General features: G+C 59.4%; 52 protein-coding genes (2 of these 52 running past the window's edge). 24 read left to right on the forward strand and 28 right to left on the reverse strand.

Annotated elements, in window-relative coordinates; all coding sequences use genetic code 11:
• The 12 genes from arnD to AC1RJ3_RS15385 all read right to left on the reverse strand — a co-directional run.
• Window positions 1-707, reverse strand: partial view of a 4-deoxy-4-formamido-L-arabinose-phosphoundecaprenol deformylase gene (gene arnD, locus AC1RJ3_RS15330; RefSeq protein WP_493079418.1) — the 5' portion only. 178 nt of this gene lie to the left of the window's left edge; 707 of the gene's 885 nt are visible here — the first part of the coding sequence; the start codon lies at window positions 705-707; its stop codon lies off the left edge, out of view.
• On the reverse strand, window positions 707-2,698 hold the full coding sequence (gene arnA, locus AC1RJ3_RS15335; protein ID WP_054597465.1) for a bifunctional UDP-4-amino-4-deoxy-L-arabinose formyltransferase/UDP-glucuronic acid oxidase ArnA: 1,992 nt from the start codon (window positions 2,696-2,698) through the stop codon (window positions 707-709). Before arnA ends, arnD begins: the two co-directional genes overlap by 1 nt.
• A complete protein-coding gene (gene arnC / locus AC1RJ3_RS15340; protein WP_054597464.1) occupies window positions 2,695-3,714 on the reverse strand; it encodes an undecaprenyl-phosphate 4-deoxy-4-formamido-L-arabinose transferase in 1,020 nt (339 codons plus the stop codon). The genes arnA and arnC overlap by 4 nt, the downstream gene beginning before the upstream one ends.
• A gap of 5 nt (window positions 3,715-3,719) precedes the next feature.
• Complete coding sequence (arnB, locus tag AC1RJ3_RS15345) at window positions 3,720-4,859, reverse strand: UDP-4-amino-4-deoxy-L-arabinose aminotransferase (RefSeq protein ID WP_019690500.1); 1,140 nt, start codon at window positions 4,857-4,859, stop codon at window positions 3,720-3,722.
• Window positions 4,860-5,319: 460 nt separating this feature from the next.
• The gene (locus AC1RJ3_RS15350; RefSeq protein WP_493079419.1) at window positions 5,320-6,426 is read right to left on the reverse strand and encodes an ABC transporter ATP-binding protein; all 1,107 of its coding nucleotides are present in this window, start codon (window positions 6,424-6,426) and stop codon (window positions 5,320-5,322) included.
• Complete coding sequence (locus tag AC1RJ3_RS15355) at window positions 6,423-8,036, reverse strand: ABC transporter permease (protein ID WP_054597462.1); 1,614 nt, start codon at window positions 8,034-8,036, stop codon at window positions 6,423-6,425. Before AC1RJ3_RS15355 ends, AC1RJ3_RS15350 begins: the two co-directional genes overlap by 4 nt.
• Window positions 8,037-8,040: 4 nt before the next feature.
• On the reverse strand, window positions 8,041-9,057 hold the full coding sequence (locus AC1RJ3_RS15360) for an iron ABC transporter substrate-binding protein (protein WP_054597461.1): 1,017 nt from the start codon (window positions 9,055-9,057) through the stop codon (window positions 8,041-8,043).
• A gap of 318 nt (window positions 9,058-9,375) precedes the next feature.
• Complete coding sequence (locus AC1RJ3_RS15365; RefSeq protein WP_493079420.1) at window positions 9,376-10,911, reverse strand: ArnT family glycosyltransferase; 1,536 nt, start codon at window positions 10,909-10,911, stop codon at window positions 9,376-9,378.
• Between the two features lie 155 nt (window positions 10,912-11,066).
• The gene (gene arnT, locus AC1RJ3_RS15370) at window positions 11,067-12,716 is read right to left on the reverse strand and encodes a lipid IV(A) 4-amino-4-deoxy-L-arabinosyltransferase (protein WP_493079421.1); all 1,650 of its coding nucleotides are present in this window, start codon (window positions 12,714-12,716) and stop codon (window positions 11,067-11,069) included.
• A gap of 527 nt (window positions 12,717-13,243) precedes the next feature.
• A complete protein-coding gene (pmrG, locus tag AC1RJ3_RS15375) occupies window positions 13,244-13,840 on the reverse strand; it encodes a lipopolysaccharide core heptose(II)-phosphate phosphatase PmrG (protein ID WP_493079503.1) in 597 nt (198 codons plus the stop codon).
• Window positions 13,841-14,220: 380 nt separating this feature from the next.
• Window positions 14,221-15,594, reverse strand: coding sequence for a sensor histidine kinase (locus tag AC1RJ3_RS15380; RefSeq protein WP_347926823.1), 1,374 nt, complete (start codon window positions 15,592-15,594; stop codon window positions 14,221-14,223).
• Window positions 15,572-16,264, reverse strand: coding sequence for a response regulator transcription factor (locus AC1RJ3_RS15385; protein WP_054597456.1), 693 nt, complete (start codon window positions 16,262-16,264; stop codon window positions 15,572-15,574). The genes AC1RJ3_RS15380 and AC1RJ3_RS15385 overlap by 23 nt, the downstream gene beginning before the upstream one ends.
• Window positions 16,265-16,384: 120 nt before the next feature.
• On the opposite strand from AC1RJ3_RS15385, the gene AC1RJ3_RS15390 reads away from it, so the two are divergent.
• The 6 genes from AC1RJ3_RS15390 (at window position 16,385) to AC1RJ3_RS15415 (ending at window position 24,626) form a co-directional block, all read left to right on the forward strand.
• A complete protein-coding gene (locus AC1RJ3_RS15390) occupies window positions 16,385-17,074 on the forward strand; it encodes a response regulator transcription factor (protein ID WP_493079422.1) in 690 nt (229 codons plus the stop codon).
• Window positions 17,075-17,178: 104 nt separating this feature from the next.
• Window positions 17,179-18,579, forward strand: a complete 1,401-nt coding sequence (locus AC1RJ3_RS15395) for an efflux transporter outer membrane subunit (RefSeq protein ID WP_493079423.1) — start codon at window positions 17,179-17,181, stop codon at window positions 18,577-18,579.
• On the forward strand, window positions 18,576-19,769 hold the full coding sequence (locus AC1RJ3_RS15400; RefSeq protein WP_493079424.1) for an efflux RND transporter periplasmic adaptor subunit: 1,194 nt from the start codon (window positions 18,576-18,578) through the stop codon (window positions 19,767-19,769). Before AC1RJ3_RS15395 ends, AC1RJ3_RS15400 begins: the two co-directional genes overlap by 4 nt.
• On the forward strand, window positions 19,766-22,843 hold the full coding sequence (locus tag AC1RJ3_RS15405; protein WP_493079425.1) for an efflux RND transporter permease subunit: 3,078 nt from the start codon (window positions 19,766-19,768) through the stop codon (window positions 22,841-22,843). Before AC1RJ3_RS15400 ends, AC1RJ3_RS15405 begins: the two co-directional genes overlap by 4 nt.
• A gap of 26 nt (window positions 22,844-22,869) precedes the next feature.
• Window positions 22,870-24,162: a sensor histidine kinase gene (locus AC1RJ3_RS15410; RefSeq protein WP_493079426.1), complete on the forward strand. Its 1,293-nt coding sequence runs from the start codon at window positions 22,870-22,872 to the stop codon at window positions 24,160-24,162.
• 110 nt (window positions 24,163-24,272) lie between these two features.
• The gene (locus tag AC1RJ3_RS15415) at window positions 24,273-24,626 is read left to right on the forward strand and encodes a DUF1428 domain-containing protein (protein WP_054597451.1); all 354 of its coding nucleotides are present in this window, start codon (window positions 24,273-24,275) and stop codon (window positions 24,624-24,626) included.
• 70 nt (window positions 24,627-24,696) lie between these two features.
• On the opposite strand, the gene AC1RJ3_RS15420 is transcribed toward AC1RJ3_RS15415, so the two are convergent.
• The 8 genes from AC1RJ3_RS15420 to AC1RJ3_RS15455 all read right to left on the reverse strand — a co-directional run bounded on the left by AC1RJ3_RS15420 (window position 24,697) and on the right by AC1RJ3_RS15455 (window position 31,727).
• On the reverse strand, window positions 24,697-24,888 hold the full coding sequence (locus AC1RJ3_RS15420) for a hypothetical protein (protein WP_054597450.1): 192 nt from the start codon (window positions 24,886-24,888) through the stop codon (window positions 24,697-24,699).
• A 109-nt stretch (window positions 24,889-24,997) separates the two neighbouring features.
• Window positions 24,998-25,468, reverse strand: a complete 471-nt coding sequence (cynS, locus tag AC1RJ3_RS15425; protein ID WP_054597449.1) for a cyanase — start codon at window positions 25,466-25,468, stop codon at window positions 24,998-25,000.
• A 34-nt stretch (window positions 25,469-25,502) separates the two neighbouring features.
• A complete protein-coding gene (locus tag AC1RJ3_RS15430; protein WP_054597448.1) occupies window positions 25,503-26,165 on the reverse strand; it encodes a carbonic anhydrase in 663 nt (220 codons plus the stop codon).
• A 114-nt stretch (window positions 26,166-26,279) separates the two neighbouring features.
• Window positions 26,280-27,731 (reverse strand): amidase, encoded by a 1,452-nt coding sequence (locus AC1RJ3_RS15435; protein WP_493079427.1) that lies wholly within the window; start codon window positions 27,729-27,731, stop codon window positions 26,280-26,282.
• 61 nt (window positions 27,732-27,792) lie between these two features.
• Window positions 27,793-28,839, reverse strand: a complete 1,047-nt coding sequence (locus tag AC1RJ3_RS15440) for an ABC transporter substrate-binding protein (protein WP_054597446.1) — start codon at window positions 28,837-28,839, stop codon at window positions 27,793-27,795.
• 27 nt (window positions 28,840-28,866) lie between these two features.
• Window positions 28,867-29,676 (reverse strand): ABC transporter permease, encoded by an 810-nt coding sequence (locus AC1RJ3_RS15445; protein ID WP_162491293.1) that lies wholly within the window; start codon window positions 29,674-29,676, stop codon window positions 28,867-28,869.
• The gene (locus AC1RJ3_RS15450) at window positions 29,673-30,593 is read right to left on the reverse strand and encodes an ABC transporter permease (protein ID WP_493079428.1); all 921 of its coding nucleotides are present in this window, start codon (window positions 30,591-30,593) and stop codon (window positions 29,673-29,675) included. Before AC1RJ3_RS15450 ends, AC1RJ3_RS15445 begins: the two co-directional genes overlap by 4 nt.
• A gap of 15 nt (window positions 30,594-30,608) precedes the next feature.
• Entirely contained in the window at window positions 30,609-31,727 is a 1,119-nt protein-coding gene (locus tag AC1RJ3_RS15455; protein WP_347926808.1) for an ABC transporter ATP-binding protein, read from the reverse strand.
• 249 nt (window positions 31,728-31,976) lie between these two features.
• Here AC1RJ3_RS15455 and AC1RJ3_RS15460 point away from each other — a divergent pair, with 249 nt between their 5' ends.
• Window positions 31,977-32,864 (forward strand): LysR substrate-binding domain-containing protein, encoded by an 888-nt coding sequence (locus AC1RJ3_RS15460; protein ID WP_054597442.1) that lies wholly within the window; start codon window positions 31,977-31,979, stop codon window positions 32,862-32,864.
• Window positions 32,865-32,921: 57 nt separating this feature from the next.
• Here the strand turns inward: AC1RJ3_RS15460 and AC1RJ3_RS15465 are convergent, their stop codons facing one another.
• Window positions 32,922-33,812: a LysR family transcriptional regulator gene (locus AC1RJ3_RS15465; RefSeq protein WP_493079429.1), complete on the reverse strand. Its 891-nt coding sequence runs from the start codon at window positions 33,810-33,812 to the stop codon at window positions 32,922-32,924.
• A gap of 304 nt (window positions 33,813-34,116) precedes the next feature.
• Here AC1RJ3_RS15465 and moaB point away from each other — a divergent pair, with 304 nt between their 5' ends.
• A complete protein-coding gene (moaB, locus tag AC1RJ3_RS15470; protein ID WP_054597440.1) occupies window positions 34,117-34,656 on the forward strand; it encodes a molybdenum cofactor biosynthesis protein B in 540 nt (179 codons plus the stop codon).
• Window positions 34,653-35,858: a molybdopterin molybdotransferase MoeA gene (locus AC1RJ3_RS15475; RefSeq protein WP_493079430.1), complete on the forward strand. Its 1,206-nt coding sequence runs from the start codon at window positions 34,653-34,655 to the stop codon at window positions 35,856-35,858. Before moaB ends, AC1RJ3_RS15475 begins: the two co-directional genes overlap by 4 nt.
• Window positions 35,859-35,901: 43 nt before the next feature.
• Here the strand turns inward: AC1RJ3_RS15475 and moaE are convergent, their stop codons facing one another.
• Genes moaE through moaA form a run of 5 tightly spaced genes read right to left on the reverse strand, consistent with a single transcriptional unit; the run spans window position 35,902 to window position 39,113 of the window.
• Complete coding sequence (gene moaE / locus AC1RJ3_RS15480; RefSeq protein ID WP_103318522.1) at window positions 35,902-36,366, reverse strand: molybdopterin synthase catalytic subunit MoaE; 465 nt, start codon at window positions 36,364-36,366, stop codon at window positions 35,902-35,904.
• A 3-nt stretch (window positions 36,367-36,369) separates the two neighbouring features.
• Complete coding sequence (locus AC1RJ3_RS15485) at window positions 36,370-36,621, reverse strand: MoaD/ThiS family protein (RefSeq protein ID WP_054597437.1); 252 nt, start codon at window positions 36,619-36,621, stop codon at window positions 36,370-36,372.
• On the reverse strand, window positions 36,618-37,124 hold the full coding sequence (moaC, locus tag AC1RJ3_RS15490) for a cyclic pyranopterin monophosphate synthase MoaC (protein ID WP_493079431.1): 507 nt from the start codon (window positions 37,122-37,124) through the stop codon (window positions 36,618-36,620). The genes AC1RJ3_RS15485 and moaC overlap by 4 nt, the downstream gene beginning before the upstream one ends.
• Window positions 37,125-37,170: 46 nt before the next feature.
• Complete coding sequence (locus AC1RJ3_RS15495; RefSeq protein WP_054597435.1) at window positions 37,171-38,070, reverse strand: bestrophin family protein; 900 nt, start codon at window positions 38,068-38,070, stop codon at window positions 37,171-37,173.
• A 44-nt stretch (window positions 38,071-38,114) separates the two neighbouring features.
• Window positions 38,115-39,113 (reverse strand): GTP 3',8-cyclase MoaA, encoded by a 999-nt coding sequence (moaA, locus tag AC1RJ3_RS15500; RefSeq protein WP_054598335.1) that lies wholly within the window; start codon window positions 39,111-39,113, stop codon window positions 38,115-38,117.
• Window positions 39,114-39,550: 437 nt separating this feature from the next.
• On the opposite strand from moaA, the gene AC1RJ3_RS15505 reads away from it, so the two are divergent.
• From AC1RJ3_RS15505 to AC1RJ3_RS15520, 4 genes are all read left to right on the forward strand, one after another.
• Window positions 39,551-41,875 carry an FdhF/YdeP family oxidoreductase gene (locus AC1RJ3_RS15505; RefSeq protein ID WP_347926799.1) on the forward strand — a complete coding sequence of 775 codons (2,325 nt, stop codon included), beginning with the start codon at window positions 39,551-39,553 and terminating at the stop codon, window positions 41,873-41,875.
• A 131-nt stretch (window positions 41,876-42,006) separates the two neighbouring features.
• Window positions 42,007-43,428, forward strand: coding sequence for a cytochrome ubiquinol oxidase subunit I (locus tag AC1RJ3_RS15510; protein ID WP_054597433.1), 1,422 nt, complete (start codon window positions 42,007-42,009; stop codon window positions 43,426-43,428).
• 15 nt (window positions 43,429-43,443) lie between these two features.
• Complete coding sequence (cydB, locus tag AC1RJ3_RS15515; RefSeq protein ID WP_493079432.1) at window positions 43,444-44,460, forward strand: cytochrome d ubiquinol oxidase subunit II; 1,017 nt, start codon at window positions 43,444-43,446, stop codon at window positions 44,458-44,460.
• Window positions 44,447-44,632 carry a DUF2474 domain-containing protein gene (locus AC1RJ3_RS15520; protein ID WP_054597431.1) on the forward strand — a complete coding sequence of 62 codons (186 nt, stop codon included), beginning with the start codon at window positions 44,447-44,449 and terminating at the stop codon, window positions 44,630-44,632. Before cydB ends, AC1RJ3_RS15520 begins: the two co-directional genes overlap by 14 nt.
• A gap of 65 nt (window positions 44,633-44,697) precedes the next feature.
• On the opposite strand, the gene AC1RJ3_RS15525 is transcribed toward AC1RJ3_RS15520, so the two are convergent.
• Window positions 44,698-45,645, reverse strand: coding sequence for a Dyp-type peroxidase (locus AC1RJ3_RS15525; protein ID WP_371917638.1), 948 nt, complete (start codon window positions 45,643-45,645; stop codon window positions 44,698-44,700).
• A 240-nt stretch (window positions 45,646-45,885) separates the two neighbouring features.
• On the opposite strand from AC1RJ3_RS15525, the gene mdcA reads away from it, so the two are divergent.
• The 9 genes from mdcA (at window position 45,886) to madM (ending at window position 53,152) form a co-directional block, all read left to right on the forward strand.
• Window positions 45,886-47,556 (forward strand): malonate decarboxylase subunit alpha, encoded by a 1,671-nt coding sequence (mdcA, locus tag AC1RJ3_RS15530; protein ID WP_054597429.1) that lies wholly within the window; start codon window positions 45,886-45,888, stop codon window positions 47,554-47,556.
• Window positions 47,556-48,431: a triphosphoribosyl-dephospho-CoA synthase gene (locus AC1RJ3_RS15535; RefSeq protein WP_493079433.1), complete on the forward strand. Its 876-nt coding sequence runs from the start codon at window positions 47,556-47,558 to the stop codon at window positions 48,429-48,431. The genes mdcA and AC1RJ3_RS15535 overlap by 1 nt, the downstream gene beginning before the upstream one ends.
• A complete protein-coding gene (locus AC1RJ3_RS15540) occupies window positions 48,431-48,730 on the forward strand; it encodes a malonate decarboxylase subunit delta (protein WP_103318509.1) in 300 nt (99 codons plus the stop codon). The genes AC1RJ3_RS15535 and AC1RJ3_RS15540 overlap by 1 nt, the downstream gene beginning before the upstream one ends.
• Window positions 48,723-49,574, forward strand: coding sequence for a biotin-independent malonate decarboxylase subunit beta (locus tag AC1RJ3_RS15545; RefSeq protein ID WP_493079434.1), 852 nt, complete (start codon window positions 48,723-48,725; stop codon window positions 49,572-49,574). The genes AC1RJ3_RS15540 and AC1RJ3_RS15545 overlap by 8 nt, the downstream gene beginning before the upstream one ends.
• Window positions 49,571-50,374: a biotin-independent malonate decarboxylase subunit gamma gene (gene mdcE, locus AC1RJ3_RS15550; RefSeq protein ID WP_493079435.1), complete on the forward strand. Its 804-nt coding sequence runs from the start codon at window positions 49,571-49,573 to the stop codon at window positions 50,372-50,374. The genes AC1RJ3_RS15545 and mdcE overlap by 4 nt, the downstream gene beginning before the upstream one ends.
• The gene (locus tag AC1RJ3_RS15555) at window positions 50,368-50,988 is read left to right on the forward strand and encodes a malonate decarboxylase holo-ACP synthase (RefSeq protein ID WP_493079436.1); all 621 of its coding nucleotides are present in this window, start codon (window positions 50,368-50,370) and stop codon (window positions 50,986-50,988) included. The genes mdcE and AC1RJ3_RS15555 overlap by 7 nt, the downstream gene beginning before the upstream one ends.
• Window positions 50,985-51,905 carry a malonate decarboxylase subunit epsilon gene (mdcH, locus tag AC1RJ3_RS15560; RefSeq protein WP_493079437.1) on the forward strand — a complete coding sequence of 307 codons (921 nt, stop codon included), beginning with the start codon at window positions 50,985-50,987 and terminating at the stop codon, window positions 51,903-51,905. The genes AC1RJ3_RS15555 and mdcH overlap by 4 nt, the downstream gene beginning before the upstream one ends.
• A gap of 64 nt (window positions 51,906-51,969) precedes the next feature.
• Window positions 51,970-52,386 carry a malonate transporter subunit MadL gene (gene madL / locus AC1RJ3_RS15565; RefSeq protein WP_054597422.1) on the forward strand — a complete coding sequence of 139 codons (417 nt, stop codon included), beginning with the start codon at window positions 51,970-51,972 and terminating at the stop codon, window positions 52,384-52,386.
• Between the two features lies 1 nt (window position 52,387).
• A complete protein-coding gene (gene madM / locus AC1RJ3_RS15570; protein ID WP_019690474.1) occupies window positions 52,388-53,152 on the forward strand; it encodes a malonate transporter subunit MadM in 765 nt (254 codons plus the stop codon).
• Window positions 53,153-53,289: 137 nt separating this feature from the next.
• On the opposite strand, the gene AC1RJ3_RS15575 is transcribed toward madM, so the two are convergent.
• A complete protein-coding gene (locus tag AC1RJ3_RS15575) occupies window positions 53,290-54,204 on the reverse strand; it encodes a LysR family transcriptional regulator (protein WP_347926786.1) in 915 nt (304 codons plus the stop codon).
• A gap of 789 nt (window positions 54,205-54,993) precedes the next feature.
• On the opposite strand from AC1RJ3_RS15575, the gene AC1RJ3_RS15580 reads away from it, so the two are divergent.
• Both AC1RJ3_RS15580 and AC1RJ3_RS15585 read left to right on the forward strand, forming a co-directional pair.
• Window positions 54,994-56,403 carry a circularly permuted type 2 ATP-grasp protein gene (locus AC1RJ3_RS15580; protein WP_054597420.1) on the forward strand — a complete coding sequence of 470 codons (1,410 nt, stop codon included), beginning with the start codon at window positions 54,994-54,996 and terminating at the stop codon, window positions 56,401-56,403.
• Between the two features lie 3 nt (window positions 56,404-56,406).
• Window positions 56,407-56,805, forward strand: partial view of an alpha-E domain-containing protein gene (locus AC1RJ3_RS15585; protein ID WP_493079438.1) — the start only. The gene runs 552 nt beyond the window's last position; the window shows 399 of its 951 coding nt (coding positions 1-399); the start codon lies at window positions 56,407-56,409; its stop codon lies beyond the right edge, outside the window.

Consider the following 56,805-nt stretch of genomic DNA (forward strand, 5'->3'; position numbering starts at 1 on the left):
TCTACCTCCGCATGTATCGTATATACGTTCAGCTTCGAGGGGCTGAATCGGTCAAGAATGTATGAGTTGAACTCATTGGCTGCTACGACGGGACCCACCACTTCATCGAAGGTTGGCAAGTCGACCGGAATTTGTGGCGTGCCGAGGCTGCCGTCTGCCAGCCGAGGCTGGAACAGGCTTTGTCCGCGACAGTCGCTGTTGTAACGGAAGCCAAAATGCTGCTTGGCCTCGATGACCCGCTCATCGGCACGCCAACCGGCGGCCGCCGAACAGTCCACGCGCTGCCCGATAATATCGCTGAGGGTGTCGACGCCCCGGCGAATCTGTTCGATCAGCTCGGCGTCGCTCCAGCGCCCTGCGTTGGCTTGCCAGCCGTGGTGATCCCAGGCGTGCAAACCCACTTCATGGCCAGCCGCGAGGGTCTGGCGCATCAGGTGCCCCAGGTCACGGCCGATGGGCTTGCCTGGCCAGGCGGTGCCGGCCAGCAAGATGTCCCAGCCGTACAGACCTGCGGCATTGGAGCGGAGCATTTTCCAGAGAAACTGCGGACGGATGAGGCGCCATAAATGGCGCCCCATGTTGTCCGGACCAACGCTGAAAAAAAACGTCGCCTTGACTTGTGCTTCATCGAGCATCTCCAACAACCGGGGTACCCCCTCACGGGTACCTCGGTAGGTGTCGACATCGATCCGAAGACCTGCCTGCATCAGCGCTTGTCCGCGATTTCGAGCATGGCTTCGCGCAGGAAGAAGTCCAGCGTGTTACCGATGGTTTCGCTCATCTCAACGGTTGGCTCCCAGTTCAGCAGGCGCTTGGCGTTTTCGATGCTTGGCTTGCGGTGTTCCACGTCCTGGTAGCCAGCGCCGTAGAAGGCCTTGCTCTCTACGTCGCGGAAACCGGCGAACGGAGGGAAGTTGGCGCGCAGTGGGTGAGCTTCGAACTGACGCAGCAGCTCTTCGCCCAGTTGACGGATGCTGGCTTCGTTGTCCGGGTTACCGATGTTGATGACCTGGCCGTTGCACGAATCGTTTTCGTTATCAACGATACGGGCCAGGGCTTCGATGCCGTCGGCGATGTCAGTGAAGCAGCGCTTCTGCTCGCCGCCGTCGAACAGACGGATCGGGGTGCCTTCCACCAGGTTCAGGATCAGTTGGGTGATGGCGCGGGAGCTACCGATACGTGCCGAGTCCAGACGGTCCAGGCGTGGACCCATCCAGTTGAACGGACGGAACAGGGTGAAGTTCAGGCCTTTGGCGCCGTAGGCCCAGATCACGCGGTCCAGCAGTTGCTTGGAGACCGAGTAGATCCAGCGTTGCTTGTTGATCGGACCAACGATCAGGTTCGAGGTGTCTTCGTCGAAGTTCTTGTCCTGGCACATGCCGTAGACTTCGGAAGTCGACGGGAAGATCACGCGCTTGTTGTACTTCACGCAGTAGCGAACCAGTTTCAGGTTCTCTTCGAAGTCCAGTTCGAATACGCGCAGTGGGTTGCGGGTGTATTCGATTGGAGTGGCGATGGCCACCAGCGGCAGAACCACGTCGCACTTCTTGATGTGATATTCGATCCACTCGGAGTGAATGCTGATATCGCCTTCGACGAAGTGGAAGTTCGGGTGGCTGCGCAGACGCTCGATAGCGTCGGAACCGATGTCCAGACCATAGACGTCGTACTTGTCGTCACGCAGCAGGCGCTCGGACAGGTGGTTACCGATGAAGCCGTTGACGCCGAGGATCAGTACGCGGGTACGACGCGGGGCACGGCCCGATTCAGCGCCACGCAGTACGGAACCGTCGACCAGACCGAGCTCATTGGCCAGTTGCGGGCCGCTCAGGTACAGACCGTTTTCGTTACGCTGGCCGGAAGTGACAACCAGCGAGTCTTCGCCGCAAGCGATACGCAGCGGATCAACGCTGATCACACGGCCTGGTGCCAGACCTTCGTTGCCCTTGACGACTTCAGCGCTCCAGACAATCAGTTTGTGCTCGCCCACGGCGCAGAAAGCACCCGGGTAAGGTTGGGTCACGGCGCGAACCAGGTTGAACAGCTCTTCAGCCGGCTTCTTCCAAACCAGCTTGCCGTCTGCCGCGGTACGACGACCGTAAACAGAGGCTTTGGATTCGTCCTGGGCGGTTTCGGTGATTTTGCCCTGAGCCAGCAATGGCAGGGTGTCACGCAGCAGGTTCGAAGCAGCTTCGCGCAGCTTGCCGTGCAGGGTTAGTGCGGTGTCGGCACGCTCGATCGCGACGCGTTGCTGGGCAATGATTGCGCCAGCGTCGGCACGCTTGACCATGCGGTGCAGGGTTACGCCGGTTTCGGTTTCACCGTTGACCAGTACCCAGTTTGCTGGAGCGCGGCCGCGGTAGGTTGGCAGCAACGAACCGTGCAGGTTGAACGCGCCTTTGCGGGCGGTAGCCAGCAGTTGTTCGCCCAACAGGTTGCGGTAGTAGAACGAGAACAGGTAGTCCGGGTTCAGCTTGGCAATGCGCTCGATCCACAGTGGGTGGTTGACGTCTTCCGGTGCGTGCACAGGAATGCCTTTGCGGGCGCACAGTTGAGCGACCGAGCCGTAGAAGGTGTTTTCCTTCGGATCGTCGGCGTGGGTGAACACGGCAGCAATCTCGAAACCTGCGTTGAGCAGTGCTTCGATACCTGCACAGCCAATGTCGTGATAGGCGAAAACAACAGCTTTTGAACTCATGGCGAAACCTGATCAGTAGTGGTGGAAGGCAGACCGTCGACAGTGGCAACGGGAGCAGGACTAGCGGGTTTGTTACGTAGGATTTTTTCGATAAAGAACCGCGGACGGGCGCGGACATCGCTGTACATGCGGCCCAGGTATTCACCCAGAAGGCCCATGCCGATGAATTGGCCGCCAGTGAACACAAAGAGCACGGCGAACAGTACGAAGGTGCCACCTCCTGCCCAGCTGGCGCCGAAGATCAGGCGCAGGAAGATCAGCAGGAAGGCAAACAACATGCCCAGCGCCGCCAGACTGAAACCGATGATGCTCAGCAGTCGCAGCGGGGTAGTGGTCATGCAGGTCAGCAGATCGAACATCAGGCTGATCAGGCGCATCGGGCTGTACTTCGACTCGCCATGCTCGCGCTCGGCGTGCTGCACCAGAATCTCGGTGGTGTGGCGGGCGAAGCTGTTGGCCAGGATCGGGATGAAGGTGCTGCGTTCACGGCAGGCCAGCATGGCGTCGACGATGGTGCGGCGGTAGGCGCGCAGCATGCAGCCGTAATCGCTCATGGCGACACCGGTGGAGCGTTGCACGGCCAGGTTGATCAGTTTCGACGGCCAGCGGCGCAGGGCCGAGTCCTGGCGATTGTTGCGCACGGTGGCAACCACGTCGTAGCCCAGCTCGGCCTGTTCCACCAGACGGGGGATTTCTTCCGGCGGGTTCTGCAGGTCGGCGTCGAGGGTAATGACCACATCGCCTTTGCAATGCTCGAAACCGGCCATGATTGCCGCGTGCTGGCCGTAGTTGCGATTGAGAATGACCGCAACGACCTGGCTGCCTTCGCGTTCGGCGGCTTCTTCGAGAATTTGCGCCGAATTGTCACGGCTGCCGTCATCGACCAGGACGATTTCGTACTCGTGTTTGAGTAGCTGACAGGCCGCTTCGGTCCGGCGCAGCAATTCAGGCAGGCTTTCTTCTTCGTTGTAGACCGGGATAACGATCGACACGCAGTTAATTGGATATGGCTTCAAAGGCTTCAGTCCAGAATGTTTTCAATGGCGCCAACGACGCGTTCGACATCGTCGGTAGTCATGTCGGGGAACAGCGGGATCGAGCACAGTCGTGCCGAGTTCCATTCGGTATTGGGCAGATGAATGCCCGGGAATCGCTGACGGTAGTAAGTGTGCAGGTGGGTGGCCACAAAGTGAATACCCGTACCGATATTCTGTTCTTGCAGGGCCTTCATGAACGCCTCGCGATCCATCCCGCAACGCTCGGCGTCGATGCGCAGTATAAACAGGTGCCAGGCGTGTTGTTGCGGGTAGGTCGGCACACTCAGCGGTTGTACCGGCAGGCCTTCGAGGCGTTGCAGGTAGGTCTGCGCCAATGCGGTGCGTTTGGCGTTGATCTCGTCGAGGCGCTGTAGCTGCACCAGTGCAATGGCTGCGTTGATGTCGGCCAGGTTGTACTTGAAGCCAGGCTCGATGACCATGGCCTGAGGTTTACGGCCGTGGGTCAGGCGATCGTAGGCGTCTACGCCGAGGCCATGGAACTTGAGCATGCGCACTCGATCGGCCAGCGCTTGATTGTCGCTGACGAACATTGCGCCTTCGGCGCAGGTCATGTTCTTGATCGCGTGGAACGAGAAGATCGCGGTGCCCTGAGCGCCAATGGCGCGGCCACGGTAACGGGTACCGGCGGCATGGGCGGCGTCTTCGATGACGGCGATGCCATGTTTGTCTGCCAGCGCATAGAGTGGGTCGAGATCAAACGCAGCACCGGCGTAGTGCACCGGGATGATGGCTTTGGTGCGCGGGGTAATGGCGGCTTCGATGGCCTGGACATCGGTCATCAGGGTGTCACGGTCGACGTCGACAAATACCGGGGTAGCGCCCAACAGGCAGATCATGTTGGCGGTCGAGACCCAGGTCTGCGAAGGCGTGATCACTTCATCGCCAGGGCCGATACCCAGCGCCAGTAGCGTGATGTGCATGCCACCGGTTGCAGAAGACAGTGCGACGGCGTGCTGGCAGCCTGTGTACTGTGCGAATTGCTCCTCCAGCTCCTGGTTTTTCGGCCCGGTGGTGATCCAGCCAGAGCGCAACACCTGCTCAACGGCGGCAATTTCTTCATCACCGATGCTTGGGCGAGAGAAGGGGAGAAAAGCCTGATTCATGTGGACCTCGGGTTTGGATATGTCAACAGCCCTTGAAGGCGGCAAGTCGGAGCACAACTTGCGAATCAGCTCGAAGCGGTGCCTCGAGGCGAAGTCGGTGACAGCGTAGACGAAAAAACAAAAAGTATATCAATCAGTTAACCAATCTTCTGGAAAAAGTGCACTAATTGACTTTTATTTTGTCGCTCCGCAGTTTGAGTGGCCCAAAGGCATCGCTCCGGATGCGCAGAGGGTAATCTCGAAAATGTGAAAGGGACATGAAAAACCGGTGTCGAGAATGTTTAACTGTAACCTTTACAGCAAATGTTCAGGGTTTTTCAACACTTACAGCCCTTTCTGACAGCTGTTGGCATTTTTCAGGCGCTGCAAGGAAAAATCGTCAATTGGCCCGCACATCGCTAAAAAGATAGTAAATAGCTTGCCAAGACTACTTCACCCTGAGTTCGCGTCAAGCTGCAAGCTATGGCGTCGCAACCGCCTGGCGGCGAGCAGGCTCAGTCAGCACGTGCGCGCTGCCGAGCGTTGAAATGTGTACCAGACTGCCAGCGGCTGGTGCGTGTACCCCGGAACTGCGAACCAGTAACGAGCGGCCTGCTGGCTGTCCATCCGTAGCAGGTGAGGGTTGCTTCAGTTCTACCGTCAAGGTGCAGGTATTGCCGCCAAAGTCGCGATCGGTCACCACCCCGATGCAGCCATCCACCTGTTCCAGATCGGCGGGTTGACTGGAAATCTGCAACTGCTCGGGCCGCAACATGATCTGCGCCGCACCGTTTGGCGAGGTACTGCTGACATGAACCCGTCCCAGGTCGCAGATCGCGTAGCCATTTTCGACCTGCGCCGGCATGACCACGGCATCCCCTAGGAACAGCGCCGTTTCTTCATCGCGAGGATGCAGGTACAGATCCATCGGTTGCCCGGTCTGCACCAACCGACCCTGGCGCATCACGGCCAGTTGATCGGCAAATGACAACGCTTCGGACTGATCGTGAGTCACCAGGATGGTGGTCACGCCGGTGTCTGACAGAAGTTTGGCAACCATCTTGCGCATGGACGCCCGCAGGCCGGTGTCCAGTGCCGAGAAGGGTTCGTCCAGCAGCATCAGCCGAGGTCGTTGCGCCAAGGCGCGGGCCAGGGCTACCCGTTGTTGCTGGCCACCGGAAAGCTCGTGCGGCCAGCGCTGGCTCATGCGTGCATCCAGCGACACCATGTCCATCAGCTCGGCGACGCGTGCTTGCTTCAAGGCGGCATCACCCGACAATCCAAAGGCAATGTTGCCGGCAACCGTCATGTGTGGAAACAGCGCACCGTCCTGTGGCACATAACCAATCATGCGCTGATGCGCGGGGACTTCGGTCGAACCATCGACCAGTGTCTGGCCGTTGAGCGTGATGCTGCCGGAATCGGGAAACTCGAACCCGGCAATCATCCGCAGCAGGGTGGTCTTGCCCGAGCCGGAAGGGCCGACGATGGCCGTGCGACTGCCCGCTGGCACCGACAGGCTGACGTTGTCCAAGGCAGGCAGGGCGCCGAAGGTTTTATAGATGGAGTTCAGTTCGAGAGCGTTCATCGGCCTGCCGTGCGTTTGGATTGATGATAGAGAAGCGCGGTCAACGGAAGCGACAGCAAAATCATGATCAGCGCATAAGGGGCCGCTGCGGCGTAGTCAATTTCGCTGGTCATGGCCCAAAAACCGGTGGCCAGGGTGCGGGTGCCACTTGGCGAGAGCAGCAGGGTTGCGGTCAGTTCATTGGTGATCGCCAGAAACACCAGCGCTGCGCCGGCGGCGGCCCCTGGTGCGGCCAGGCGCATGGTAATCAGCCAGAGCGCCTGGCTCGGCGAGCGGCCCAGGCTGCGGGCGATATTTTCCAGTTCTACCGGTGCCTGGGCAATACCGGCGCGCAAACTGACCAGCGCGCGTGGCAAGAACATCAGCAGGTACGCCAGCAGTACCGTGATGGTGGTCTGGTAAATCGGTCGGGCAAAGCTGATGGTGACGGTCACCAGGGCCAGCGCCACGACGATTCCCGGCAATGAACTGGTGATGTAGTTGCAGCTTTCCAGGATGCGATGCAGGCGTCCCGGCGAGCGTATCGACAACCAGGCCACCGGAACGGCTGCGCAGGTGGTGATGAGCGCGCCGACACTGGCCAGAACGAGGGTCTGCTTCAATGCCGGAAGTATTTCCGCCATGCGCCAGACGTCCGCGCCACCGGCAATCAACCATTGGGCCAGGGTAATCAGCGGCACACCGAGGGCCAGCACGCTGGTGATGATTGGCAGCAACAATGCTGCGGCTTTGGTGTTGCGTGTCAGCCGCTGAGTGCGTTGCAGGCGCGCACTGCCGGAACCGACGCGGGCGTAACGGGCGTGGCCACGTGATGCGGATTCAGCAGTCAACATCAGCAGGCAGCACAGCGCCAGCACCCCGGCCAGCATGTTCGCCGCCGGGCCGTTGAAGCTCGACTGGAACTGGTCGAAGATCGCCGTGGTGAAGGTGTCGAAGCGAATCATCGCGTACAGGCCGTATTCGGCCAGCAAGTGCAGGCCGACCAGCAAGGCGCCGCCACAGATGGCCAGGCGCAGTTGCGGCAGCACGACCCGGAAAAACACCGCCCAGGGCTTCAGGCCCAGCGATTCGGAGACATCCTCGATGGCCGGATCAAGGCGCCGCAAGGTGGCGGCGACTGGCAGATAGAGGAACGGGAAGTAGGCGATAACCGAAACCAGCACCCCGGCAAACAACCCGTGAATCGGTGGCACCAGGCTGACCCAGGCATAACTGTGGACAAAGGCCGGCACCGCAATCGGTGCCGTTGCCAGCACCGACCAGAGGCGGCGGCCCGGCAAATCGGTGCGTTCGGTCAACCAGGCGAGTGCCACGCCGAGCGCGATACACAGGGGAATCGTGATCACCACCAGCAACACGGTGTTGATCAAAAGTTCGGCCACTCGGGGCCTGAAGACCAGCTCGGCAATCGTCGCCCAGCCGGTCTTGATGGAAATGCCGATGACAAACGCCAACGGCAGCAGGGCCAGCAACGACACCAGAATGGATATGGCCACCACCCACGAACCGCTGCGCCTTCCGGAGGCGCGGCGAGGGTGTTGACGAGGGTTGGCCAGAGTCGTCAGATCGACGACTTTACTAGCTTCTGGCAGCGCGACTGGCTTGGACATCGGATTACAACAACCCCGCCTGAGTCATCAGCTCGACAACTTTTTTGCTGTTGAGTCTGGAGGCATCGACCACAGGCGCGTCAAGTTGCGCCAGCGGCACCAGTTTCGGGTTCGACTCGGCTTTCTGGCCTACGGCGTATTCAAACGAGTTACCGTTTTTCAGAATAGCCTGGCCTTCTTTGCCGGTGATCCACTTCAGGAACGCCTGAGCTTCTTCCTGGTGTTTACTGGACGCCAGGACAGCGCCACCGGAGAGGCTGACAAACGCGCCCGGATCTTTGTGCTTGAAGTAGTGCAGCGAGGTGTTCTTGCTGTTTTCGCCGGTTTTGCTCTGATCGACGAAGCTGTAGTAGTGGTAGATCACGCCGCCTTCAATCTGACCGGCGTTCACTGCCTTGAGCACAGCGCTGTTGCCACGGTAGGCGGTGGCGTTGGCTTTCATGCCTTTCAACCATTCCAGGGTGGCGGCTTCGCCCTTGAGCTCCAGTACGGCGGCGACGATGGCCTGGAAATCGGCGCCGGCAGGCGAACCGGCCCAACGACCTTTCCAGCTTGGGGAAGCCAGGTCCATCAGAGACTTTGGCAGATCGGCTTCGGCCAGCTTGGCTTTGTTGTAGACAAACACGGTCGAGCGAGCGGCGATGCCCACCCATTTGCCATGGGCCGGGCGATAGGCCGAACCGATTTGCTCCAGGGTCGACGGCGCAACAGGGGTAAACAGCCCGGCGTTATCCACCAGCACCATGGCCGGGGAGTTCTCGGTCAGGAATACGTCTGCCGGGGAGGCCGCACCTTCTTGCACCAGCTGATTGCCCATCTCGCTGTCATCGCCGTTGCGCAGCGTGACCTTGATCCCTGTTTCATGGGTAAAACCTTCGACCCAGGCCTTGGTCAGGGTCTCATGCTGCGCGTTATAGACCACGATGCCGTCGCTGCTTGGCGCAGCAAAGACATGGCCAGCACCCATAAGGGCGGTGGCGAGCAGCGCGATTTTCAGAAACGAAGGGCGACGATGATTCATTTTGTTAGCAGCTCCTGCAGTTTTATAAAGAATCAGATGGGCAAGCCTGTTGTTCGATTCCCGCAATCCCTGCAGCTCGCCCAGAACAATGCGAATCATTCGCATAGATTTTGGTGGCGGCAATGTAGTGCGGGATATGTGAAAAAAGCGTCAAACAAGTCGTTAATCAATGTCGTTTGTATTTAGATTGAGGCGCTGAGGAGGGAGTTTGAAGGACAGAGTGGTTTGAATTCAAACACTATCGTCGACTGGCTCACTGATTTCACGTGAGCCGTGCCGGGAAGGATCGAGAGGCCCGATGGGCCTCTCGATCATTTTTCATTGGGCGGGGGCGTTGGGGATGAAGGCGACGCTGGCATCCGAGCGCGGATGCATCAGCCGTTCACCGCTGTCTGGCTGCGTGACGACGGCCTGGTGGTCGACGCTGAGGTAGTTCAGCGGCAGCGTATCGCCACGTTTGTAGTGCGCGACAATGATGGTGCGCTGCGGGTTCCACTGCTGGCCGCTGTCCTTTTCCAGCCATGCCATGAACTGTGCGGTGGTGCCTTCGCGAGGGAAGTCCTTGCTTTCGGGCACGTAGTAGAAAGGCGCACCGTCGTTTTGCAGGTACATCGGGACTTTGTTGTCGACATCGACCATCACCATCCGCCATTGATTCCATGGCGCAATCAGGCTGGCCTGGGCCTTGACGTCCTTGCCGAATTGCACGACGCCGCCACCGGTGTTGCTCCAGGGCACGATAATCCCGAGGATCAGCAATAGCAGGGCCGTGGTGACGCCAAAGCCGATTTTCAGGCCGCGTCCTTCGGCTTTGCCGGCAGCGCGCCGTTCTTCCATGCGCCGGGTGACCCACCAGGCCGCCAACAGTTGGGCAAATGGTACCAGCGGCAAAACGTAGTAACTGCGTCGACTACCGCTGGCGGTGAAGAACAGGAACAGCAAGCCCAGGCCCCAGATCAACCAGCGGGCATTAGGTTCGAGTGTGCGCCAGTTACGAGCCGCGACCCACAGCCCAAGCACCCAGTACGGTGCCCATGGCAGGGTATAAACCGGCAAGTAGATCAGGTAGGTGTAAATGGGCCCGATGTGGTCGAACGGCTGGAAAAACCGCACCACGTTTTCCCGGAAGACCAGCCCCAGACCGCTCTGGGCGGAGGTGGGTGCGCCGTAGATATTCGACAACACGAACGGCACTGCATAGACCAGGCCGGCAACCAGCAGGGCGACGCACAGGCGCAGGTTGAGGTGACGTTTCCAGCGGCCTTCTTGCAGCAGATGCGGCAACAGCACCAGGCCGGGCAGGATAAAGCCGATCAGGCCTTTGAACAGCGAGGTCACGGACAGCAGCAGGAAGAACACGCAGTAGCGCCCGAGTCGCGTGTCGTCCGGGCCGCGCCAATACCACCAGATTGCTGCCAGCACACCGCAGACGGTCAGAATGTCAGCCGTCGCGACTCGGGCCCAAAAGACGAAATAGAAGGTGGTTGCGAGCATCCAGCCGGCGATCAGACCGGTGCCTTTGCGAAACAGTTGCTCGCCGATCAAGTAGACCAGCCAGACACTCAGCCAGGCAGCAATCACCGAAGACAGACGCAAGGACCAGTGCCCCAGGCCGCCTGTAAACCAGGTGGTGGCGGTAATCAACCAGTAGGAGGGCAGTGGTTTGTCGTAATAGGAGCCGCCCATGAGGTACGGGTCGAAGTAGTTACCGCTTTGCAGCATCTGCAGCGTGATATTCGCCCAACGGGTTTCCGGGCCCCAAAGTTCCCGTGTACCCAGTCCCAATAACAGGAGTAGCGCTGAAACCCCAAGCAGGATCAGCAGCGCGCGTGTTTCCGTTTCCCGCGACTTCATGTGGTATTTCCCTTCGGTCTCGACCGCCAGCTGCAGGATTGCGCCGTGCCTTTGAACGCCGCGACCTGCGCGCCGGGGTCAGAAAATGCAGATCATCTACTTGCCGGGTGACGATCTGTAGATCGTCACCCGGTAAACCGGCGCATCAGGAATCGTCAGGGCAGTTTCGGGAAAATCAGGATCTCCAGTTCGCCCCGTTTGTAGTGCTTGCCGTCGATTGGCAGCAGCAAGACTTCCTGCTCTTCCAGGGCATTTTTCACCCGCATGACCACACCCACCGAACCCTTTTTACGGGCTTCGGTCATCCACTGCTGGACACTGTCCATGTCGACTTTGCGGTGTGCTGCCTCAGGGAAATCGGTACCGTACTTCAACTCACCCACAGTGTTGTACAGGTCAACTTGCGGGCGTTTCAGGCGCCAGGACAATGCCGAGGCCGCGCCCAGATCGTTACTCAGCAGCGAAGTGGTTTCGCTCAATTCCTGAACATGTTCGGCGATGAACTGGTCAGGCATTTTGCTGTTGACGATGACGCCGGGCATGGCTGCTGGCAGCAAGGCGATCAGTAGCCAGATACCCAGCGCCGGAGCGGCCCAATAGACCAGCGGCCGGAGTGCTTGCAAGGCGTTGGCGATGATCCAGCCGGCCAACACGATGAAGCCTAGCGACATAGCGAACATTTCGGTGTTTTCGAAGATCGGCCGGGTGATCTGCAGATAGATCAGGACAATCAGGGCAATCGTCGCGACTGTTACGTTGATCAGGCCGTTGATACGAATCGCCCGGCCACGGGCCTCGCTCACCAGATCGATCAGGGTGCTGGCCATCAGCAAGGCCAGCGGCAGCAGGCACGGCATAATGTAGGTCGGCAGCTTGCCTTTGCTCAGGCTGAAAAATACCAGCGGCAGGAGCATCCACAGCAACAGGAAGCCGGTGGTGTTCTGAGTCTTGTTTTTCCAGGCCTGAACCAGTGTCGAGGGCAACAGGGCTGCCCACGGAAGGCTCGAAACCACCATGATTGGCAGGAAGAACCACCACGGCCGGGTGTGCTGGGCATCTTCGGCGGCGAACCGGCGAATGTGTTCGTGCCAGAAGAAGAACCGCCAGAAATCCGGTTCGTGACTATTGATCGCCAGTACCCATGGCAGGCTGACGATGATGGCGACGACCATCGCAACGAGGCCATAGCGCAGCAGTTCGCCAAAGCGCTTCTGCCAGATCATGTAAGGCAGTGCGATCAACACCGGCAACAGCCAGGCAAGGAAGCCCTTGGTCAGGAAACCCATGCCGCAGGCGAAGCCGAGCAGCGCCCAGGCCCCGAGTTTACTGCGTGGGGTTTTGTTATCCAGGGCAAACCACAGGGCAACCAGGCTCAGGTTGACCCAGAAGGTGAACTGCGGATCGAGGTTGGAGTAGCCAGCCTGGCCGGCGATCAGGCCGAAGCTCATATAAAGCAGGGCGGCAGCGAAACTCTTGCGCGGATCATTCCACAGGCGACGGGCGATCAGATACGCCAACCACACGCTCAGGCCGGTGGCGACTGCCGAGGCAATACGCACGCCAAACAGGTTCTCGCCGAAGATCGCCTGACCGATGGCGATCATCCAGTAACCGGCAATGGGCTTCTCGAAGTAGCGAAAGCCCATGAAATGCGGAGACACCCAGTCACCGCTCAGCAACATCTCCTGGCTGATCTGCGCGTAGCGAGGCTCGTCAGGAATCCATAACCCGTGGCCAACCATCGGCAACAGGTAGAACAGGCCGAAGGCCAACAACAGGCAGGGTAGAGCCCAGCGCTTGATCATTTGACTCGTGCTCCCTGCGACTTCATTCGACAGTTCGGGTTGCTGCGTGAGCAATCAGTAAAGTGATGCGTGACGAGTATTGTTTTTCGCTTCATGGGACGGCCTTGATACCGGAAGACGTTGCTCGGTTTTGGGTGTTTTGGTTACGACGTTCGATGCTGCCCGCTCTTCTTCAACAAAGACGCGTGCAGGGGCGCAGGCATCGCTGTGGCGAGCCGGTCGCATTACTCGGCAAAAGGATAAAGTCGACGCATGACATTCCTGGGCCTCCTGGCAGCGGACTGGACGGGGGTAGGTGGGTAAGCCGCTGTGAGCGGCACCGCATGCTACAAGTGGAGCGTCGAGTCTTCCATTGAGGATTTCCCCCAAACAGGCATTCAAGCGTGAAATCCCCGGATTTTCAGTAACTCGCTGAAAAAAATAAAGTTATTCAATTTGTTTCGAATGTACGCGAGCGCTGGCGAACTGCCGTAATGGCTTTATTTTTTGAGTTCGTTAACAGCGCTGGCGTGTCCTGGCAAACCGTATTATTTGCTGGCGAATCGCTTATCAAGCACGGCTGGCCAGTCCCCGGAATTCACAATGCCGAGCACTTTCAGCTGCCCGTCAGCCGTCACCGAAACGAACAGGGAACTGGTGTACTGACTGGTGGGAGCATGCTTGAAGCCGGTTTGTTTCTCGAAGTCGCTGATACAGCCGCTGTGCGTGACCAGGACCAGGTTGCGATGTGCCGTTTTGTGTGCGACCACATCGTCACGCATGGTCTTGCCACATTGGGCCAGCCATTCCTGATTCGACGCCTCTTTGCCAAACATGTACTGCGCGGTTTGCATCGTGCGGGTCGCCGGGCTGCTGAACACATCCGCATGGTCCATGCCCAGGGCGTTGAACCCCTTGCCGACGTCCGTCGATGCCGCGCTGCCTACCTGGGTAATGCCATCGGCCGGGCCCAGGCACGGGTTTTTCGACTGATCGCAGCGTTCGGCATGTCGAACCAGCACCACCACATCGCCTGCCTGCCAGTGTTGGAATACGCCAGCCGTTGCCATGTGATCACTTTCCGCCAGCATCGCTGGAGACCGGGGCCACAAGGTGAACCCCGTGACCAGAGCGGCCACTATCACTGCCGACGCCGCTAGCGTGACCTTCAGAAACCGTTTTTTGACCGCTCGTTTAGGCGAGTCCTTGGGTAATACAGTATTAACCACGCCTTTCACCTGTAAGTCGTATTGGGACGAAGAATGTCGATTCCGTTCAAGCAGTCAGGATAGACAGTTCACGGAAAACGCGAGCATTGAAGGTCGATTTGTGATGATCAATGTAGAGGCGGGCAAGTGGGGGATAAGTGAAACGAATGTGAAAATTTCGCTGGAACGCTTAACCCACCCTTAACGACAGCTAATTGTTTGATTTTAATTGCATTGCCATCGACCAGAGAGGCCTGCGCCAAGACCTCGCGCGAGGTCGTCGGGAAGGCGGCAAGAGCCGCCCGAGACCGATTGTTTCAAGCTGTTTCGTGAGTCTGTTTTCCCAGCAGATCGATTCGGCAACCCGGGGCCGCGTCGTAGACCGCAAGCTTCATGTCGTGCAACCGCGCCACGGCCGACACCATGCTCAAGCCCAACCCGTTGCCGGGTGTGTGACGGCTCAGTTCTGAACGGTAGAGCCGGCGAAATACCGCCTCGCGCTCGTCTTCCGCAATTCCCGGACCGTTATCGACTACCCGAATACCGACGCCCGTTGCGTCGCTGATGACGCTGAGACTGACGCTGCTATGGTCGGGTGAGAACTTGATCGCGTTATCCAGCAGGTTGCAGCAGGCATCGAACAGCAGTTGCGCATCGCCAGCGATCAGCGTTGGCTGCGCGCCGGCATGGAACGCCAGGCTGATGCCGCGCTCCTCGGCCAGCGGTTCGTAGAGTTCGGTGGCATCGGCGCCAATCAGGTTCAGATCGACCGGCGCAAAGTGGCTGCGTCGTGCGCTGTCCTCAATTTCGGAAATGCGCAGCAAGGCACGGAACGTCAGCAGCAGGCCCTTGGCCTCGGTCAGGGCCGAATCAATGCTGGCGGCGTATTCGTCCTCGCGCAGACCCCGCCGTTGCGCGCGCTCAAGGCCGGCAATCAGCCGGGTCAGGGGCGTGCGCAGGTCGTGGGCGATGTCGTCACAGACGCCCTTGACCTCGCTCATCAAGCGTTCCAGTTCATCGAGCATGCCGTTGACGACGTTGGCGAGGCGGTCGATATCATCGTTGTTGCCCAGGGTGGGCAAGCGGCTGCTCAAGTCGCCCTCGATGATGCCTTTGATCGAGTCGCTCAACTTGTCGAGACGGCGCCGTGCCGAGTAGCCGAGGCCGATCGCCCCTAACAGGCCGACCACCAGCAGCAGGACCCCACCGGAAACCAGCGCATGAACCAAAAGTTCGTCGAACTCGCCGATATCATGCATGTCCTGGGCGACCAGCAAGGTTTTGCCGTCTTCCAGTTTATGAACGATAAACCGCACCGGACGGGAGCGATCATTGGTTTTTTGCCAGTCGAACTCTGCGGGGCGATCATATTTCTTGAACGCCGGCAGTTGATGAATGGCGCCGACCATGTACTGGCCGTTTTCATCGAACAAACTGTGGGGCAGGCGGCCTTCCGTGTCCGAAATGGCGTGTTTGCGGATTTCCTCTTCCCGCAGTTGCGGGGTTTGCTGACTGCGATTCTCTACCTGACGATAGAGCGCAGTGTCGGCCTCGGTCTTCAGGTAAAACGCGGTCTGCCAGTAAATGTAGCCAAATAGCGCCAGAAACGAGCAGCCGAACAGCCCGAGGAACATCAGGCCTGTGCGAAAACTGATGGTGCGCGGAATCTCACTCAGGTGAACGGAGAACATAGCCGGCCCCCCGAATGGTGTGGATCATCTGGGGTTCACCTTCGGCGTCGATCTTGCGACGCAGGCGGCCGATATGCACCTCGATGACATTGGTGCGCTCGTCGTAGCTGTAATTCCACACGGCTTCAAACAACATGGTGCGCGTGACCACTTGTTCGGCGTTGCGCATCAGGTGTTCCAGCAACGCGTATTCACGCGGAACCAGGTCGATGGTTCGATCGCCACGGCGCACACTGCGGCGTAACAGGTCGACGTGCAGGTTGCCGACGCGCAGCTGATTGTCCGGCTCGCGGGTGGCGGGTTCGGCACGGCGACGGCTCAAGGCGTCCAGCCGTGCGGTCAGCTCGATGAATTCGAAAGGCTTGGTCAGGTAGTCATCGCCACCGGCGCGCAAACCTCGAACACGCTCATCCAGCGCGCTCAGGGCACTGAGGATCAACACCGGCGTGCTCACGCTCGCCGCTCGCAAGGCGGTCAATACGCCCAGCCCATCGATGCCGCCCGGCAACATCCGGTCGAGCACGATCAGATCAAAGGGCTCGCTGAGGGCTTTGAGCAAACCGTCGCGGCCATTGTTCACGCACGTGACGGTAAACCCGTGGTCCTGCAGGGCTGCTTCAATTTCGCGGGCGGTGGAGCTGTCGTCTTCGACGACCAGAACATGGGTCATGGGAGTTGAACCGGTCACTTGAACGAGTGGAGAGATGGCATAGTGTGTCAAACCCAGGAAGACGCCAACGTCGCCGCCGGATAAATAAAAGTTTAGGTTCCTGTTAAGAGAGAAAGCTCCTTGCGCATTCTAGTCGTTGAAGACGATGCCCAGACCGCTACCTACCTGCTGCGTGGGCTGACGGAAAGCGGGCATGTAGTGGATGTCGCCGAAGACGGCAACGATGGACTGGCCATGGCCCTGGAAGGGATTCATGACGCGTTGATTGTCGACCGGCGCCTGCCGGGGCTCGACGGTATCGCCCTGGTGCGGGCGATACGCAGTCGCGGCCTGCGTATCCCGGTGTTGATGCTCAGTGCTCAGTCGACCACCGCGCAAAAGGTCGAAGGCCTGCAAGCCGGTTGCGACGATTACCTGGCAAAACCCTACGCATTCGCCGAGGTCCTCGCGCGCCTCGATGCCTTGCTTCGCGGCGCCGATCAACCAAGTGCGGCAGGGCGCAAGCTGCAGGTCGGCGAACTCGAACTCGACTGCGCGACGCGTACGGCGGTGCGTCAAGGCCGTAGCATTGTCTTGCAACAGCGTGAGGCGTTGCTGCTGGAAAAACTCATGCGCCACAGCGGTCAGGTGGTCACCCGCGACATGCTGCTCGACAGCGCCTGGGATTACACCTTCGATCCCAACGACAATGTCATCGACAAACATATCCATCGCCTGCGGCGCAAACTCGATGAAGGTTTCGAGTACTCGCTGATCAAGACCATTCCGGGCGCGGGTTACAGTTTTCAGGGCAGTCGCGAGCCCGATTAAATAAAAGTTTACCTGCAGGCGAACGCTCTGCAAGGCGCTGTTGGCTATCTTCGGCTGATTCGTGGACAGGCTCCACAAACGTTTCAGCCGGAGATCGCATACCAATGTCAGTTGCAACCTCACCGAGGCGTAACTTTTTATCAATATCGGTGCTGCTGGGCGTATTGATGCTCGGTGGCTGCTCGATGGTGCCCGCCTACCATCAACCGGAGTTGCCGCTGGCGGCAAACTGGAAGGGTACCGGGCAAACATCCGCCGCACGGGGAGGGCAGTGGTGGAGCGAATTCCACAGCGCTGAACTAAATGACCTGATCACCCGCGGCCTCTCGGCCAATTACACCCTTAAAGCCGCGGCCGGCCGCATTGAAGAGGCACGCGCTTCGGCTCAGGTGGTCGGCGCCGGGCAATATCCGACGCTGACGCTGGGCGGCAATGTCCAGCGTCAGAATAATTACGGCACCACCAAGAAAAGCAGCGTGTTCGCCCAAGCGACCTACGAGCTGGACTTCTGGGGCAAACAGCGGGCTGCCGCCGACTCAGCCGACGCGCTGGCCAATGCCAGTGTGTTCGACGCGCAAACCCTGCGCATGAGTCTGGGGGCGAGCATCGCCGACAGCTACTTCCAGGTCTTGTCGCTGGAAGAACGGCTGCGCCTGGCCCAGTCGATTGCCGATGACGCCAAGCAGGTACTCGATCTGGTCGAAGTCCAGGCCAGCCAGGGCGCCGTGTCCAATCTTGAAGTGGCGCAGCAACGCAACGCCCTGCAAACCTTTCAGGCGGCGATGCCACCTTTGCGTCAGCAACGCGATCTGGCGCTCTACCAATTGGCGGTACTGGTGGGCGAGACGCCGCAAGGTTTTCAGCTGAAAAACTCTGGTCTTGAGGGTTTGCAGATGCCGCGTCCGTCCGCTGGATTGCCGATCGGCCTGCTGCGCCAACGGCCCGATGTGCAAGCAGCCGAAGCGCGACTGGTTTCGGCCAACTTCGATGTCGGGGTCGCCCGTGCGGCGTTCTTGCCAAATCTGTCGCTGGACCTGATTGGCGGTATCGACACCATTGCCGGCGGCAACATCTGGAGCGTCGTCGGCACATTGGCCCAACCGGTGTTCAGCGGCGGCCAGCTCAGCGGGCAATTGCACGTTGATCAGGCCCACGTGCAGGAACTCACCGCCAGTTACCGTGAATCGGTGATCGAAGCGCTGCAAGACGTCGAAACCCAACTGAGCGCTACCCGCGAACTGGATAAAAGCTTTGCCTTGAATCAGGCCGCAGTGGATTCCGCCCGCGAGGCCGCCAGGTTGGCGCAGGTTCGATATCGGCTGGGCTCCACCGACTTCCAGACTTTGTTGATCGTCGAGCGCACCCAGTATCAGGCCGAAGACACGCTGCTGCAGGTGCGCCTGCAACACCTGCAGGCCGCCGTCGGTTTGTTCCGGGCGCTGGGCGGCGATTTCACGCCCGACGCCATCGCTTCCCTTTCTCCTTCTCAGGCGTCACACCCATGAATGCAAAGCAACGCGTTGCGAACCCTCGCCATCGAGCACTCTCCTGGGCGCTACTGATTCTCCTGTTGGGCGCAGGTGCAGGTGGATTTCAGTGGGTCAAGCGGGCTCACGCGGCACCGGCCAAAACCGAGGCAGCCGCCGTGCCGGTGCAACTGACGCAAGTCAGCCAACAGGACCTGCCGATCTGGCTCAGTGCGATTGGCAATGTCCAGCCGCTCAACAGCGTCAATGTGCGCGTCCGGGTGGATGGCGAGTTGCAGAAAGTCTTGTTCAAGGAAGGCCAGACCGTGAACGCCGGCAGTCTGCTGGCGGTGATCGATCCACGGGTTTACCAGGCTCAGGTGGCTCAGGCGCAAGCGCTGGTGGCCAAGGATCAGGCGCAACTGGCCAACCTGCGGGTGAGCCTGGACCGGGCCAGCAAACTGGCGGCCGCCAAGGCCGGGCCGACTCAGGACGTCGACACCTATCGCGCCGAACTGGCCGCGCAACAGGCCACGGTGCAGGCTGATCAGGCAGCATTGGATAACGCGCGCCTGCAACTGGAATTCACGCAGGTCAAGGCGCCGCTGACCGGGCGTACCGGCCAGCGCTTGCTGGACGTCGGCGCTATCGCCCACGGTGCGGAAGCCACGGGCTTGGTGACGATTACCCAGATGAACCCGATTTCGGTGGCTTTCGCCGTCTCCCAGGACGAACTCCCGCAGATCCTTGCAGAAAACGCCAAGGGCGCCTTGCAAGTGGTCGCCATGACCCGCGACGGTCATCAGGAAATCGCTCGCGGCCGTCTGAGCTTCATTGACAGCCAGGTCGCTGCCGCGAGTGGTCAGATCCAGTTGAAGGCCGAGTTCGACAACAGTGGCAACCAGTTGTGGCCTGGCGAATTGGTCAGCGCACGCTTGCTGGTCAGCACCTACCAGGACATCACGGTGGTGCCGGCCAATGCCGTGCAGTTCGGTCGTCAGGGCAACTTCGTCTATGTAGTCGGCGCCGATCAACGGGTGCAACCACGTCAGGTCGATGCGGCCGCAGTGGTCGATGGCAAGCAGTGGATTCGTCAGGGATTGGCCGCCGGAGAAACGGTTGTCGTGCAAGGCCAGTCACGCATTGCGCCAGGCGTCAAAGTCGCACCGATCAAGGCTGACGAAGCCGCTGCACTGGCGGCTGCCACGCCAGTGGAGAGCGCACGATGAAAGGGCTCGCCGGACTGATTCAACGACGCGTGGGCCTGAGCCTGTTGGCGCTTGGGGTGATGTTGCTGGGCGCTTTCGCGTACTTCCAGTTGCCGGTGGCACCACTGCCTACGGTGGATTTCCCGACCATTCAGGTCACCGCCAAACTCTCCGGGGCCAGCGCCGAGACCATGGCTTCGTCGGTCGCGACGCCTCTGGAAAGAGCCTTTGCCGCCGTTCCGCAAGTCACCTCGATGACCTCCTCGAGCGCGGCCGGCAAGACCCAGGTGGTGTTGCAGTTCGACCTGTCACGGAACATCGACGGCGCGGCGCAGGATGTGCAGACCGCGATCAACACCGCGACCCCGAACCTGCCGAAGACCATGACCAGTACGCCGACCTTCAACAAGGTCAACCCGGCGGAAGGGACGGTGTTGTCACTGGCGGTGACCTCACCGACGCGCACGCTGCCCGAACTCGACCGTTACGCGGACAACTACATTGCCCAGCGTTTGTCGCAGATGCCCGGCGTCGGCCTGGTGGATTTCCACGGTGAGCAAAAACCGGCGGTGCGGATTCAGATCGATCCGGATGCGCTGGCCGCACGCGGCCTGAGCCTGGAAGACGTGCGCAGCGTGATCGGCGTCAGTACCGTCGATCAGCCCAAGGGCACCCTTGACGGGCAGACCCGTTCCGTCACGCTCGGCGCGACCGACCAGATGCTCGACCCACAGCATTATCGGGATCAGGTGATTGCCTATAAAAACGGCATGCCGATCAAGCTCGGTGACCTTGGTCGGGTAATCGCCGGTGCCGAAGATACCCAGCAAGCCGCGCAGTTGGGCGGCGAGCCGACAGTGATCGTCGACATTCACAAACAACCGGGTTTCAACCTGCTGTCGACCATCGCCACGATCAAGGCGAAGTTGCCCGAACTGACCGCGTCGTTGCCTCGCGACGTGCAGGTTCAGGTGGTCGGCGACCGTACCCAGACCATTGAAGCCTCGGTCAACGACATGCAATTCACCTTGCTGTTGTCGATTGCCCTGGTGGTCGTGGTGATCTTCGTGTTCCTGCGCAAGGCCACCGCCACGCTGATCCCCAGCCTGACCATTCCGCTGTCGCTGGTGTCGACCTTCGGCGTGATGTATTTGCTCGGCTACAGCCTCGATAACCTGTCGATCATGGGCCTGGCCATTGCGGTCGGCTTCGTGGTGGACGACGCTATCGTGGTGATGGAAAACATCGTGCGCCATCTGGAGATGGGCAAGTCGCGCCTGCAATCGGCGGTCGATGGTTTGCGCGAAGTGGCGTTCACCATTGTCTCGATGACGGTGTCGTTGATCGCGGTGTTCTTGCCGATCCTGTTGATGTCGGGGATCGTCGGGCGCTTGATGCGCGAGTTCGCGGTCACGGTCAGCGTGGCGATCATCATGTCTTGCATTGTATCGCTGACGATCACGCCGATGCTTTGCGCCTGGCTGCTCAAACCGCATGCCGAGAGCGAGGAGGGGCGTTTCGCCCAGGCTTGCGAGCGGGCGTTCACCGGCCTGCACAATGGCTATCGCCGCAGCCTCGACTGGGTGCTCGACCATCAACGTCTGACCCTCGGCGTGGCATTGGCCACGCTATTGGCGACCGCAGTGTTGTACGTGAGCATTCCCAAGGGCTTCTTCCCGCAGCAGGACAACGGCCTGATCCAGGGCGTTGCCGAAGCCGCTGCCGATATTTCGCCGATGGCCATGCGTGAACAGGTCAACCGTGTCGCTGAAGTCGTTGGTCATGACCCAGCGGTGGCCAAGGTGTATTTCTGGATCGGCCCGAACCCGACGGTCAGCCAGGGCAAGGTGATGATCAACCTCAAGCCGTTCGGCGAGCGCACCGACAGTGCCCAAAAGGTGATCAGTCGTTTGCAACCAGCGCTCGATCAGCTATCCGGGGTCAAGGTCTACTTGCAGGCTAACCAGGACATCCAGATCGGTGGCCGCGCCAGTAAAACCCAGTATCAGTACACCCTTCAGGACCCGGACAGCGCAGAGCTGGATCACTGGAGCGGGGTGCTGCTGGAAAAACTCAAGCGCTTGCCGCAACTGCAACATGTGACCTCTGACCAACAACAGGCCATTGCTCAGGCAACCCTGGTGATCGACCGTGCCACGGCCGCCCGTCTGGGCGTGACGGTGCAGGCCATCGACGATGTGCTGTACGACGCCTTCGGCCAGCGTCAGGTCGCGACGATGTTCACCCAACTCGACCAGAACCATGTGGTTCTCGAACTGGACCCGCACTGGCAGACGTCCACGACCACGCTGGAACACTTATACGTACGCGCCAGCTCCGGAACCCTGGTGCCATTGAATCTGTTGGCGAGTATCAAGACCGAGCAGGTGCCGATCATCATCAACCACCAAGGGGTATTTCCGGCCATCACCCTGTCGTTTGACCTGGCGCCCGGCCAAGCCCTGAGCGATGCGGTCAGCGCGATCAATCAGGCGTCGTTGGCGGTGGCGATGCCCGACTCTGTGGTCGGCAGTTTTCAGGGCACCGCCCAGGCGTTCCAGGACTCGTTGAAATCACAACCCTGGCTGATTCTGGCGGCGATTCTGACCGTCTACATCGTGCTGGGCGTGCTCTACGAGAACGCGATTCACCCGTTGACGATCATCTCGACTCTGCCGTCCGCCGGGTTCGGTGCACTGCTGGCACTGATACTCTGTGGACAGGACCTGTCGGTCCTTGGGATGATCGGCATTATTTTGCTGATCGGCATCGTCAAGAAGAACGCGATCATGATCGTTGACTTCACGCTGTCGGCCCAGCAGCGTGGCTTGTCTGCCAGAGACGCCGTGCGCGAAGGGTGCCTGTTGCGCTTGCGGCCGATCCTGATGACCTCGCTTGCGGCACTGCTCGGCGCGGTGCCATTGGCGTTCGGCCACGGTGCCGGCTCGGAGCTTCGCCAGCCATTGGGCATTGCTATTGTCGGCGGCCTGGCGGTCTCGCAGATCCTGACGTTGTACACCACCCCGGTCGTCTACCTTTGGTTTGAGCGTCGGCGGCGCAGCCAAAAACTCGTCGCGCAGGACATCAAGGTGTGACGTCGGCATTCAAACACTGGAAAGACATGGATTCCAAACAAAGCCTGACCAAGAGGATTGTGATTGTTTTCGCACTGATGACTGCGTTTGTCGCAGGGGTCTTTGCGGTTGGCATTGTCGCGACCGTGCATATCGTTGAAAGAAAACTCACCACCACCAGCCTGAGCGGCGGGCTGCAACGCTTGCTGCTGATGGACAACACTGATGACTGGACCCATCGACCGGAAAAAGACGAGCTGTTTTTCTTTGAGGGCGGACTGGGTGAAATGACCCCGGACGAGCAGCTCAAGGCGCTGCAGCCGGGGTTTCAGGAAATCGTCTTTGGCGGTGAGGACTACTACGCCATGGTGAAGGTGGTTGAAGGTCGCCAATACGTCCTGCTGAAAGATCAGCGAAGCCATGAACAACGCGAACGCGTGCTGTACGCGGTGGTGATTGTCGGGTTCGCGTTGAGCATTCTGCTGGCGATTCTGTTGGGCTGGCTGCTGGCGCGACGCGTCATGGCCCCGGTGGTCCGTTTGGCGCGTCAGGTGCGTCACCGTGATCAGCTACTGGAACTCGCGCCACCGCTGGCGCCGGAGTATGCCGTCGACGAGGTCGGCGAGCTGGCGATGTCCTTTGATCAAACCCTGGGCCGACTGCGCGAGGCGCTGGGCCGGGAAAAACTCTTCACCAGCGATGTCAGCCACGAATTGCGAACGCCGTTGATGGTGCTCGCCAGTTCATGTGAGTTGTTGTTGAGCAATCGTGCTCTGGATCAGCGTTCGATGGCCCAGGTCAGCCGTATTGCCAGGGCCAGCGATGAAATGCGCCAGCTGGTTGACACGTTCCTGATGCTCGCGCGTGACCGGGACAACGACTCCGCTAACGGTGGCAACGCCTCCTTGAAAGAGGTTGCCGATGCGCTGGCGGAGATCTGGGGCCGGCTGATCCGGGAAAAAGGCCTGGAGTTCATCTACCTCGACGAGCAGACCTCAAACACCTACTGCAACCTGACGTTCCTGCAATCGGTGATGGGCAACCTGCTGCGCAACGCCTGGCACTATACTGATCATGGCTTCATTCGCCTGACCCTGCGAGATCATGGCTTCAGCGTGGAAGACAGCGGTATCGGCATTCCGGAGGAAAAACGCCATGCTATGTTCCAGCCCTTTGTCAGGGGCGACGAACACCGGGGCGAAGGGCTGGGATTGGGGCTGTCGCTGGTTCAGCGGATCTGTACCAACCAGAACTGGCAAGTGGAACTCACCACCCGCGAACCCCACGGCTGCCATTTCGCCGTGGACCTGGCAGAGCGTCAGAAGCAACTCCTGCTCTAGCCAGCGCGGAAATGTCCGTTGGTCGGTTCGCCTGACAGGCCGGTCGATTTGCACGCTTGCAGATCGACTAACCGGTAAATCGATGACGCATTTCAAAGAGGAGAGTGATCATGTCCTATGTCGATGGCTTTGTTGCCGCCGTACCCACCGCCAACCGCGATAAATTCAAGCAGCACGCCGAGTTCATGGCCGGTATTTTCAAGGAAAACGGTGCACTGAGCGTGACCGAATGCTGGGGCGACGATGTGCCTCAAGGCAAACTGACCTCGTTCCCGATGGCGGTGAAACTCAAGGAAGACGAGACCGTGGTGTTCTCGTGGATCATCTGGCCGGACCGTCAGACGCGCGACACCGGTATGAAGAAGTTCATGGACGACCCCAGGCTTCAATCACTGGACAACTCAATGCCTTTCGATGGTCAACGGATGATCTTCGGCGGCTTCGAGATGATCGTAAACGTGTGAAGTATGTCGCAACATCCGGATGTCAGACGGGCCTGAAAAGGATGCAGGCCCGCCCCGGATGGCGTGCCAGTTATTCCGGAAGGGTGATTCGGCAGCTCTTGCGATTACGGATTTCGTTCTCCGTTGGTCGCTCTTTCACGAACTCGAAACGCGGCTCGCCCTCGTTGTAGGTGACCAGCCAACCCCACTCCAGTTCGGACTCATCTTGCCCAGGCTTCGGCGGTTCAGCCCACCAGGGTTCCTTGCTGACAATCTGGCGCATAGCCCCTCCACGTAGTTCGGGTCCTTTCAACTATAACGTGGATGTCCTAAGGCGCCAGAAATGCATTTCGAGTGGGCCGGCAGACTGATGCCGGCCCACGTTCGTCAGCTTAAAACGGTTTGTAAGGCAGGAATTTTCCGTCCAGGGTGATCACCGCGCGGGAACCACCTTCGGGATCTTCGACCTTCTTGATGTCCATCTTGAAGTTGATGGCGCTGATAATGCCGTCACCGAACTGCTCGTGAACAATCGACTTCAGGGCGGTACCGTAGACCTGGATCATCTCGTAGAAGCGGTAGATGGTCGGGTCGGTCGGCACGCCGCTGGCAAGCGAGCCGCGAAGCGGGATGGTCTGCAATTGGGCGACGGCGTCGTTGTCCAGGCCCAGGTGCTGGACCACTACTTTGGCGGCCGCTTCCGGCAGCGGGTGTTGGCCGAGCAGGGCAGCCGTGACGTAGAGCAGGCTCAGGCCGGTGCCTTCGGTCAGGTTTTCCCAGGACAGGTCCTTGCGGGCCTTGGCTTCGAGGATTTTGCCGGTCAGGGCCAGCGTTGGGTCTTGATAAGCATGGGACTGTTGCATGGTGCTTCTCCTGCGGATTGATGGGGTGTGTGGTTCAAGCGACGTTGGCGACAGCCCGGGCAGGCATGGCGCAGGTGTCAGGAAAATCGGCAATCGATACAAATTGCCGAGAGACACCGTCGAGCGCGTCGATGCCGCCACTTTCGATGTCGTAGACCCAGCCGTGCAGATTCAACGCGCCTTGCTCCTGGGCCAGGCGAACGCTGGGATGAGTCTGCAGATTGGCCAGTTGAGCAATGACGTTCTCTTTGACCAGTGAGGTCAGGCGCGCTTCGTCACTGCTGTGAGGACGGCCGGCATTGATCACCTTGGCGCCTTCGGAGTAGCGCAACCAATTGGCGACGGCGGGCAAGTGGTCCAGGCATTTGCACTGGGCAATGGCGGTCATCGCACCGCAATCGGAGTGCCCGCAGATCACCACATCGGTGACGCCCAGTACGGCAACGGCGTACTCGACCGTGGCGGAGACACCGCCAGGCTCGGGCCCGTAGGACGGCACGATGTTGCCGGCATTGCGAATCACGAACAGTTCGCCGGGTTCTTGCTGAGTCAGCAACTCCGGCACGACTCGACTGTCGGAGCAGGCAATGAACAGTGTTTTAGGTGACTGGGTAGAGGCCAGGTGCTTGAACAGGCTGGAGCGCTGTGGAAACGCTTCACGCTGAAACTTGAGGAAGCCATCGATCAACTCTTTCATGGTGAAGTACCTTGCCGTTGTGGTTGGCTGAAAGAATGAACGCGCACAGCTATAGCGTCCAAGATCGATGACTTATAGTTTTTATAGGCTGATCCTATAGCTGGAAGGATTTTCTTATTTTAATAGCGGCGAAGGGCAGCGCTCGAACCAGCGGCTCGCCTGTTCGTAGGCATGGGCAAGCTGCAGCACCGCGAAGTCAGCCTGGTGTTTGCCGATGATTTGCAGCCCCATGGGCAGGCCGTTCCGGTTAAAACCTACTTGTACGTTTGCCACCGGACAGCCAGAGAGGGTGCCGGGAATCACCACCTCCATCCAGCGGTGATAGGTGTCCATGCTCACGCCTTCGATGGAGGTTGGCCAAGGGAGGTTTTTGTCGAACGGGAAGACCTGGGCAGTCGGCAGCAGCAGGTAGTCGAAGCGTTCGAACAGTTTACTGATGGCGCGATACCAGTGACTGCGGGCCACCGAAGCGGCGAACACGTCGCTGGCCGAGAGCCTGAGCCCGTTTTCCACTTCCCAGCACGCTTCCTCTTTCAGCCGTGCGCGTTGACTCGGGTTGGCGTAGGCGCCGCCGAGGGAGCCGGCGACCATCCAGTGCCGCAACGTGCGCCAGCTGTTCCAGAGTTGTTCAGGGGCGAAGTCGACAGAGGCCGGCTCGATGCTGCAGCCCAGACTCTCGAAGTCGGTGAAGGCCTTTTGACACAGATCGAGAATGCCTTTTTCCATCGGCAGATAACCGTTGAAATCACCGAGCCAACCCAGGCGTGTGCCGCTGAAATCACGCTCCAGCGGAGCCGCGAACGCGGCACCGGACTCGGCGATCGACAGCGGTGCGCGAGCATCGGCGCCGGCCTGGACCGACAACAGCAACGCCGCATCGCGAACGCAGCGGCCCATGGGGCCTTCATAGCCGAGCTGGTCGATGAACAGGTCGGCGCTGTCGTCGAAGGGCACCCGGCCCTGGGACGGGCGAAAACCGAAGACATTGTTGAACGCCGCCGGATTGCGCAACGAACCCATCATGTCGCTACCGTCGGCCACCGGCACCAGGTGCATGGCCAGCGCCGAGGCGGCACCGCCACTGCTGCCGCCGGCGGTTTTGCTCGGGTCGTAGGCACAGCCGGTGGCACCGAACAGCGGGTTGTAGGTTTGCGAACCGAGGCCGAATTCCGGGGTGTTGGTCTTGCCGATAATGATTGCCCCGGCCGCCTTGATCCGCTCGCACATGATGCCGTCGCGGTCGGGCAGGAAATCCTCGAACAGCGGTGAACCGAAGGTGGTGCGAATGCCACGCGTCAGCGACAGATCCTTGATCGCGTGAGGCAGACCGTGCATCCAGCCACGGTACAGGCCGCTTGCGAGTTCGGCATCGCGCTGGTCGGCCTGGGCCAGAAGGTCTTCCGGTGCTTGCAGGCTGATCAGCGCATTGACCCGTGGGTTGAAGCGCTCGATGTGGTTCAGGTAAGCCTGCATCACCTCCCGGCAGGAGACCTGGCGCAGGCGAATGCAGTCGGCGAGTTCATGGGCCTTTAGCAGGACCAGTTCGCTGATAGGAGTTGAAGTCATTGCGACACTGCCTTGTAGACGACGGGAGAAACGCCCCGCTGCACCAGCGGGGCGGTAAGGATCAACGCATCAGGTTGGTCCACAGGCGGTCGGCCAGGCGGATCGCGCCTTCACCGCAGGTCTTGCTGAAGACCACCTGGGTGCCTGCCGGGATGTGCAGTTCCGGCGCGTCCTTGAGACCGGCGTCGAGGAACGGCTCCACGCCCTTGATCGGACTCTGGTGCTTGAGGAAGTTCTGGGTCATTGCGGCGTTTTCAGGCTGGCTGAGGAAGGCGATGAAGGCCTTGGCATTCGCCGGATTCTTGCTGCCGTTGGGGATGACCATGTTGTCGACCCAGGCCAGCACACCTTCTTTCGGGTAGAGGTATTTCAGGCTCGGTTTCATCTCCCGCGCCCGCATCGACGAACCGCCCCAGAAGGTCGACATGTCGATTTCACCCGAGGCCAGGTTCTCGCGGATCGAACCGGCCTTGGAACTGTAGGTTTTGATGAACGGTTTTTGCGCCTTGAGCAGGGTAAGCACTTGCTGCATCTGCTTCGGATCTTCACTGCACAGCGGAATATTCAGGTACAGGCTGGCCATGTCCACCACGTCGCTGACCGAGTCGAACATATTGATCCGTCCTTGCAGCTCAGTCGGCGGTTCATAAAGCACCTTGTAGCTGTCGGCCGGGCCTTTATAACGCTCGGTGTTCAACACCACGCTGGTGGTGCCCCAGATGAAGGGCACCGAATACGCGCCTTCCGGGTCCCAGGTAGGTTTTTTCAGGTTGTCGACGACATTCGCGTAATAGGGCTCCTTGACCGGGTCGAAGCGTTCCAGCAACTGTTCCTTGATCAGGATCGGCACAAACTGGTGCGAAGGAATCGCCACGTCATAACCGGCGCCACCCTGTTTGAGCTTGGCCAGCAGGGTTTCGTTGGAATCGTAGGAGTCCACCGTGACTTCAATGCCGGTCTGCTTCTGGAACTTGGCAAGAATCTCTGGCGAGAAGTAGCCACTCCAGCTCACCACGTTGAGTTTTTCCGCGGCCTGAACGCTGCCGGCCATCGTCAGTGGCAATGTCAGTAACAACGAGGTGCCGATGCTTGCAATCAACTTGCTCATACTTATTCCCCACGGTGTTTGGAAGGTTCAGGTTTTCTTTTTGCCCAGCAGATAAGACAGGCTGACGAACAACACCGAGACGCCGAGGATCAGCGTTGAAACGGCGTTGACGTCGGGTGTCACGCCCATGCGCAACAGGCCGAAGATGAAGATTGGCAAGGTCGTGGTACCGGCCTGGGCGACCATCATCGAAATCACGAAGTTATCCAGCGAGACGATGAAGGCCAGCATCAACCCGGAGACGATCCCCGGCATCAACAGCGGTAGCGTGACCTTGCGAAAGGTCCGCCAGGGGCCGGCGTACAGGTCGGCCGAGGCTTGCTCCAGCGACAGGTCCATGTCATTGAGCCGTGCGCGGATCGGCAGGTAGGCGAAGGGAATGCAAAACACTGTATGAGCGATGATCAGGTTGCCGTATCCCAGCGACAGGCCGACCGTGGAAAACAGCGCCAGGGTGGCGACACCGACCACGATCTCCGGCAATACCAGCGGCAGCATGATTGCGCCCATCGACAGTTGCATGCCCTTGAACTTCGCGCCGCGCGAGGTGCCGAGCGCGGCGAGGGTGGCAATCGCGGTGGCGATCATGCTCGCGCAGACCGCAATCAGCAGGCTGTTGCCGGCGGCCTGGCGCAAGGCCTGATTGGCAAATGCGGCGCGGTACCAGTCCAGGCTCAGGCCGGTCCAGACCGTGGCCGACTGGTTGGCGTTGAACGAGAACACCACCAGCACCACGATCGGCGCATAGAGGTACAGGTAGAACAGAAAACTGAAACCGCCGAAGCCCGGAAAGTCCTGAACGCTGAGGCCGGTTCGCTTGAATAGACGCTGCATTATTCACCTCCCTTGGCGATGCGCTGGCGCTCGGCACGCAGGGCATACACGGTCAACACCAGCATCACCGCTGCCATCAGCACCAGCGACAGGGCGGCACCGAACGGCCAGTTCCGCGCATCGCTGAACTGCCGGAAGATCAGGTTGCCGAGCATCATTTTTGTCCCGCCGCCGAGCAGCTCCGGAGCAATCATCGCCCCCAGGCACGGTACGAAGGTGAGGATGGCACCGGCGAAAATCCCCGGCTTGGCAATCGGCAGCACGACTTTGACCAGCGTTCGCCAGCGTCCGGCGTAGAGGTCTTGCGCCGCTTCCAGCAGGCGGATGTCCATCTTTTCCAAGGTCGCGTAGATCGGCAGCACCACGAACGGCGCGTAGGTGTAAACCAGCCCCAGCAGCACCGCGCCGTCGGTATAGAGCAGTTGCAGCGGCTGATCGATAATGCCGAGCCCCATCAGGCTGTTGTTGATGACCCCGGTGTTGCGCAGCAGCAGAATCCAGGCGTAGGTGCGAATCAGCAGGTTGGCCCAGAACGGCACGGTGATCAGGAAAATCAGCAGCCCACGCCGGTGCGCCGGTTGCATCGCCAGCCAGACCGCGACCGGGAAGCCGATCAACAAAGTGATCAGCGTTGTCAGCCCGGCGAGGCCAATCGAGCGCAGGGCAATGATCAGGTAGGAATCGGCAAAGGCCAGACTGTCATCCAGTTGCCGCTCGAACAGCAGGGAAGTGTAGGCATCGCCACTGAAGACCTTGTTGACCCCGCCATAGGGGTTGGCTTCCATCAGCGAATAACCGATGACGATCAGGATCGGCACGATCAGAAACAGGCCGATCGCGAGCAGTGCCGGAGTGACCCCGAGAAAACTGCCAAAGGCTTTACGTCGTGCCAGGGTGTTGGATATCGGTAGAACGTGCATGACAAACCCTCGTGCTCAATCCAGCAGGACACTGGCGCTACCGCGGTCGAACAGCAGGCCGGCCTGGCTGCCGACAGCAAAGCGCAGGCTTTGGTCGACGCTGTTGGGCGTGCGCACCGTCAGACGTGAACCGTCGTTCAGGCTGACCTGATATTGCAGGTCGGTGCCGAGGTAGATTTGCGCATCGATCCGGCATGGCAAGGCGCCGGTAGTGTCGGCGGGCAACAGATGCAGGCGCTCGGGACGCACCGAGAGCGCCACCGTTGCGCCCACGTTTACGTCGCTGCAGGGTTGAGCGGGGAGCGGGTGACCCGCCGGCCCGGCGAACCAGGCCAAGCCTGCTTCGACATGGGTGACCGTGCCTTCGATGAAGTTGGTCTCGCCGATGAAGTCCGCGACGAAGCGATTGCGCGGACGTTCGTAGATATCCTCTGGACGGCCAACCTGCTGCACCTCACCTTCGGACAACACGGCGATGCGGTCGGACATGGTCAGGGCTTCTTCCTGATCGTGAGTGACGAAGATAAAGGTGATGCCGGTCTTCGCCTGAATCGCCTTCAACTCTTCACGCATGGCCTGGCGCAGTTTGAGGTCAAGCGCCGAGAGCGGCTCGTCAAGCAGCAGCACTTTAGGATGGGGCGCCAGGGCCCGGGCCAGGGCGACTCGTTGTTGCTGGCCGCCGGACAGTTGCGTCGGGCGCCGCGTGGCGAAGCGTTCCATTTGCACCAGCGCCAGCATCTCGCGCACTCGTTCGGCGATCTGCGCCTTGCTCAAGACCTTGCCCATCGGGTGGGACTCAAGGCCGAATGCCAGGTTCTCGGCAATGGTCATGTGCGGAAACAGCGCGTAGTGCTGGAACACCGTATTGACCGGGCGCTGGTAGGGCGGGCGGTCGGCGATGTTTTCGCCATAGAGCAGGATCTCGCCCTGGGTCGGAAATTCGAACCCGGCGATCATTCGCAGGAGAGTGGTTTTACCGCAGCCCGAAGGGCCGAGGAGGGTGAAGAACTCGTTGTCGCGGATATCCAGGTCGATGCTTTTCAGCGCCACCGGACCACTGTGAGGATCACCGTAGACTTTGCGTACAGCGCGAATTGACACAGCCAGCGTTTGCAGCGAATGCAGGGCATTCATGCGTTACCTCCGATTCCCCCATCGCCTGTGCCGGTATGCTGCAAACAGCCGTGCCGTCAGGCCATGGATATTATTTTTTTGGGCAGGATCGAGATCTGTTCAGGTGTGCAGCGAGCCGCTTCGTCGGGCTCTTTGGAGATTCTTGTTGTTCTTTAGTGGGTCGATTATCAGTGAGGGGTTGCGGGGGCGAAACTTCAATTTTAACATAGCACCTGTTAAATAATTTAATAGCAAAAGGCGTCCCAAGCCATGCCTGACCACCGTTTGCCACCGCTTAACGCGGTGCGTGCCTTTGATGCTGCTGCCCGCTTGGGCAGCTACGTCGAAGCCTCGAAGTCGCTGCACGTGACTCAGCCAGCCATTGGCCGACATGTGAAGCTGTTGGAGGAGTGGCTGGGGACCCAACTGTTTGAGCGCACCTCGCGCGGCGTCACGCTGACCACTGCCGGCGAGAAGTACCACCGCAAAATCGCTTCGGCGCTGCAATTGATCATCGAGGCCGGGAGGGAGCTGCAACCCAAAGACTCAGAGCGATGGCTGCGAATCATGGTCGTGCCGGGTTTCGCCAAACGCTGGTTGACCCCAAGATTGGAAGCGGCACGGCGTCTTCGCCCTGGATTGAAGTTCGCCATCGAACCTAACTCGACGTTCACCGATGTCGACGGCAAGACCGCTGACCTGGGGATTGTCTATGGCCTTGATGGGGAATACGCCCATTCCCGAGCCACCCTGATCTGCCCGCGGGTGTTTCCGATTTGTACGCCGGGCTACCTCGCCAGCATCGAACCGATCACCTGCCTCGCCGATCTGCTGAAACACAACCTGATTCACTTCGACGGCGAGTGGTGGAACATGTGGTTCGCCGCCAATGGCCTGGATGTTCATCTCACCTCGGACGTGTTGTACGTCAACAACGACCACGCACTGTCGGTGGCGGAAAGCGGGCAAGGCATTGCGCTGGCGAATGAAGTGCTGGTGCGCGAAGAACTCAAGGCCGGCACACTGGTGCGGGTGCTTGAAGAACAGGTAAAGCTGGAAAGCTACCGGGTGCTGACACCGTCGGCTGAACTGTCGGCGGATGCGCAGTGGTTCATCCAGTGGCTGACGACCGAGTTGGGACGCGAGTTTAGCGATTGAAGGTGCTTGAGAACCCACTGCACGGTCAATGCAGTGGGCGTGTGCCAAACCCTCGAATCAGCTCTTTGCAGCAAACAGCTTCAGGGCTTCAGCAAAACATTTCTCGGCAATGACCGAGCGAGGTTCGGTTTTGCGCATCACCAGACCTAGGGGCGCGAGAACACTTGCATCTGGAAGGTTGATAAAGGCCAGATTCTCGATAGGATTTTCCAGGCCACTGCTCAGCGGCATGATCGAGCAGCAAAAACCGTCGTGAATCGCCTGGAACAACTGATACGTCGAATCGGTTTCGAGTATTGGCTGTGGGTCCAGCCCACGGCTACGAAAACTCAGGTCAATGGATTTTCGATAGTGCATGCCGTTGCTGATCATCCCCAATGGCAGCTCGGCGGCATCTTCCCAGCTCATTTCCGTTCCTTCGAAATGGAAGTGGCGCGTGTCGTACAGCAAGCCGACGCGGGTTTCTCCAATTTCGAAAAAATCCAGATAGTTGGGATTCACGTGATCGAGATAACAGATGCCCAAATCCAGTTGGTTGTTACCGATCCCTTCGATGATTTGGTCCGAGCTCATCGATGACAGACTGAACTTGAGTTCCGGGAATGTACGGGAAAGCTCCTGAACGTAGCTGATGGGATTGAAGCCGCTGAGAGGCACCAGGCCCAGGCGCAAATTGCCGACTAACTGACCGCGACACGCAGCCGCCTCAGCAAATAGCCCGTCATGTGCGGCGAGCAGTGTTCGCGCCCAGGCCAGCACGCGTTCACCGGCCTGGGTGAAACCTTCAAAACGCTGGCCTCGAGTGACCAGTTCCAGGCCCAGTTCATCCTCAAGATTGCGCAAGCGCATGGACAGCGTCGGCTGAGTAATGTGGCAGCGCGCAGCGGCCTGTCCGAAATGTCGAGTCTGTTCCAGGGCGATCAGGAATTTGAGTTGCTTGATGTCCACAATGGCACCTGTCGAGGGATGAATGTGATGTCAGTAAAGCAGGTAAGTGTCTTGATTAAAAACACCGATAGTTGGGTCAGCAAACGATCTCACTGTCCTGCTTGTCAGTCCAATCACACGTATTGACCGACCGATTGGTTGGCTCTATCGCGAGCGAATTTAGTTAAAACTACTAATCGTTGCGGGTGAGAAAGCTCTCGATAGAGGCGCTCGATAAACCGGTTGGCCAGAGTGATTAGACAGTGACTGTTTTAGCGAATTAGCCTCTGGCAATTGCTTTCATTATTGCCTGCCGGAGAATGACATGAGCGTTAAGTCGGATGCGTTATTTGTACCGTTGAATATGGCTGTGCTGACCGTCAGTGATACCCGTGAATATGCCAACGATACCTCTGGGCAATTGCTGGTCAGTCGATTGCTGGAGGCGGGGCACACCCTGAGTGAGCGTAACTTGCTCAAGGATGATCTGTATAAAATCCGCGCGCAGGTAGCCACCTGGATTGCCGATGAACATATTCAGGTCGTGCTGATTACCGGGGGGACCGGGTTTACCGGGCGCGACAGCACACCTGAGGCGGTGGCCTGCTTGCTGGATAAACAGATTGATGGCTTTGGTGAGCTGTTTCGGGCGATTTCCATCCTCGATATCGGCACCTCCACGGTTCAGAGCCGGGCCTTGGCCGGGCTGGCCAACGGCACGCTGGTGTGCTGCCTGCCAGGTTCGACCGGCGCCTGTCGAACTGCGTGGGAAGGCATTCTTGCCGAGCAGCTGGATGCACGTCACAGGCCGTGCAATTTCGTGCCGCACCTCAAGCCTGTGCAAGCCTGCGGGACACGGGGATGAGCCAGTCACAACTGATGCCTGTGGAGGAGGCCATCGACAGGTTGCTGGCGATGGCCGAAGCGCAACGTCTTCATGAAAGCGAGCCGGTACCGCTGAGTGACGCACGGCAACGGGTGTTGGCCAGTGACCTGGTGGCATCTCTCGATCTTCCGCCTTGGCCGAACAGTGCCATGGATGGTTATGCCTTGAATGTCGACGACTGGAGCGGACAACCGTTTGCCGTGTCACAACGAATTCTTGCCGGTCAGGCCCCCGAAGCGTTGCTACCGGGAACCTGTGCCCGAATCTTTACCGGAGCGCCGGTACCCGAGGGTGCCAACAGTGTCGAGATGCAGGAAAACGTCGAGCTTTTGGAGGACGGCCGGGTACGTTTCAAACAGTCGCTGACGGCAGGCCAGAATATTCGACCGCAGGGCCAGGAGAACCGTGTCGGGCAGGTTTTGCTCCGTGCGGGCAAACGACTGGGGCCTTTCGAGTTGGCTATCGCCGCGGCCCAGGGATGTACGCATGTGCATGTCGTACGGCGCCCACGGGTTGCACTGCTCTCCACAGGCGATGAACTGGCCGAACCGGGTATGCCCTTGAAGCCTGGCTGTATTTACAACAGCAATCGCACCTTGTTGAGCCACTGGTTAAGCGCACTGGGTTGTGAGGTCATCGATGCCGGCATTCTCCCCGATAGGCCACAGCAGACGCGGCTCAAACTCGAACAGTTGCAACACGCAGCGGACGTGATTCTCACCACTGGCGGCGTGTCCGCAGGTGACGCCGATTGTCTCGGGCAGGTGCTGCGTGAATGCGGTAAACCACTGTTCTGGAAGTTGTCGATCAAGCCGGGGAAACCACTGACAGTGGGACACTTTGGCACGGTGCCGGTCATTGGCCTGCCAGGAAACCCGACGTCGGCGCTGGTGACATTTGGACTGTTGGCCCGTGCCTATCTGTTGCGTATCCAGGGCGTCGAAGACGTCACGCCCTTGAGCTTCCCGATGAGCGTCGGTTTTGATTGGCCAAAAGCCGGAGGCCGCAGGGAATACCTCAGAGCCAGGCTGGAGGCGGGGCGCGCCATCCTCTATCCGAACCAGAGTTCAGGCGTGTTGCTCGGCGCATCCTGGGCTGATGGACTGGTCGAGATTCCAGAGGGTTGCACGCTGCAGGCCGGTGACACGGCGCGGTTTATTCCGTTCTGCGACTTGTTCTAAGCGATCTATCCACCCCCTCAATTATTTGAGGGGGCTCCTAGCGCTAGCGCCCATCGCCACCTTCCCAGCGACGTGCTGCCAGCTGATCACTCTCTCTGCCGCATACCCAACGGTCACCGGAGCCGGTTTCTTCACGCTTCCAGAAGGGCGCTCGTGTTTTCAGGTAGTCCATTAAAAAAGCGCAGGCATCAAAGGCCGCCTGTCGATGCTCGCTGGCAACGCCGACAAACACGATGGGATCACCGACGTTCAAAAGACCCACGCGGTGAACGATGTTCACTCGCTGAAGAGGCCACCTGTCATTGGCCTGGTCGACGATGCGTTGCAATGATTGCTCGGTCATTCCTGGATAATGTTCGAGAAACAGGCTGCTGACCTTTTCCCCCTGATTGATATCCCGGACATAGCCGACGAAGGTGGCCACGGCACCAACGCCAGGGTCTTCGGCGTGCAAACGGCTGTTCAGTTCATTCAGGTTGAATATCTCGGTCTGGACCTGAACAGTCATCGCTCAACCCCCCGTCACTTGAGGGAAGAAGGCGATCTCATCGAAGTCTTCGATGGCGGCGTCGAGCGTACACAACTCCTGGTTCAGCGCGCACATGAGGCTGGTTTCACCGAGGACTTGCTCCCACACCTCGCCTCTGGCGATCAGCAGTTTTCTGACATCGTCAATACTCTGCAATGACGCGGTCAGCGCGATTTTTTCTCCGCCAATGCCGAGTTGTTCTCGATAACGCGCAAAGTAGTTGATAAGAATCATTGAGCGACACTCGCTTCAAAGTTACCGGATTTTCCGCCGTGTTTTCTGAGCAACTGGATGTTCTCGATGATCATCCCTCGGTCGACGGCTTTGCACATGTCGTAGATCGTCAGTGCCGCCACACTCGCCGCCGTGAGCGCTTCCAGCTCGACGCCTGTTCTGCCGTTAAGTCGGCAGGTGCTCACAATTCTGACGCGATCGGGCTCAACGGCCTGCAGTTCGATGTGAATGGCGCTGAGCATCAAGGGGTGGCATAGCGGGATGAGTTCATGGGTTTTCTTCGCCGCCATGATCCCGGCGATACGAGCGACCGCAAACACGTCACCTTTGGGGTGCCCGTTTTGCTGGATAAGTTTCAACGTGGCGGGTTGCATCCGTATCCAGGCCTGCGCTTGAGCTTCACGGTTTGTCGGATCTTTTTCGCTGACATCGACCATGTTGGCCCGGCCCTCGGCATCCAGATGAGTCAGCGTCGCGGAATCGGATTGATTGAATTCGTTCATGTTTATCCTTCACCCCAGCGGGTGCCTGATGGGAAGTGGGGGCGAATCAGTCCAGCACGAAGTCCACTGGCTGAAGCAGCGGAGGGAGTTCTGTCGCACCCAAGGCGTCAAGCACTTCACGCTCGATGGTGCGCACAATGGCATTGGTTGGAAGGTCGTTTTCATCTCGACCAAAGGGGTCTTCCAATTCGTCGCCAATGGCATCCAGCCCAAAAAACGTATAACTCACAATCGCGGTGAACACCGGCGTTAGCCAACCCAGTGGCTCGGCCATCGCGAAGGGCAGCAAGATGCAAAATATGTAAATGGTCCTGTGCAGCAGGAGTGTGTAAGGGAACGGGAGTGGGGTGCTCTTGATTCGCTCACAGGTCGTTTGCGTGGTGGTCAGATTGGTCAGGTGATTGGCCATCAGCGTGTAACGCCATTCGTTGATCTCACCGGATTCGGCGAGCGTCGAGCACTGTTGGCCGACGTGGCGCAGGATCCGTTCAGGGATGTTCGGGGTGTTGGCTGAGGGCAACCTGCTGAGCCACGTACTCGCGGCACTGAGTTCGTCTTCTTTGCGAAGCTTGGCGTTAAGCGCATGGGCAAACCCGCAGAGGTCGAGCAATACCTTGCTGCGTTGCTGTTTGTCCTTGATGACCTGGGTTTCCCTGATCATCGAGCGTACATCCATCACCATCGCACCGAGCGCTTTGCGCGCTTCATACCAGCGGTCGTAGCAGGCGTTGTTGCGAAAGTTCATGAAGATTGAAAGTGATAACCCCAGCAGCGTGAAGGGGGTGGCATTGACCTTCGAGAAGTACGCGGGATGGAGTGTCTCGACCAGGACAATAGCAGAGGCCAGGAGAGTCACCAGAAGGCTGCGCAGCGCGATACGCTTGGCAATCGAGCCTTTGAGTGAAATCAGGACATTGATCAGATTAGGTTTGGCTCTAACGATCATGGGGGACAGCCTTCTAGAGAGTAATGATCTGAAAACGGGGCAGGCTATCCGCCGGTCATGTTCATGAAACGGACAACTTGCACCTCATCATTGAGTTCAAAGTTGTGTCGGTACGGCTTGATCTTCATCGACTCGATGATTGCCTTCTCCAGGCGCTCCGGCTCTCCTGGAAAGCGGCGAAGTACTTCCTTCAGGTCGACGGAATGCTCATTGCCCAGACACAGCAAGAGCCGGCCTTCGACGGTCAGCCGAACACGATTGCAGGTAGCGCAAAAGTTGTGGCTGTGGGGCGAGATGAACCCCAGGCGAATATCCGGTGCCTGGGCCAGGCGCCAATAGCGCGAAGGGCCTTGGGTCGATTCCGCGGATTCGATAAGGGTGTAGCGCTCGGCAATACGCTCGCGCACCTGCGCGCTTGAAAAGAACGCGTCGGCACGGCTGTGCTCGCTGATAACGCCCAGCGGCATCTCTTCAATGAAGGAAATATCCAGCCCACGATCAATCGCAAAGCCTACGAGATCATTTATCTCATGATCATTGCGGCCTTTCATGACGACGCAGTTGAGTTTGGTATGTTGAAAACCTGCCGCATTCGCTGCGTCAATTCCGCCGATGACGGTAGCCAGATCACCCGTGCGGGTCAGTTCGCGGAAGCGCTTGGCGTCCAGGCTGTCGAGGCTGATATTGAGGCGCTTGAGCCCCGCATCGAATAACGGCGCCGCGAGCTTGCCCAGCTGTGAACCGTTTGTGGTCATGCACAGTTCACGCAGCCCCGGCAGCGCGGCAATCCGTTTACAGAGATCTACAACGCCGGGGCGAATCAACGGTTCACCACCGGTCAGGCGGATTTTACGGGTGCCCAGCGCCACAAAGCTTTCAGCTAATTGATAGATCTCTTCCAGCGTCAATACGCGCTGTCGCGGCAAAAACTCCATGTCCTCGGCCATGCAATAGACACAGCGGAAATCGCACCGGTCGGTCACAGACATTCTGAGATAGTCGACCCGCCGGGAAAAACCATCCATCAACATTCGATCTGACATCTCAACCTCCATCAGCGCTCCAGGTCTATCGAGCATGGCGCTGGTTTTGGAAAGCCACTGCTATATAGGGCCTTGTTGAGGCAAGACTAAGGTCATTTAAAGTCGTCGTCTAATCACTATTAACAACTGATTGATCAATGGGGTCTATCGAGAGAAAAGTGGTTCCTGTTTATGTTGATTTAAATATTTAACACATTGATTTGCATTGATTATTTTGTTGATAGATTATTTTGATGATCTGGTCATTATTAACGATTAGACAGCCATGTAATACGCGGAATAGTCTGGGTTCGTACCCCTGAATCGGGCCCTTGAAGTGATTAACTGCGAATAACCTACCGCTAAATAAATCCGCATTTTTATAGGCGCACAACAACAGCAATTAACAACGACTTGACATCAGGTTGACGCCTGCGTGCACGTCTTGGAGAAGTATCATGAGCGAAGTTGAACGTTATAAACCGTACAAGGGGGCGGCCGCTGGCTGGGGCGCGCTGATTGCTGTGACCAAAAACTGGCTGGGCAGCGAAAACGCGTTCAAGAACATTCGAGCCATGCTCAAGACCAACCAGAACGGCGGCTTCGACTGCCCGGGCTGTGCCTGGGGCGAGTCGCCGGAAAATGGCATGGTCAAGTTCTGCGAGAACGGCGCCAAAGCGGTCAACTGGGAGGCTACCGGCCGCCTGGTCAACCCGGCGTTTTTCAACAAATACACGGTGTCGTCGCTGGCGGCGCAAAGTGACTATTGGCTTGAATACCAGGGGCGCCTGACTCACCCCATGCGCTATGACGCCTCTGCTGATCGTTACGTCGAAACCAGCTGGGACGATGCGTTTGCCTTGATCGCCAAACACTTGAAAGGGCTGACGTCGCCGGATCAGGCCGAGTTCTACACCTCCGGTCGGGCCAGCAACGAAGCGGCTTACCTCTATCAGCTATTCGTTCGCGCCTACGGCACCAACAACTTCCCTGACTGTTCGAACATGTGCCATGAGGCGAGCGGCCTGGGCATGGATGACAGTGTCGGCGTGGGCAAAGGCACGGTCACGTTCGATGACCTGGAGGAAGCCGATGCGATTTTCGTCATCGGCCAGAACCCTGGTACCAATCACCCACGGATGCTTGAGCCTCTGCGCGAAGCGGTGAAGCGGGGCGCGCAGGTGATCTGTTTCAACCCCCTGAAAGAGCGTGGGCTGGAACGCTTCCAGCACCCGCAGCATCCACTGGAAATGCTCACCAACGGCTCCGAACCGACCTCGTCTGCGTACTTTCGTCCGGCATTGGGCGGTGACATGGCAGCGATGCGTGGTATCGCCAAGTTCTTGTTGCAGTGGGAGCGTGAAGCGCTGGCGAACAACAGCGAGGCAGTGTTCGACCGCGCGTTCATCGCCGAGCACACCTCGGGCCTGGAAACCTACCTGGCTGAAGTCGATGCTACGACGTGGGAGCACATCGTCGAGCAGTCCGGCCTGTCGCTGGCGGACATCGAACTGGCGGCCCGCATGTACCGCAGAGCCAAGCGGGTCATCATGTGTTGGGCAATGGGGGTGACCCAGCACACTCACTCGGTGGTGACCGTGCAAGAGATCATCAATGTGCAGTTGTTGCGTGGCAATATCGGTCGCCCGGGTGCAGGGCTGTCGCCGGTACGCGGGCACAGTAACGTGCAGGGCGACCGCACCATGGGCATCAACGAACTGGCACCACCTGAGTTTATTGATGCGCTGGAAGCACGCTTTGCCTTCAAGGCACCGCGCCGACACGGGCATAACACGGTGATGGCGATTGCGGCGATGGAAGACGGACGCTCGAAAGTCTTCATCGGCCTGGGCGGCAACTTTGCTCAGGCAACTCCCGACAGCCCGCGCACTCATGACGCACTGCGCAAGTGTGACCTCACGGTGCACATTGCGACAAAGCTCAATCGCAGCCATCTGGTCACTGGCCGTGAGGCCTTGATCTTGCCGTGCCTGGGGCGCACCGATATCGACATTCAAGAGGAAGGTCCGCAAGGCGTGACGGTAGAAGACACCTTCAGCATGGTGCACATTTCCCACGGCCAGCTGAAACCCAAATCACCGCTGATGCGTTCGGAGCCGGCGATCATTGCCGGGATTGCCAACGCAACCCTGGGTAAGCACCCGATTGACTGGCTCTGGGCGGTCGCCGATTACAGTCGCATCCGTGACCTGATTGCCGACACCATTCCCGGTTTCGAGGATTTCAATAATAAACTGCTGCACCCCGGTGGCTTTCACCTGGGTAACGATGCCGCCAAACGCATCTGGAATACCTCGACTGGCAAAGCGCAGTTTGCCCCCAGCGAATTGCCGGAACACCTGGTCAGCGAAGGCGTGCGTAACCTGGACGTGAAGCCGGATCTGATCCTGCAAACCATGCGCTCCCACGATCAGTACAACACCACCTTGTACGGACTGGATGATCGTTATCGCGGCGTCTACGGCATGCGCGATGTGGTGTTCGTCAACGAGCAGGACATTCGCAAACTGGGTTACGAGCCGGGGCAAAAGGTCGACATGATCTCGCTGTGGGGCGATGGTCGTGAGCGTCGAGTGAGCGGTTTCACCTTGATCGCCTACGACATTCCGCCTGGTCAGGCCGCTGCCTATTACCCGGAAACCAACCCGCTGGTGCCGCTGGAAAGCTACGGCGACCGGACGTTCACGCCGACCTCGAAGTTCATCGCGATTCGCCTTGAACAGGCACAGGCCAGCAACCTGATCCAGTCCTTCGGCGCTTGAGTCTGGCCGGGGTGGCGTGATTACCACCCCGGCCTCACCAGATCATTGGAAATCTGTTCGCTGCGAGCCATGAGGCTCATTGCGGCCGGGCTCTGTGTGCACGTGCATCGGGCCACTATGAGGGTATTGTCATGTTAAATCCGGGAGCGCTCGACCTGGCGCGAATTCAATTCGCGTTTACGGTCTCGTTTCACATCATATTTCCCGCCATCACTATCGGGCTTGCCAGTTTCCTGGCGGTCCTCGAAGGGCTCTGGCTGAAAAGCAACAACTCGGTTTACAAGGACCTGTATCACTTCTGGTCGAAAATCTTTGCCGTCAACTTCGGTATGGGAGTGGTCTCCGGGCTGGTCATGGCCTACGAGTTCGGCACCAACTGGAGCCGGTTCTCTGACTTCGCCGGGAGTATTACCGGGCCATTGCTGACGTATGAGGTGTTGACGGCGTTTTTTCTCGAGGCCGGCTTCCTTGGGGTGATGTTGTTCGGCTGGAACCGGGTAGGGCGAGGGCTGCACTTCTTTGCCACGGTGATGGTCGCCATCGGTACGTTGATCTCGACCTTCTGGATTCTGGCCTCCAACAGCTGGATGCAGACGCCACAGGGGTTCTCGATCGTGGATGGGCGGATCATGCCGATGGACTGGCTGGCCATCGTCTTCAATCCGTCGTTCCCTTTCCGACTGGCGCATATGGCCATCGCTGCGTTTGTGGCCACGGCGTTCTTTGTCGGCTCTTCCGCGGCCTGGCATTTGCTGCGCAAAAATGACACGCCGCAAGTGCGCAAGATGCTCTCGATGGCGTTGTGGATGGCGTTGATCGTGGCGCCGATCCAGGCGGTGGTCGGGGACGCCCATGGTCTGAATACCCTGGAACATCAACCGGCGAAAATTGCCGCCATGGAAGGGCACTGGGAAAACATCGGTAACGAGCCGACGCCGCTAGTGCTGTTCGGTATCCCGGACATGGCGGCCGAGAAGACCCGTTATGCGCTGGAAATCCCTTACCTGGGCAGCCTCATCCTGACTCACAGCCTGGATAAACAGATCCCCGCGCTCAAGAGTTTCCCAAAAGAGGACCGTCCTAACGCGACCATCATCTTCTTCAGCTTTCGGATTATGGCCGGGCTTGGAATGTTGATGATCCTCACCGGTTTGCTGGGTCTTGTTTTACGTCGTAATGAAGCGCTGTACCGCAATCGTCTGTTCCTGCGCCTGGTGTTGTTCATGGGGCCGACCGGTCTTATCGCGATGTTGGCGGGCTGGATCACTACCGAAGTCGGTCGGCAGCCGTGGGTCGTCTACGGGCTTCTGCGAACCGCCGATGCGGCTTCCAACCACACGGTCACGCAGCTCAGCGTTTCGCTGGCGTTGTTTGTGTTGATCTACTTCTCGGTGTTCGCGGTGGGCATCGGCTACATGATGAAGCTGGTACGCAAAGGCCCGCAGCCACATCACGAGCATCCGCCTCAAGGCGGTCTGGACCAGGAGCGCACGCCACGCCGCCCCCTGTCCGCCATCTCCGAGACGTTCGCGTCCGGCGATCACGTCAACTGAGCAAGGGGATAGATCATGGGTATTCAAGGTATAGATCTGTCGTTGATCTGGGGCGTCATCATTGCCTTCGGGGTGATGATGTACGTGATCATGGACGGCTTCGATCTGGGGTTGGGCATCCTGTTCCCGCTGATCCCGGACAGGCAGGAACGCGATGTGATGATGAACACCGTCGCGCCGGTCTGGGACGGTAACGAAACCTGGCTGATACTCGGCGGGGCGGCACTTTACGGTGCGTTTCCGTTGGCTTACTCGGTGATTCTGGAGGCGTTGTATCTGCCGCTGATTTTCATGCTGGCCGGGTTGATATTTCGCGGCGTGGCGTTTGAATTCCGATTCAAGGCCAGTCCTGAAAAACGTCACATCTGGGACATGGCCTTTATCGGCGGCTCGCTCCTGGCAACGTTTTGCCAAGGCATCGTGATTGGCGCCTATATCGCTGGAATTCCGGTGGTCAATCGGCAGTTTGCAGGCGGCACCCTGGACTGGCTGTCAGCGTTTCCACTGTTCTGCGGTTTCGGGTTGATCGTCGCCTACGCGCTGCTCGGCAGTACCTGGTTGCTGGTCAAGACCGAAGGCATGCTTGAATCACGCATGCGTCACTACACTCGGCCGCTGGCGTTCACCCTCACGGCGGTCGTGGCGGTGCTCTGTGTCTGGACACCGATGCTGCATCCGGAGATTGCGACTCGCTGGTTCACGCACGCGCATACCGTGGTCTTTGGCGGGTTGTTGATCCTTGGTGTGCTGGCGTTATACGGGTTGCTCAGGTCGTTACGCCACTACCACTCGCACTGGCCATTTGTGTTCACGTTGGCGCTGGTTTTCCTGGGGTATATCGGTCTGGCCTTCAGTATCTGGCCGAATATCGTACCGCCCTCCATCAGCTTGTGGGAGGCCGCATCGCCGCCTTCAAGCCAGCTGTTCATCTTGATCGGCACGTTGTTCATTCTGCCAATCATCCTGATGTACACCTGCTGGAGCTACTACGTGTTCCGCGGAAAAGTGAGGATAGGCGATGGCTACCATTGACAGCAAAAGCGCTCTGACGAGTGAAGAGTCGGTCACGCAAAACCAATCCTCCCCTTGGTATCGACGGGTTCTTTGGTTGATCGCTATCTGGTTCGGCAGTGTGATTGCGCTGGGGGCAGTGGCGAGCTTGTTCCGGCTGATGATGCATATGGCCGGAATGACCACTCATTGATGACTGGTTTCATACGATAAAGGCCCGGCGCGATCTTTCGCGCCGGGCCTTTTTTTACCAATGGCCTAAGGCTCGCGATCAGCGAGCTCTTCGAGCAGGTCTGCTGACGGAACGAAGAACAAGCCTCCGGTGACCGCCGTGCTGAAATCGAGCAACCGGTCATAGTTGCCCGCGGGTCTGCCGACAAACATGTTCTCGAGCATCTGCTCGATCGGTTCTGGGGAGCGCGCATAGCCGATGAAGTAGGTACCGAACTCGCCTGCGCCTGGCCGACCGAACGGCATGTTATCGCGCAGGATTTTCACTTCCTGTCCGTCCTTGGTGATGGTCGTCAAGGAGCTGTGCGAACAGCTCGGTTTGACCGAGTCATCGAGTTCGATATCGGAGAGTTTTTTGCGTCCGATAATGCGTTCCTGAGCCTCGACGGATAACTCGTTCCACGCGCTCATCTTGTGCAGGTATTTCTGTACCAGCACATAGCTGCCACCGCTATACGACGGATCTTCATCACCAATGATCGTGAAGTCGACAGCATGGCGACCGACCGGGTTTTCGGTGCCGTCGACAAAACCGACCATGCTGCGCATGTCGAAATAACGGAAACCCTGAACTTCATCAACGACCGAGACTGCATCGCCAAGCGCTGAGAGCAATTGCGTCGCCAATTCGAAACAGAGGTCCATTTGATCCGCACGAATGTGCAGCAAAATGTCGCCCGGCGTTGCGACGGCTCGACGTCCCTCTACACCGAACTCGCGGAATGGATGCAAAGAGGCGGGACGCGGGCTGCCGAACAAGGTATCCCAGGCACTGGAACCGATGCCGCAGACACACGACAAATTGCCCGAGGGAACACGTTTACCGACCGATCGCGTGAGGGCCGCGACGTCTGCGCACCAGGCCCGCACTTTAGCGGCAGATTCATTCCCAGGCGCTAGTGTGGCGACGATGAAAATCGCGCTGCTGGTAATGGGACTACAGACGGATTGAGGATCAGGCGTTTTATTATCCATTGGCATCAGTTTTGTCATTGATAATTCCACATGCGGCGCAGCGGGAGTGAAAGACAGTAGCAGGTAATGCTTTCAAAACAGCAATCGACGTGGACGAGCAGTCCATGCGGCGTACCTCACTCATCGTGGCTTTCATGGAAAACGTTAACCTGAGCGTAACGGTTCGCCGCTCATCTTGATTGATGCCTCCCTCCGTTAGCTCCTAAGGTAGCTCCACGTAAGCGAACCCGTGGAGTGAGCATGACAACAACAATATCCCCCGACTCGCGCTGGACGCGGCGGCGCAGTGAAAAACAGCGTCGCCTGGAGCAGGTGCGGGGTCTCGCCGATGGCGTGGTGTTGCCCACCGACAAGATCGTTGCGGCGCTGGAGGCATTGATTCTGCCTGGCGACCGCGTGGTGCTGGAGGGCAACAACCAGAAGCAGGCGGACTTTCTTTCCCGTTCCCTGGCCAAGGCCGATCCGGCCAAGCTGCATGACCTGCATATGATCATGCCCAGCGTCGGCCGCTCCGAGCACCTGGACCTGTTCGAACGAGGCATCGCGCGTAAGCTCGATTTCTCCTTCGCCGGCACCCAGAGTTTGCGCATCAGCCAGTTGCTTGAAGATGGTCTGCTGGAAATCGGCGCGATCCACACCTACATCGAACTCTACGCCCGACTGGTGGTGGACCTGATTCCCAACGTGGTGCTCTCGGCCGGTTTCATGGCCGACCGTGCCGGCAATATCTACACCGGGCCGAGCACCGAGGACACTCCGGCGCTGATCGAGCCGGCGGCCTTCAGCGACGGCATTGTGATCGTCCAGGTCAACCAGTTGGTGGACGACGTCAGCGAGTTGCCCCGCGTGGACATCCCCGCGTCCTGGGTGGATTTCGTGGTGGTGGCCGACAAGCCGTTCTACATCGAACCGTTGTTCACCCGTGACCCTCGGCACATCAAACCCGTGCATGTGCTGATGGCGATGATGGCGATCCGCGGGATTTATGAGAAACACAACGTTCAGTCGCTCAACCACGGTATCGGTTTCAACACTGCCGCCATCGAATTGATCTTGCCGACCTACGGCGAATCGCTTGGACTCAAGGGCAAGATCTGCCGCAACTGGACCCTTAACCCGCACCCGACGCTGATTCCGGCCATCGAAAGTGGCTGGGTCGAAAGCGTGCATTGCTTCGGCACCGAACTGGGGATGGAGAATTACATCGCCGCGCGCCCGGACGTGTTTTTCACTGGTCGCGACGGCTCCCTGCGTTCCAATCGAATGTTCTGCCAACTGGCCGGGCAGTACGCGGTGGACCTGTTTATCGGTGCAACCTTGCAGGTGGACGGCGACGGCCATTCTTCCACCGTGACCCGTGGACGCCTGGCCGGTTTTGGCGGCGCGCCGAACATGGGCCACGACCCGCGTGGTCGCCGCCACGGTACCCCGGCCTGGCTCGACATGCGCCACGACGATGCCCCCGAAGCGCTGCTCGAACGTGGCAAGAAGCTGGTGGTGCAAATGGTCGAGACTTTCCAGGAGGGCGGCAAACCGACTTTCGTTGAAACCCTCGATGCGGTTGAAGTGGCGAAGAAAAGCGGCATGCCGCTGGCGCCGATCATGATCTACGGCGACGACGTCACTCACCTGCTCACCGAAGAAGGCATCGCCTATTTGTACAAGGCGCGCTCCCTGGAAGAACGCCAGGCAATGATCGCGGCTGTGGCCGGGGTCACCGCCATCGGCCTGCGCCATAACCCCAAAGACACTGCGCGGATGCGCCGCGAGGGCCTGATCGCCTTGCCCGAAGACCTCGGCATCCGCCGCACCGACGCCACCCGCGAATTGCTGGCGGCGAAAAGCGTCGCCGATCTGGTGGAGTGGTCGGGTGGCTTGTACAACCCGCCCGCCAAATTCAGGAGCTGGTAATGCACGCACTCAATCTGCAACCCAAACGCCTGACCCTGGCCGAACGGCTGGCGGACCTGGCGGTAGACGCGCTGATCGACGAAGCCGACCTGTCACCCAAACCGGCGCTGGTCGATCGTCGCGGCAACGGTGCCCACAGCGATTTGCACCTGGGGCTGATGCACGCATCGGCGCTGTCGCTGTGGCCGGCCTTCAAGGACATGGCTGAAGCGGCCAGCGCGTTTGGCGAAGTCGGTCTGCCGCTGCGCGAGGCCCTCGGGCAAATCGGTCGCGACGGTGAACAAGCGATGCTGGCCACCACCGATGGCGTGAACACCCATCGCGGAGCGATCTGGGCTTTGGGCCTGTTGGTCGCGGCCGCTGCGCTGGAGCCTGAATCCAGTGGTGCCAGCGCGGTCACTGTGCGCGCTGCGCGTCTGGCCTTACTCGAGGATCGCCATGCGCCACGGCCGTTCAGCCACGGCGCTCAAGTAGCGCAACGTTACGGGGCGCGGGGCGCTCGGGAAGAGGCACAACTAGGCTTTCCGGCCGTGATGCAATTCGGCTTGCCGCAACTCCAACGTAGCCGCGCCAATGGCAGCGGCGAACAGAACGCCCGGCTCGATGCCTTGCTGGCGATCATGAGCACGCTCGCCGATACCTGCGTGCTTTACCGCGCAGGCGAACAGGGGCTGCAAACGATGCAACTCGGCGCCCGCTCGGTGCTCGAGGCGGGCGGCAGCGCCAGCCTGGCCGGTCGTCGCCGGTTGCATGAGCTGGACCAACAATTAATTGCGTTGAATGCCTCGCCCGGTGGCGCTGCGGATTTGCTTGCAGCCTGTCTGTTTATCGACCGCATCTCAGCCCGCGACGGCGTCATCCAGGGAGCTTTCTGATGGAAACCTTATCCTTTGAATTCCCCGCCGGGCAGCCGGCGCGGGGCAGGGCGCTGGTCGGCTGTGTCGGCTCGGGCGATCTTGAAGTGCTGCTCGAACCGGGACAGGCCGGCACCCTGACGATCCAGGTGCAGACCTCGGTCAATGGCAGCCAACAGCGCTGGCAGCATGTGTTCGCACGGATGTTCGATGGCCAGACACCGCCGGCGATGACCATCGATATTCATGATTTCGGGGCCACGCCAGGCGTGGTGCGCTTGCGTCTGGAACAGGGCTTCGAGGAGATCGGCCATGAGTGACAGCGCAGCGCTGCTCAACAAACACAGCTTCGTCGAACTCGGCGCTCGGCACCGCGCCAAGGCCTTGCTCGACGCCGGGACCTTCCGTGAATTGCTCGACCCGTTCCAGCGTGTCATGTCGCCATGGCTGTCGCGTCAGGGCGTGGTGCCGCAAGCCGATGACGGTGTGGTCATCGCCAAGGGCAGCATCGGCGGTTTGCCAGTGGTGATCGCCGCCATCGAAGGCGCCTTTCAGGGCGGCAGCCTGGGTGAAGTCGGCGGGGCGAAAATTGCCGGCGCGCTGGAACTGGCAGCCGAGGACAACCGCAAGGGCATCGCCACCCGCGCCGTGCTGTTGCTGGAAACCGGTGGCGTGCGTTTGCAGGAAGCCAACCTCGGGCTGGCAGCGATTGCCGATATTCACGCGGCGATTGTCGATTTGCGCCAGTACCAGCCGGTGATCGGTGTGGTGGCCGGCAGCGTCGGTTGTTTTGGCGGCATGTCGATTGCCGCCGGGTTGTGCAGTTATCTGCTGGTCACTCAGGAAGCGCGACTTGGCCTTAATGGTCCGCAGGTGATCGAACAGGAAGCCGGGATCGAGGAATACGACTCGCGCGACCGTCCGTTCATCTGGAGCCTGACCGGCGGCGAGCAACGGTTCGCCAGTGGGCTGGTGGATCGGTATGTCGCCGATGACGTGGCGCAGATTCAGCAACAGGTCAGCGAGTTGTTGCAGCAGGGGTTACCCGCTGAACAGCGCAGTCGCCAGGCGGATCTTTTCCTGCAACGCCTCGCGCGCCTGGACGCGGTGCCACAAATCGAGCCGGTGACGGTTCGCGATCTGTACCAAGGAGCGCACTCATGAGCAGTTATTCCCTGAGAGGTTTGCACTGGTTTGACGCCTTGAGTGCCGGCGCCACCGTCGTCGACGGATTGCCCGCTTCGTTGAAAGTCGCCGATGGCGTGCTGCGCAAGCAGCCCGTGCGGTATATCGTCGTGGTGGCCGATCCGCAGAACCGCTTTGTCCGCGCCCGTCACGGCGAGGTCGGTTTGTTGGAGGGCTGGGGGCTGGCCAAAGCGGTGGATGAAGTCATTGAGGCCGATCGCGCCAAACCGCAAAAACGCGCGCTGATCGCCATCGTCGATGTGCCGAGCCAGGCCTACGGTCGTCGCGAAGAAGCCTTGGGCATCCACCAGGCGCTGGCCGCTGCTGCGGACAGTTATGCCCGTGCACGACTGGCCGGGCATGCGGTGATTGGTTTGCTGGTGGGCAAGGCGATGTCCGGGGCGTTTCTGGCCCACGGTTATCAGGCCAACCGGCTGATTGCCTTGCGTGACCCAGGGGTAATGGTTCACGCCATGGGCAAGGTCTCGGCTGCGCGGGTCACCCTGCGCAGTGTTGAAGAACTCGAAGTGCTGGCTGCCAGCGTACCGCCGATGGCCTATGACATCGACAGCTATGCCAGCCTTGGCCTGCTTTGGGAAACCCTGACGGTGGAGCAGATCGAGCAGCCGACCGCGAGCGATCTGGCTCGGGTCAGCGACTGTTTACGCCAGGCCATTGGCGACGTTGAAAGCACCGGGGCTGATTTGAGCTCGCGTCTGGGGGCGGCCAATCGTGCGGCGTCAAGCAAGGTTCGTCAGCTGTTGCGTGAGCAATGGTGAACGCGTTTCTGGCCCATGACCTGCTCTGGGGCCTGACCGCGGAGCAGTTGCCAGCGGACGCGCCACGCTGGGCCGTCGAGGTGACACGCAAGGGTCACCCCGTCGTGGTTCGACGCGCCATGAGTGCCGCCGATCAGATTGCGGTGGGTGTACGTGGACCGTTGCGCGAGCAACGTTATGCCACATGGATGGCGGTCGAGGCGATCCGGCAGCGGATTCGACCGGAAGATCTTTGCCATGTCGAGGGTGATCGCGATCTGCCGGCCTTGCAGGCCCTGGTGCAATTGCGACCGATGCTCGATGCCTGCGGTTGGGTCTGGGGCGTCAGTGGCAGCGCCGGGTTTGAATTGGCCTGTGGTGTGACGGCCTTGCATGAGCGCAGCGATCTCGACTTGATCCTGCGTACGCCGCAACCGTTGGATCGGGTTCAGGCTCGGGAACTGCTGACGTGGCTGGACGCCGCTGCGTGCCCGGTGGATATGCAATTGCAAACGCCACTGGGCGCGGTTGCCTTGCGCGAATGGGCCGGTCCGGCACAGCGGGTGCTGCTCAAAAATGCCCACGAAGCACGGCTGGTGACCGACCCTTGGTATCCACAGGAGCAAACGGCGTGAGCAGCCTGTTGGTGTTTCCCGGCCAGGGCGCGCAGCAGCCGGGCATGCTCCATCGTTTGCCCAAGGCGACCGTGATCGAGGCGAGCGAGGTGCTGGGCGAAGATGTTTTGCTACTCGATTCCACCCAGGCGCTGAAGTCGACCCGTGCGGTTCAGTTGTGTCTGCTGATCGCGGGAACCGCGGCGGCGCGCAGGTTGTTGCAGCAGGGATGTACAGCCGATTACGTGGCCGGGTTGTCCATCGGCGCGTACCCGGCGGCGGTGGTGGCGGGTGCGTTGCGTTTCAGCGATGCACTGCATCTGGTCAGCCTGCGGGGGGAGCTGATGCAACAGGCCTGGCCGCAGGGCTACGGCATGACCGCGATCATCGGTCTGGACCTCGCGACCGTGGAAGGCTTGCTGGCGCGGGTTCACAGCAGCGAGACGCCGGTTTACCTGGCCAACATCAATGCCGATAACCAGTTGGTGATTGCCGGCAGTGATGCGGCGATGAACGCTGTCGCTGAATTGGCCAAAGGCTGTGGCGCAGGGTTGGCTAAACGGCTGTCGGTCAGCGTGCCGTCGCATTGCCCGCTGCTCGATGAGCCCGCGCAGGTACTGGCCGAGGCGTTTGCCAAAGTGCCATTGAAGCTACCGACAATCGGCTACCTGAGTGGCAGCCGCGCCCGGCCGATCCGTTCGGTCGAGGCGTTGCGCGAGGATCTGGCGTTCAACATGTGCCGGGTGGTGGACTGGCGCGGCACCGTACAAAGCGCCTACGAGCGTGGCGTGCGGTTGCACATCGAACTGCCGCCCGGTGCAGTGCTGACAGGATTGGCCCGACGGGTGTTTGAACAAGGCACGGTGATCGCCTTCGATGGTGCTCGCCTGGACACGTTGCAAGCGCTGCTGCGTGAGGAGGGAAGTCGCCAACCCTAGACACCGCTCACGCTGCGAAGGACAAAAACAATAACTTCGACGATGCACTTTGAGGATAACAACAATGATTATTTACGGTGTGGCGCTGCTGGCGATCTGTACGCTGGCAGGGGTGATCATGGGTGACATGCTCGGCGTGTTGCTGGGCGTCAAGTCCAATGTCGGCGGGGTCGGTATCGCGATGATCCTGCTGATTTTCGCGAAGCTGTGGATGCACAAGCGCGGCGGCATGACCAAGGATTGCGAGTTGGGTGTCGGCTTCTGGGGCGCCATGTACATTCCGGTGGTGGTGGCCATGGCTGCACAACAGAACGTTGTCGCCGCCTTGCACGGCGGCCCGGTGGCGGTGTTGGCGGCCATCGGTTCAGTGGTGATCTGTGGTTGCACTATCGCCCTGATCAGCCGGACCCACAAAGGCGAACCGTTGCCGGACGAGCCGGTCGACAGTGTCTCGATCACAGCTCCAGCAGGAGGTCGCTGATATGTGGAACCTCATGGAAGCGGGTCTGAAACATAACGATCTGGTCACCGCGTTCGCATTCGTCGGGGTGATCATGTGGATCTCCGTCGTGCTCTCCAAACGCCTGACGTTCGGACGGATTCATGGCTCGGCGATTGCCATCGTCATCGGCTTGGTGCTGGCCTGGGTCGGCGGCACGCTCACCGGTGGGCAGAAAGGCCTGGCGGACGTCGCGGTGTTTTCCGGCATCGGCCTGATGGGAGGCGCCATGCTGCGGGACTTTGCGATCGTCGCCACGGCGTTCGAGGTGCAGGCCACCGAAGCACGCAAGGCCGGGCTGATCGGCGCGCTCGCGCTGCTGCTGGGTACCGTGCTGCCGTTTATTGTCGGGGCGAGCATCGCCTGGATGTTCGGCTATCGCGATGCGGTGAGCATGACCACCATTGGCGCCGGTGCGGTGACCTACATCGTTGGCCCGGTGACGGGCGCGGCGATTGGCGCCAGTTCCGACGTGGTCGCGCTATCGATTGCCACCGGCTTGATCAAGGCGATTCTGGTGATGGTCGGCACACCGATGGCGGCGCGATGGATGGGGCTTGATAACCCGCGCTCGGCGATGGTCTTCGGTGGGTTGGCCGGCACCGTCAGCGGTGTGACGGCGGGCCTGGCGGCGACGGATCGGCGGTTGGTGCCTTATGGGGCGCTGACGGCGACCTTTCATACCGGGCTGGGCTGCCTGCTGGGGCCGTCGTTGCTGTACTTCATCGTTCGCGGGATTGTCGGCTAGGTTGAGGATTTGACTCGCCTGTGATGCCGTCATCGCGGGCAAGCCTTGCTCCTACTGGTTTTGCGTAAGCCGCAGGATTTTGGCGCGACATATGACCCGTAGGAGCAAGGCTTGCCCGCGATGGGCTCGCCTCGGTTTCAGGCCTGCCGATTGGCATACATCCGACACTCCGCCAACAACGCCAGCAGGTTCGGGTCGCGTTCCTTGGCTTTCAGAAACACCACCCCAATGTGCTGCTGCAACCGATAGCGCTCCTGCAACGGGATCAGCTTCACCCGGTTCTCGTACACCGCCGCAATCCGCCCTGGCAGCAGCGCATAGCCAACCCCGGAGCTGACCATGCTCAGCAGGGTGAAGATGTCGTTGACCTGCATCGCCACCTTGGGCTCGAACCCCGCCTGCTTGAACACCCGGATACTGTCCTGATGCGTGGCGAAGCCCTGGGTCAGGGTAATGAAGGTCTCGTTGCGCACTTCGGCGAGATCGACTTCAACCCGTTGGGCAAATGGTGAATCGGCCGGTGTGGCGAGGAAGATGTCGTCGGAAAACAGTGGGATCTGCTCGCAGTCCGGGTCGTTGACACTGTCGTCCAGGGATACCAGGATCGCGTCGACTTCCATGTTCTTGAGCTTGTACAGCAGGTCGATGTTCGAACCGAGGATCAGGTCGATATTGAGTTCGCTGCGGCGGATCTTCAGGCCCATGATCAGTTGCGGCACAGTCTTGACCGTCAGCGAATACAGCGAGCCGAGCTTGAAGCGTTCGGCCGAAAACCCCGCGGCTTCGCGGGTCAGGCGCACGCTTTCGAGCACATCCTGAATCAGCTTCTGCGCCCGCTCTTCGAGTACATAGGCGCTTTCCAGCGGCGTCAGGTTACGCCCTTCATGCTTGAACAGCGGGCAGCGCAATGCGCTTTCCAGCGAGTGAATGGCCCGGTGCACGCTGACGTTGCTGGTCTGCAGTTCGGCCGCCGCACGGGCCAGGTTGCCGGTGCGCATGAACGCCAGGAACACTTCCAGCTTTTTCAGGGTCAGTTCTTCGTCGATCAGCATGGCCATCACTCTTTTTCAGTCCGCTGATTATGCCCATGCGCTGTTGCGTTGTCCGATGTGCGGTTGCGTTCCTGTCAGGTCGGTGTTGACCGTCGTAACCTGCGACTTGAAGCGCTCATTCAACCGAATAATGTGATGAGTGCTTTTATGCGTCATCAGCAGGCACTTCGGTTCCATGCGCAGCCATAGTGTGCATTTGTGTGCGCATTAATGGTGCAAGGATGAAATTTGATGTACGGGTCTGAAGGTTTGGTATTACAAAGCTCATAAAAAAGAGTGGGTAAAAATTTCCCGTTTACAGGGCAATAAAGTCAACTTATTTACCCAATGCACCGATTTTGTTCGCGCCAGAGTTGTGCAAACGATAAGTGCAATAAACGTTTCAGCGTGTTACGAGAAAAACACCGTATAAATGAACGTAAATGTCGCCTCAATATCATTGTTGGGGCTTTTTCCGATTTTTAGCGGCCCTGGCGTTGCGTGGGCACAGCCCTTGCAAAAGCACTTTCAAACCACCGGAAGTGTGGTTTTTGCGAAAAAAGGAAACTGGGGGCGTTACAAGTAGGAGCGCCAGTAAGCTAATCCGGAAACGGCCAGATCTCTGACGCCAGAATGCGTCAAGACGCTGTCGGAATCGTGAGCTTCCAGCTTCATAAAGGGACAGGAAGTTCACGGTGCACACTGAGGTGCTTTACAGAAACAGTACTCACTAAAACAACGTAAGGCTTCATCTATTGGAATGACAAAGTTATAAAAAAATGCCGGCTGTATCGCGGCAAGGAGTGGGGTATGTCCCGAGCTTTTTTTAATGAAATGTATGATGCGAGTGGTGGCTGCCGGCCACATTACCAGGAGTTTGCGCGCTGGTTGGCGGACACGCCCCTGGAGCTGCTGGATCAGCGTCGTCGCGAAGCCGACCTGCTGTTCCATCGAGCCGGCATCACCTTCACGTTATATGGGGACGAGCAGGGCACCGAGCGGTTGATTCCGTTCGACATCATTCCACGCAGCATCAAGGCCAGTGAATGGCAGATGGTCGAGCGTGGCTGCATTCAGCGGGTCCAGGCCTTGAACATGTTCCTGGCCGATATCTATCACGGGCAACGGATTCTCAAGGAGGGCATTATTCCGGCCGAACAGGTGTTAGCCAACGAGGGTTATCAGGTCGCCATGCAGGGCCTGAATTTGCACCGCGGTATCTATGCGCACATCTCCGGGGTCGATCTGGTGCGCGATGGCGACGGCAGTTACTACGTACTCGAAGACAATCTGCGCACGCCCAGCGGCGTCAGCTACATGCTCGAAGACCGCAAGATGATGATGCGCCTGTTTCCCGAACTCTTCGCCGCCCAGCGTGTGGCGCCCATCGACCACTACCCGAACCTGCTGCTGGACACCCTCAAGAGTTCCAGCCCCCTGGACAACCCGACGACCGTGGTACTGACCCCGGGCCGCTTCAACAGCGCTTACTTCGAACACGCGTTCCTGGCCCGTGAAATGGGTGTGGAACTGGTTGAAGGCGCCGATCTGTTCGTTCGCGACGATCATGTCTACATGCGCACCACCGCCGGCCCGAAACAGGTGGATGTGATTTATCGGCGCCTCGACGATGCGTTTCTCGACCCGCTGTCCTTCAATCCGGACTCCATGCTGGGCGTGCCCGGGCTGGTGACGGTTTATCGCGCAGGGAACGTGATCCTCGCCAATGCCATAGGCACCGGCGTGGCGGATGACAAGTCGATCTACCCGTATGTCGGTGACATGATCCGCTTCTACCTCGCCGAGGAACCGATCCTCAAGAACGTACCGACCTGGCAGTGTCGCAAACCGGAAGAACTGTCCCACGTGCTGGCCAATCTTCCCGAGCTGGTAGTCAAGGAAACCCAGGGTTCCGGTGGCTACGGGATGCTGGTCGGCCCGGCGGCCACAGCGGCGGAAATCGAGGACTTCCGCGCGCGTCTCAAGGCACGTCCCGAAGCGTATATCGCCCAGCCGACGCTGTGCCTGTCCACGTGTCCGACCTTTGTCGAAAGCGGCATCGCCCCGCGCCACATCGACCTGCGCCCGTTTGTGCTGTCGGGCCGTGAAACCCGCCTGGTGCCCGGCGGCCTGACCCGCGTGGCATTGCGCGAAGGCTCGCTGGTGGTGAACTCGTCCCAGGGCGGTGGCACCAAAGACACTTGGGTAGTGGAGGACTAAGACATGCTTTCAAGAACCGCTTCGGACCTCTACTGGATGTCCCGTTATCTGGAGCGCGCCGAAAACCTGGCGCGCATGCTCGAAGTCAGTTACTCGCTGTCGCTGATGCCCCAGGCCGGGCGCACCGATGGCCATGCCGAACTGTCGATGTCGCTGTTGGCCGCCGGCACGCTGGACGACTACAACCAGCGCTACGGCGAACTCAACACCGAACGCATGCTGCATTTTTTCGCGCTGGATGAAACCAACCCCGGCAGTATCTATTGCTGCCTGCAAGCGGCGCGGACCAATGCCCACGCGGTACGTGGACGGATCACCGCCGACATGTGGGAGAACATCAACGCCACCTGGCTGGAGATGCGCAACATCGCCCGCAATGGCCTGGGTCGTTATGGCATCAGC

It is taken from the genome of Pseudomonas sp. GW822-FHT04C11 (assembly GCF_058800905.1).

What these genes read in the sequence shown, in the direction of transcription:
- arnA (WP_054597465.1), bottom strand. Translation starts at nt 2,698, where the DNA reads ATGAGTTCAAAAGCTGTTGTTTTCGCCTATCACGACATTGGCTGTGCA.
- arnB (WP_019690500.1), bottom strand. Translation starts at nt 4,859, where the DNA reads ATGAATCAGGCTTTTCTCCCCTTCTCTCGCCCAAGCATCGGTGATGAA.
- AC1RJ3_RS15350 (WP_493079419.1), bottom strand. Translation starts at nt 6,426, where the DNA reads ATGAACGCTCTCGAACTGAACTCCATCTATAAAACCTTCGGCGCCCTG.
- AC1RJ3_RS15355 (WP_054597462.1), bottom strand. Translation starts at nt 8,036, where the DNA reads ATGTCCAAGCCAGTCGCGCTGCCAGAAGCTAGTAAAGTCGTCGATCTG.
- AC1RJ3_RS15360 (WP_054597461.1), bottom strand. Translation starts at nt 9,057, where the DNA reads ATGAATCATCGTCGCCCTTCGTTTCTGAAAATCGCGCTGCTCGCCACC.
- AC1RJ3_RS15365 (WP_493079420.1), bottom strand. Translation starts at nt 10,911, where the DNA reads ATGAAGTCGCGGGAAACGGAAACACGCGCGCTGCTGATCCTGCTTGGG.
- arnT (WP_493079421.1), bottom strand. Translation starts at nt 12,716, where the DNA reads ATGATCAAGCGCTGGGCTCTACCCTGCCTGTTGTTGGCCTTCGGCCTG.
- AC1RJ3_RS15380 (WP_347926823.1), bottom strand. Translation starts at nt 15,594, where the DNA reads ATGTTCTCCGTTCACCTGAGTGAGATTCCGCGCACCATCAGTTTTCGC.
- AC1RJ3_RS15385 (WP_054597456.1), bottom strand. Translation starts at nt 16,264, where the DNA reads ATGACCCATGTTCTGGTCGTCGAAGACGACAGCTCCACCGCCCGCGAA.
- AC1RJ3_RS15395 (WP_493079423.1), top strand. Translation starts at nt 17,179, where the DNA reads ATGTCAGTTGCAACCTCACCGAGGCGTAACTTTTTATCAATATCGGTG.
- AC1RJ3_RS15400 (WP_493079424.1), top strand. Translation starts at nt 18,576, where the DNA reads ATGAATGCAAAGCAACGCGTTGCGAACCCTCGCCATCGAGCACTCTCC.
- AC1RJ3_RS15405 (WP_493079425.1), top strand. Translation starts at nt 19,766, where the DNA reads ATGAAAGGGCTCGCCGGACTGATTCAACGACGCGTGGGCCTGAGCCTG.
- AC1RJ3_RS15410 (WP_493079426.1), top strand. Translation starts at nt 22,870, where the DNA reads ATGGATTCCAAACAAAGCCTGACCAAGAGGATTGTGATTGTTTTCGCA.
- AC1RJ3_RS15415 (WP_054597451.1), top strand. Translation starts at nt 24,273, where the DNA reads ATGTCCTATGTCGATGGCTTTGTTGCCGCCGTACCCACCGCCAACCGC.
- AC1RJ3_RS15420 (WP_054597450.1), bottom strand. Translation starts at nt 24,888, where the DNA reads ATGCGCCAGATTGTCAGCAAGGAACCCTGGTGGGCTGAACCGCCGAAG.
- cynS (WP_054597449.1), bottom strand. Translation starts at nt 25,468, where the DNA reads ATGCAACAGTCCCATGCTTATCAAGACCCAACGCTGGCCCTGACCGGC.
- AC1RJ3_RS15430 (WP_054597448.1), bottom strand. Translation starts at nt 26,165, where the DNA reads ATGAAAGAGTTGATCGATGGCTTCCTCAAGTTTCAGCGTGAAGCGTTT.
- AC1RJ3_RS15435 (WP_493079427.1), bottom strand. Translation starts at nt 27,731, where the DNA reads ATGACTTCAACTCCTATCAGCGAACTGGTCCTGCTAAAGGCCCATGAA.
- AC1RJ3_RS15440 (WP_054597446.1), bottom strand. Translation starts at nt 28,839, where the DNA reads ATGAGCAAGTTGATTGCAAGCATCGGCACCTCGTTGTTACTGACATTG.
- AC1RJ3_RS15450 (WP_493079428.1), bottom strand. Translation starts at nt 30,593, where the DNA reads ATGCACGTTCTACCGATATCCAACACCCTGGCACGACGTAAAGCCTTT.
- AC1RJ3_RS15455 (WP_347926808.1), bottom strand. Translation starts at nt 31,727, where the DNA reads ATGAATGCCCTGCATTCGCTGCAAACGCTGGCTGTGTCAATTCGCGCT.
- AC1RJ3_RS15460 (WP_054597442.1), top strand. Translation starts at nt 31,977, where the DNA reads ATGCCTGACCACCGTTTGCCACCGCTTAACGCGGTGCGTGCCTTTGAT.
- moaB (WP_054597440.1), top strand. Translation starts at nt 34,117, where the DNA reads ATGAGCGTTAAGTCGGATGCGTTATTTGTACCGTTGAATATGGCTGTG.
- AC1RJ3_RS15475 (WP_493079430.1), top strand. Translation starts at nt 34,653, where the DNA reads ATGAGCCAGTCACAACTGATGCCTGTGGAGGAGGCCATCGACAGGTTG.
- moaE (WP_103318522.1), bottom strand. Translation starts at nt 36,366, where the DNA reads ATGACTGTTCAGGTCCAGACCGAGATATTCAACCTGAATGAACTGAAC.
- AC1RJ3_RS15485 (WP_054597437.1), bottom strand. Translation starts at nt 36,621, where the DNA reads ATGATTCTTATCAACTACTTTGCGCGTTATCGAGAACAACTCGGCATT.
- moaC (WP_493079431.1), bottom strand. Translation starts at nt 37,124, where the DNA reads ATGAACGAATTCAATCAATCCGATTCCGCGACGCTGACTCATCTGGAT.
- AC1RJ3_RS15495 (WP_054597435.1), bottom strand. Translation starts at nt 38,070, where the DNA reads ATGATCGTTAGAGCCAAACCTAATCTGATCAATGTCCTGATTTCACTC.
- moaA (WP_054598335.1), bottom strand. Translation starts at nt 39,113, where the DNA reads ATGTCAGATCGAATGTTGATGGATGGTTTTTCCCGGCGGGTCGACTAT.
- AC1RJ3_RS15505 (WP_347926799.1), top strand. Translation starts at nt 39,551, where the DNA reads ATGAGCGAAGTTGAACGTTATAAACCGTACAAGGGGGCGGCCGCTGGC.
- AC1RJ3_RS15510 (WP_054597433.1), top strand. Translation starts at nt 42,007, where the DNA reads ATGTTAAATCCGGGAGCGCTCGACCTGGCGCGAATTCAATTCGCGTTT.
- cydB (WP_493079432.1), top strand. Translation starts at nt 43,444, where the DNA reads ATGGGTATTCAAGGTATAGATCTGTCGTTGATCTGGGGCGTCATCATT.
- AC1RJ3_RS15520 (WP_054597431.1), top strand. Translation starts at nt 44,447, where the DNA reads ATGGCTACCATTGACAGCAAAAGCGCTCTGACGAGTGAAGAGTCGGTC.
- AC1RJ3_RS15525 (WP_371917638.1), bottom strand. Translation starts at nt 45,645, where the DNA reads ATGGATAATAAAACGCCTGATCCTCAATCCGTCTGTAGTCCCATTACC.
- mdcA (WP_054597429.1), top strand. Translation starts at nt 45,886, where the DNA reads ATGACAACAACAATATCCCCCGACTCGCGCTGGACGCGGCGGCGCAGT.
- AC1RJ3_RS15535 (WP_493079433.1), top strand. Translation starts at nt 47,556, where the DNA reads ATGCACGCACTCAATCTGCAACCCAAACGCCTGACCCTGGCCGAACGG.
- AC1RJ3_RS15540 (WP_103318509.1), top strand. Translation starts at nt 48,431, where the DNA reads ATGGAAACCTTATCCTTTGAATTCCCCGCCGGGCAGCCGGCGCGGGGC.
- AC1RJ3_RS15545 (WP_493079434.1), top strand. Translation starts at nt 48,723, where the DNA reads ATGAGTGACAGCGCAGCGCTGCTCAACAAACACAGCTTCGTCGAACTC.
- mdcE (WP_493079435.1), top strand. Translation starts at nt 49,571, where the DNA reads ATGAGCAGTTATTCCCTGAGAGGTTTGCACTGGTTTGACGCCTTGAGT.
- AC1RJ3_RS15555 (WP_493079436.1), top strand. Translation starts at nt 50,368, where the DNA reads ATGGTGAACGCGTTTCTGGCCCATGACCTGCTCTGGGGCCTGACCGCG.
- madL (WP_054597422.1), top strand. Translation starts at nt 51,970, where the DNA reads ATGATTATTTACGGTGTGGCGCTGCTGGCGATCTGTACGCTGGCAGGG.
- madM (WP_019690474.1), top strand. Translation starts at nt 52,388, where the DNA reads ATGTGGAACCTCATGGAAGCGGGTCTGAAACATAACGATCTGGTCACC.
- AC1RJ3_RS15575 (WP_347926786.1), bottom strand. Translation starts at nt 54,204, where the DNA reads ATGCTGATCGACGAAGAACTGACCCTGAAAAAGCTGGAAGTGTTCCTG.
- AC1RJ3_RS15580 (WP_054597420.1), top strand. Translation starts at nt 54,994, where the DNA reads ATGTCCCGAGCTTTTTTTAATGAAATGTATGATGCGAGTGGTGGCTGC.